Source organism: Adonisia turfae CCMR0081 (genome assembly GCF_011009555.1).
Lineage (GTDB): Bacteria > Cyanobacteriota > Cyanobacteriia > Phormidesmidales > Phormidesmidaceae > Leptothoe > Leptothoe turfae.
Map to the genome: position 1 here is coordinate 6,726,578 of NZ_QXHD01000004.1, position 44,596 is coordinate 6,771,173.

38 protein-coding genes, 1 tRNA gene and 2 pseudogenes are annotated in these 44,596 nt (G+C 48.0%); 24 read left to right on the top strand and 17 right to left on the bottom strand.

What is annotated here, in order from left to right:
• The first annotated feature begins 390 nt into the window (after positions 1 to 390).
• Together DXZ20_RS32555 and DXZ20_RS32560 are read left to right on the top strand one after the other, a co-directional pair.
• Complete coding sequence (locus DXZ20_RS32555) at positions 391 to 1,338, top strand: alpha/beta hydrolase (protein ID WP_163702896.1); 948 nt, start codon at positions 391 to 393, stop codon at positions 1,336 to 1,338.
• Complete coding sequence (locus DXZ20_RS32560; protein WP_163663321.1) at positions 1,335 to 1,508, top strand: hypothetical protein; 174 nt, start codon at positions 1,335 to 1,337, stop codon at positions 1,506 to 1,508. The genes DXZ20_RS32555 and DXZ20_RS32560 overlap by 4 nt, the downstream gene beginning before the upstream one ends.
• Before the next feature lie 155 nt (positions 1,509 to 1,663).
• On the opposite strand, the gene DXZ20_RS32565 is transcribed toward DXZ20_RS32560, so the two are convergent.
• From DXZ20_RS32565 to DXZ20_RS32595, 7 genes are all read right to left on the bottom strand, one after another.
• Positions 1,664 to 2,365, bottom strand: coding sequence for a DevA family ABC transporter ATP-binding protein (locus DXZ20_RS32565; RefSeq protein WP_163663323.1), 702 nt, complete (start codon positions 2,363 to 2,365; stop codon positions 1,664 to 1,666).
• Positions 2,366 to 2,594: 229 nt separating this feature from the next.
• A complete protein-coding gene (gene devC, locus DXZ20_RS32570) occupies positions 2,595 to 3,764 on the bottom strand; it encodes an ABC transporter permease DevC (RefSeq protein WP_163702897.1) in 1,170 nt (389 codons plus the stop codon).
• A gap of 29 nt (positions 3,765 to 3,793) precedes the next feature.
• Complete coding sequence (locus DXZ20_RS32575; protein WP_163702898.1) at positions 3,794 to 5,188, bottom strand: efflux RND transporter periplasmic adaptor subunit; 1,395 nt, start codon at positions 5,186 to 5,188, stop codon at positions 3,794 to 3,796.
• A complete protein-coding gene (locus tag DXZ20_RS32580; protein WP_163663331.1) occupies positions 5,169 to 5,762 on the bottom strand; it encodes a TetR/AcrR family transcriptional regulator in 594 nt (197 codons plus the stop codon). The genes DXZ20_RS32575 and DXZ20_RS32580 overlap by 20 nt, the downstream gene beginning before the upstream one ends.
• Before the next feature lie 488 nt (positions 5,763 to 6,250).
• Positions 6,251 to 6,324 (bottom strand) — tRNA-Val (locus DXZ20_RS32585).
• A gap of 128 nt (positions 6,325 to 6,452) precedes the next feature.
• Entirely contained in the window at positions 6,453 to 8,033 is a 1,581-nt protein-coding gene (locus DXZ20_RS32590; RefSeq protein WP_163702899.1) for an alkaline phosphatase D family protein, read from the bottom strand.
• A gap of 122 nt (positions 8,034 to 8,155) precedes the next feature.
• Complete coding sequence (locus tag DXZ20_RS32595) at positions 8,156 to 8,716, bottom strand: hypothetical protein (protein WP_250566004.1); 561 nt, start codon at positions 8,714 to 8,716, stop codon at positions 8,156 to 8,158.
• A gap of 365 nt (positions 8,717 to 9,081) precedes the next feature.
• Here DXZ20_RS32595 and DXZ20_RS32600 point away from each other — a divergent pair, with 365 nt between their 5' ends.
• From DXZ20_RS32600 to rpsU, 3 genes are all read left to right on the top strand, one after another.
• Entirely contained in the window at positions 9,082 to 9,840 is a 759-nt protein-coding gene (locus DXZ20_RS32600; protein ID WP_163703693.1) for a DUF1350 family protein, read from the top strand.
• 79 nt (positions 9,841 to 9,919) lie between these two features.
• Entirely contained in the window at positions 9,920 to 11,407 is a 1,488-nt protein-coding gene (locus DXZ20_RS32605) for a tetratricopeptide repeat protein (RefSeq protein ID WP_163702901.1), read from the top strand.
• A 468-nt stretch (positions 11,408 to 11,875) separates the two neighbouring features.
• Complete coding sequence (rpsU, locus tag DXZ20_RS32610) at positions 11,876 to 12,076, top strand: 30S ribosomal protein S21 (RefSeq protein WP_163671611.1); 201 nt, start codon at positions 11,876 to 11,878, stop codon at positions 12,074 to 12,076.
• Between the two features lie 448 nt (positions 12,077 to 12,524).
• Here the strand turns inward: rpsU and gloA2 are convergent, their stop codons facing one another.
• Both gloA2 and DXZ20_RS32620 read right to left on the bottom strand, forming a co-directional pair.
• Positions 12,525 to 12,908, bottom strand: coding sequence for an SMU1112c/YaeR family gloxylase I-like metalloprotein (gloA2, locus tag DXZ20_RS32615; protein ID WP_163703694.1), 384 nt, complete (start codon positions 12,906 to 12,908; stop codon positions 12,525 to 12,527).
• Between the two features lie 324 nt (positions 12,909 to 13,232).
• Positions 13,233 to 14,336 carry a metallophosphoesterase family protein gene (locus DXZ20_RS32620; RefSeq protein WP_163663339.1) on the bottom strand — a complete coding sequence of 368 codons (1,104 nt, stop codon included), beginning with the start codon at positions 14,334 to 14,336 and terminating at the stop codon, positions 13,233 to 13,235.
• Positions 14,337 to 14,491: 155 nt separating this feature from the next.
• Between DXZ20_RS32620 and trmB the strand changes: the two genes are divergently transcribed.
• On the top strand, positions 14,492 to 15,148 hold the full coding sequence (gene trmB / locus DXZ20_RS32625) for a tRNA (guanosine(46)-N7)-methyltransferase TrmB (RefSeq protein ID WP_163702902.1): 657 nt from the start codon (positions 14,492 to 14,494) through the stop codon (positions 15,146 to 15,148).
• 80 nt (positions 15,149 to 15,228) lie between these two features.
• Here trmB and DXZ20_RS32630 read toward each other — a convergent pair whose 3' ends face one another.
• The 3 genes from DXZ20_RS32630 to DXZ20_RS32640 all read right to left on the bottom strand — a co-directional run bounded on the left by DXZ20_RS32630 (position 15,229) and on the right by DXZ20_RS32640 (position 19,096).
• Positions 15,229 to 15,699 (bottom strand): hypothetical protein, encoded by a 471-nt coding sequence (locus DXZ20_RS32630; protein WP_163663343.1) that lies wholly within the window; start codon positions 15,697 to 15,699, stop codon positions 15,229 to 15,231.
• Between the two features lie 192 nt (positions 15,700 to 15,891).
• Complete coding sequence (locus DXZ20_RS32635; RefSeq protein WP_163663345.1) at positions 15,892 to 16,647, bottom strand: aspartate/glutamate racemase family protein; 756 nt, start codon at positions 16,645 to 16,647, stop codon at positions 15,892 to 15,894.
• A 52-nt stretch (positions 16,648 to 16,699) separates the two neighbouring features.
• Positions 16,700 to 19,096 (bottom strand): glycoside hydrolase family 9 protein, encoded by a 2,397-nt coding sequence (locus DXZ20_RS32640; RefSeq protein WP_163702903.1) that lies wholly within the window; start codon positions 19,094 to 19,096, stop codon positions 16,700 to 16,702.
• Between the two features lie 647 nt (positions 19,097 to 19,743).
• Here DXZ20_RS32640 and DXZ20_RS32645 point away from each other — a divergent pair.
• From DXZ20_RS32645 to DXZ20_RS32670, 6 genes are all read left to right on the top strand, one after another.
• Positions 19,744 to 21,078 (top strand): SUMF1/EgtB/PvdO family nonheme iron enzyme, encoded by a 1,335-nt coding sequence (locus tag DXZ20_RS32645; protein ID WP_163702904.1) that lies wholly within the window; start codon positions 19,744 to 19,746, stop codon positions 21,076 to 21,078.
• Between the two features lie 288 nt (positions 21,079 to 21,366).
• A complete protein-coding gene (locus DXZ20_RS32650) occupies positions 21,367 to 22,188 on the top strand; it encodes a TIR domain-containing protein (protein ID WP_163702905.1) in 822 nt (273 codons plus the stop codon).
• Between the two features lie 142 nt (positions 22,189 to 22,330).
• Positions 22,331 to 23,932 carry a VMAP-C domain-containing protein gene (locus DXZ20_RS32655; RefSeq protein WP_163702906.1) on the top strand — a complete coding sequence of 534 codons (1,602 nt, stop codon included), beginning with the start codon at positions 22,331 to 22,333 and terminating at the stop codon, positions 23,930 to 23,932.
• 10 nt (positions 23,933 to 23,942) lie between these two features.
• The gene (locus DXZ20_RS32660; protein WP_163702907.1) at positions 23,943 to 25,094 is read left to right on the top strand and encodes an AAA family ATPase; all 1,152 of its coding nucleotides are present in this window, start codon (positions 23,943 to 23,945) and stop codon (positions 25,092 to 25,094) included.
• Positions 25,087 to 27,792, top strand: a complete 2,706-nt coding sequence (locus DXZ20_RS37960; protein ID WP_250566005.1) for a formylglycine-generating enzyme family protein — start codon at positions 25,087 to 25,089, stop codon at positions 27,790 to 27,792. The genes DXZ20_RS32660 and DXZ20_RS37960 overlap by 8 nt, the downstream gene beginning before the upstream one ends.
• An 82-nt stretch (positions 27,793 to 27,874) precedes the next feature.
• Entirely contained in the window at positions 27,875 to 28,717 is an 843-nt protein-coding gene (locus tag DXZ20_RS32670; protein WP_163702908.1) for a formylglycine-generating enzyme family protein, read from the top strand.
• 72 nt (positions 28,718 to 28,789) lie between these two features.
• Here DXZ20_RS32670 and DXZ20_RS32675 read toward each other — a convergent pair.
• Positions 28,790 to 29,624: pseudogene (locus DXZ20_RS32675) on the bottom strand (RNA-directed DNA polymerase).
• Positions 29,621 to 29,971, bottom strand: a complete 351-nt coding sequence (avd, locus tag DXZ20_RS32680; RefSeq protein WP_163702909.1) for a diversity-generating retroelement protein Avd — start codon at positions 29,969 to 29,971, stop codon at positions 29,621 to 29,623. The pseudogene DXZ20_RS32675 and the gene avd overlap by 4 nt, the downstream one beginning before the upstream one ends.
• Before the next feature lie 128 nt (positions 29,972 to 30,099).
• Between avd and DXZ20_RS38870 the strand changes: the two are divergent.
• Together DXZ20_RS38870 and DXZ20_RS32685 are read left to right on the top strand one after the other, a co-directional pair.
• Positions 30,100 to 30,324: pseudogene (locus tag DXZ20_RS38870) on the top strand (hypothetical protein); the annotation flags it as partial.
• A gap of 80 nt (positions 30,325 to 30,404) precedes the next feature.
• Positions 30,405 to 31,229 carry a formylglycine-generating enzyme family protein gene (locus DXZ20_RS32685; RefSeq protein ID WP_163702910.1) on the top strand — a complete coding sequence of 275 codons (825 nt, stop codon included), beginning with the start codon at positions 30,405 to 30,407 and terminating at the stop codon, positions 31,227 to 31,229.
• A 224-nt stretch (positions 31,230 to 31,453) separates the two neighbouring features.
• On the opposite strand, the gene DXZ20_RS32690 is transcribed toward DXZ20_RS32685, so the two are convergent.
• Entirely contained in the window at positions 31,454 to 33,139 is a 1,686-nt protein-coding gene (locus tag DXZ20_RS32690; protein ID WP_163702911.1) for a hypothetical protein, read from the bottom strand.
• Positions 33,140 to 33,171: 32 nt separating this feature from the next.
• Complete coding sequence (locus tag DXZ20_RS32695; protein WP_163702912.1) at positions 33,172 to 33,405, bottom strand: hypothetical protein; 234 nt, start codon at positions 33,403 to 33,405, stop codon at positions 33,172 to 33,174.
• A gap of 990 nt (positions 33,406 to 34,395) precedes the next feature.
• On the opposite strand from DXZ20_RS32695, the gene DXZ20_RS32700 reads away from it, so the two are divergent.
• The 7 genes from DXZ20_RS32700 (at position 34,396) to DXZ20_RS32730 (ending at position 37,623) form a co-directional block, all read left to right on the top strand.
• Positions 34,396 to 34,629 (top strand): hypothetical protein, encoded by a 234-nt coding sequence (locus tag DXZ20_RS32700; protein WP_163702913.1) that lies wholly within the window; start codon positions 34,396 to 34,398, stop codon positions 34,627 to 34,629.
• A 38-nt stretch (positions 34,630 to 34,667) separates the two neighbouring features.
• A complete protein-coding gene (locus DXZ20_RS32705; RefSeq protein ID WP_163702914.1) occupies positions 34,668 to 35,054 on the top strand; it encodes a hypothetical protein in 387 nt (128 codons plus the stop codon).
• A gap of 36 nt (positions 35,055 to 35,090) precedes the next feature.
• Positions 35,091 to 35,570 carry a hypothetical protein gene (locus DXZ20_RS32710; RefSeq protein WP_163702915.1) on the top strand — a complete coding sequence of 160 codons (480 nt, stop codon included), beginning with the start codon at positions 35,091 to 35,093 and terminating at the stop codon, positions 35,568 to 35,570.
• A complete protein-coding gene (locus DXZ20_RS32715) occupies positions 35,567 to 36,157 on the top strand; it encodes a hypothetical protein (RefSeq protein ID WP_163702916.1) in 591 nt (196 codons plus the stop codon). The genes DXZ20_RS32710 and DXZ20_RS32715 overlap by 4 nt, the downstream gene beginning before the upstream one ends.
• Positions 36,158 to 36,169: 12 nt before the next feature.
• A complete protein-coding gene (locus DXZ20_RS32720) occupies positions 36,170 to 36,877 on the top strand; it encodes a hypothetical protein (protein WP_163702917.1) in 708 nt (235 codons plus the stop codon).
• 13 nt (positions 36,878 to 36,890) lie between these two features.
• Positions 36,891 to 37,265 carry a hypothetical protein gene (locus tag DXZ20_RS32725; RefSeq protein WP_163702918.1) on the top strand — a complete coding sequence of 125 codons (375 nt, stop codon included), beginning with the start codon at positions 36,891 to 36,893 and terminating at the stop codon, positions 37,263 to 37,265.
• Positions 37,266 to 37,329: 64 nt separating this feature from the next.
• A complete protein-coding gene (locus DXZ20_RS32730; RefSeq protein ID WP_163702919.1) occupies positions 37,330 to 37,623 on the top strand; it encodes a hypothetical protein in 294 nt (97 codons plus the stop codon).
• Between the two features lie 265 nt (positions 37,624 to 37,888).
• Here DXZ20_RS32730 and DXZ20_RS32735 read toward each other — a convergent pair whose 3' ends face one another.
• Positions 37,889 to 38,104 carry a hypothetical protein gene (locus tag DXZ20_RS32735; protein WP_163702920.1) on the bottom strand — a complete coding sequence of 72 codons (216 nt, stop codon included), beginning with the start codon at positions 38,102 to 38,104 and terminating at the stop codon, positions 37,889 to 37,891.
• Between the two features lie 157 nt (positions 38,105 to 38,261).
• On the opposite strand from DXZ20_RS32735, the gene DXZ20_RS32740 reads away from it, so the two are divergent.
• The 3 genes from DXZ20_RS32740 to DXZ20_RS32750 all read left to right on the top strand — a co-directional run.
• Positions 38,262 to 38,594: a CU044_2847 family protein gene (locus tag DXZ20_RS32740; RefSeq protein WP_163702921.1), complete on the top strand. Its 333-nt coding sequence runs from the start codon at positions 38,262 to 38,264 to the stop codon at positions 38,592 to 38,594.
• 8 nt (positions 38,595 to 38,602) lie between these two features.
• On the top strand, positions 38,603 to 40,063 hold the full coding sequence (locus DXZ20_RS32745; protein ID WP_163702922.1) for a trypsin-like peptidase domain-containing protein: 1,461 nt from the start codon (positions 38,603 to 38,605) through the stop codon (positions 40,061 to 40,063).
• Positions 40,060 to 44,596, top strand: a 4,537-nt coding sequence (locus DXZ20_RS32750) for an AAA-like domain-containing protein (RefSeq protein ID WP_250566006.1), incomplete at its 3' end; no start/stop codon positions are given. The genes DXZ20_RS32745 and DXZ20_RS32750, both read left to right, overlap by 4 nt.

Genomic DNA, 44,596 nt, shown 5'->3' on the forward strand with positions numbered 1-44,596 from the left:
ACTCCCGGTACCCGTTCCACTAAGTGACTCATGCGAAACAGCCGTAATCCTTCCAATGGGGTATCGATGACTCCCTCGGTCACTGCATATCGATCGATAAGTTGGACAATGTCATGCTTGTTCATGCATTTAGGATGACCTATTTTTCCTATTTTGAAACCTCACTGAGATAAATAGGCAAAAAAATGAGAGGAATGGGGCTGAATTTTAGCTTTTCAAGCGCTTAACCTGCAAATAGATTCCGCTAGGTCTTTATAAGCCACAACCGAACATGTGATTTACTCTCCCCACCCTTCAGCTTTATGCATTGGAAGGGGATGGAAACGTAATTTTTAATTTAATCATGAGTGCACAGCAACTCATGGTTGACTAACCGACAGGAAGAAAACTATGAGTACCAACATTACAGCGGGCAAGAATACCGTCACCTTTAAAAGCGGGAATTACCAGCTGGTAGGAAATCTCTATGCGCCGGAGGGATTTGACGCTTTGCAAAAGTATCCCACCATTGTGTTTACACCGCCTTTTAACCAGGTAAAAGAACAGATGGGTGCACTCTACGGGCGTAAGCTATCAGAAAAAGGTTTCTTGTTTCTGGCCTTTGACCATACTGGTTATGGTGATAGCGAAAGCGACATTCGCAACTACGAAAATGCCTTTATCAAAATCGAAGACATTCACAACGCCATTAGCTTTTTGCGGACACTCCCTTATGTGGATCGCGACCAATTTTATGGCATTGGCGCCTGTGCTGGTGGTGGTTACATGGCGTTGACCGCTGTGACCGACAAACGGATGAAAGCCATTGTGACCGTCTGTGGCATGCTGGATAACCGTTCTACCTACCTGGCGACAGCGGATAAAGATATGGCAATCGCCATGTTCATAGCTGCTAATGAAGCACGGCAGCAACAGTATGAAACGGGTGAGCCAGTTTATATGGATACCCTCGGATATGAAGGCAAGTCACCAGACGAGATTCCCGAAGGTGCACCCCGCGAGGGCTTTGATTATTACATGACCAAGCGTGCCGGTGCAGAAACCTATCCAAATTATTCAAACCGCAGCCTGGCTAGTATTGCCGATATTAATGCGCTGACCGATGCGACCAGCTGGGCTCAATATCTTTACACACCGTATCTTGGCATTTACGGGAAAAAAGCATTGGCCGATACCGGTCCACTGACAGTGGCCTACTACGAAAAATGTACCGAACCAAAAGAGCTATTTGAAGTGCCTGGAGCTTCCCATGTAGACCTGTACGATGTTGAAGAATATGTCGATCAGGCCGTGGACAGAATTGCTACTTTCTTTGGCAAATATGGTAATCAACCATGAACCTTAAAACGCTCGGTAAAGGCCACCGGATTGCCAGCTTTGTGATTATGTTCTTGATGGTACCCTGTCAGCGTTCCTCGGTGAGGGTTGGTTTGAACAGTTTTGAGCATGCTGACAGCCTAAACATTGACACTGGTCATATTGTGATGTGTGTGCGGGCGATGGTTTAGCGGCGGCTTTTACCCAATTTACCTGCGATCGCAGGTAATATACCAACTGCTGTTATACCCAATGCTTGACCCGCTGAACATCAACAGGCTGGTGGGGGTATTGACGACACCTATCTTGGGAATTGCTCTATACCCCCCGACTCAGAATAGGAATATCAAGCACTAACAGGTTCCAAGAGAGGGTTCGGCTTGAGCCGCCCATCTTCCATGTAGATAATGCGATCGGCAATGTCGAGAATGCGATTGTCATGGGTAACTAACAAAATGGTACAGCCCTGTTCTTTAGCTAAGCGCTGCATAATGTTCACCACATCCCGTCCTGATTGTTTATCTAAGGCAGCTGTGGGTTCATCGGCCAGGACAATTTTGGGGTGACTGGCTAGGGCCCGTGCGATCGCAACTCGCTGGCGCTGTCCCCCCGATAGTTCATCAGGGTAATAATCAATCCGGTCCTCTAACCCCACATGCGTCAGCATATTAGCCGCTACCTCGTCTAGATCTTGATCGAGAAAATGAGGATGTAGCTCCAGGGACATGCGCACATTTTGTCGAGCTGTGAGAAAACTTAGCAAATTATGGGCCTGAAAAATATAGCCAATATTGCACCGCAGTTTATTCAGCACCGGCTTAGGGACTCCGAGAATTTCTTGCCCTAAAATCTTTAAACTCCCGCTTTGTGCTGCCCTCAGCCCCCCCATAAGGGTGAGTAACGTCGTTTTTCCAGAACCAGAAGGGCCAGTGAGGATGACGATTTCGCCAACACGAATGGTTAGGTCTATGTTGAATAGAACCTGTTTTTTTAGATTTCCTTCACCAAAGTGATGGTTCAATTGTTGAGAGACGATAACTGGAGACATGGTCACACCGGAGAATCAGGGTAGAGATAGCGTAAAGTAGTTAAGCGCAAGGAGAATGTACGTAGAAGCTGTAGTAGGGGAAATTAGAGGATATATCCTTCAGTGTTGGTTTTAAGTAGGCTGTAGGGCATACCCTAAAAACCATTCTGTGTGATTAAGCTGTAACAACGATATTCATAGAAAAGACTCAAGCAATAAAGGGAATAAACAGTCTAGATGGGGAAACTCACTAAAAAATGTCAGCGGGATCGGCAGTACGTAGCTTTCTCATGGCAATGGCTCCTGAAACAGAGCACATAACAATGGTCAAAATGAGCACGGTAACGGCTCGTCGACTGGTCATGGCAATGGGCAACATTGTGGCTGTAAAAGCCAGCTGATAAAGACCAAAGGCGAGAACAATACTGGGCACGTAACCCAACACAGCCAGCAGCAACGACTCTTGGATGAGGACACTCAGCAAGTAGCTGTCGGTATAGCCCATGGCCTTGAGGGTGGCATATTCTGGCAAGTGTTCAGACACATCGGAGTAAAGAATCTGATAAACAATCACAATGCCGACAATAAAGCCCACACCGACGCCCAGGCCAAAGATAAAACCAATGCCGGTACCATTGGCCCAGTACTCCCGCTCAATTTGGGCAAAATCTTCTGGTGAACCAATTAAAACGTCGTCAGGCAAAGCGGCTGTGAGTTCATGCTGTACCTTTTCAACATCAGCCCCAGGCTTTAGCTGCACCAGCCCCACCTCAATGTGGTCAGCATTCTGGTCAGGAAAGAGCCGCAAAAATGTTGAGTCACTGGCAATCACGTTCCCATCGGCGGCAAAAGACGCACCGTTGGTAAACACCCCTGTCACATCCACCTGCATCCCATTTAGTTCTGCGGAAAATTGACCAGTCTCCCCATAAGCAGCCGCTGTAAACCCATACTCAGGTCGCCCCGCCTGGTCAAACAACAGTTGATTGAGGGGCTGAATTTTGTGTAAATTCTGATTCACCTCCGGAAAATTAAAGGAGGGTTCTGTTGGATCAATCCCCCAGACTAAAATAGCTCGCTCTAGCCTGGTCTCGGGATTTTTCCACTGCCCGGTGGCAATGTAAACACCGCTGACTGAAGCCACATCTTCATGGGCCAGGGTTTGATATAACCGCTGTCTGGGAAAATCTTTTACCGAGAACAATGTTTGCATCTGGGGATTGGTTAATACTAAGTCTGCCTGCAGGTTGCGGTGGGGCTGAATGGCCGCATCGTAAAGCGCACCTTCAAATCCCATTTGGATGAAAATTAGCATGTCGGCAAAGGCAATACCTGCGATCGCAACCATCAACCGTGTCCGCTCCCGCTTAACCTGCAGCCAGGCCAACGGCGTTTTTTTGAGAAATCGAGGCTTAAACATGGTCACAAAATAAATCGAACGTTCGTTATCTAAAAAAGCAAATTAGAGCTGAACGGTGTGAACAAGACATTCTGTAAGCTAGGATTACCAAGACCAATATCAACGATAGGTTTAGCTGGAGTTGGTGGGGTTTGGGCCGCACGGCTAACCGCAATCACCGTCTGTACCTGGAGGTTGCTCAAGTTGGCCACACGCTGACTATCCCCAGGGTTGATGGCAATCTTCACCTCGACGACGCGTCGATCTAGATTCTCACCAGGTTCACGGGCGAAGACATTTTGGCGACTAATCTGACGACCAATTTCAATCACTTCCCCCTGCAAATCACCTGAGAAAGCTTGACCTCGCACTGTTGCTGATTGACCCAGGCGAACGCGACCAATATCGCTTTGATACACCTCTGCAATCACCAACATTTGGTCAGTTTGACCCAAGGCAACAATGCCATCCGTACTCATCTGTTCTCCGGGTCGGGTATAAACTTTCAAGACTTGACCCGCACTTGGGGCTCGAATAGTCGCCTTAGCCAAATCATGCTCAGCGCTCAATAAGGCTGCTTTGGCAGCATCTAATTCCACCTGCGCCAGTTGCACATCTACCGGGCGGATCTCGGCCACCTGTTCCAGGGTCGATTGAGCCGCCGCCAGCTGAGCCTGCCCCGTATGCTCCAAGCGAACAAGTTCAGCACGAGCTTCTTGTAACTGTCGCTGGGCTGTTGTTGAAGTTCGCTCTAGTACGGCTTCAGCTTCCACCTTAGCCTGGCGGGCCGTATCTACCGCTAACTGTTTTTCGTCATAGAGAGAGGCAGAAATAGCCCCAGCTTCGTAAAGAGATTGGTAGCGAGTTAGTTCAGCCGTCGCCGTTTGTAGCTCTGCCTGCAATCGACGAATCGTAGCCGTTTGAGCCGCGCGATCGCCTTCGTATTGGGCCTCAATGCGGGCAATAGTTTCTCGTTGTATTCGCAGCTGTCCTGTCAGTTCAGCCGATCGCTGTGTCACCGTTGCCTGCTGCGCCAAAATCTCGCCGGACTTGGCTCCTGCCTGTACCTGGGCCAACCTGGCCTCGGCCAGTCGAATTTGTTGTTGAGCTTGGATCACTGCATTCTGAAGCCGATCGTAGGAATCAAGCATAGCGATCGCATCGCCCTGGTTCACCTGGTCTCCCACATCAACAAACAGCTCTGCTAGGCGATCTCCATCCAACTCCAATGGAGCCGCCACCTGAACAATTTCTCCCGTAGGTTCTAACCGACCTAATGCTGCAACCCCCGGCAACTCCGTTGGCATAGCCGCCATTTCAGACTCGGTTACAACCGGTTGACTGTAGAGAGAGAAGCCAAGATACAAAATACCGCCAGAAGCTGCCAGTGCCGACAGTATCAGCCATAACAATCTTGAATTAATGCTAAGAACAGTTTTGTTCATGGTGTATCACCATCTGAATCATAAGTTGACTTTGTTGTTCAAATGAAGGGGTCTCTGTGGTTGCTATATCGTAGCCATGATCATAGACATGTTGCAAAACCAATCCATCCATAAACACCATGACAAAATCCACTAATTCGGGCTTAGATAGTTGCAGATAGTCAGCCAGCAACTCTCGTGTCCGTCGCCAAACTTCACGCAAGGCTTGGATATCGCTGTCAGGATTAGGGCGGGTTTGTTGGGAAAAATCCACCCACAGTAATAGCTGTTGATAGTAATACTGCGTATTCTGCAAAACAAAATCCACGATGGCCTGTAGACGACCCTCTAAATCATTCAATTCAGGGACTTGCGCCAGAAAATCATAGATATCTTGCTCACATAGCTCCTGCACGAGCTGGATGAAAATACTCTCCTTACTTGGGAAGTAATGGTACAAGGTGCCTGTAGACACCCCCAGACCCTTGGCAATTTGCCGCATCGTAATCGAACCGTATCCTCGTGCAGCAAAGAGGTCGAGACACCCGCTTAGCAACTCCTTACGGTAACGATCATGATCGACAATTTTAGGCATAGCGACGTGTGAAGAACGGTAGACATAATTTTACCTCCCCTCTATTTTATTTATAACATATGTTTGTTATAAATAATCAAGACTCGATTAGATAAAAATCAAGAATTGTCAGTATGTTCAAGGTAAGAGCTAGCTTCATGCTTCAGGAGCTTACCAAGAAACCCACATCGGCAGACGCCTACAAGCCTCAATCAGTTCAGCGTTCAGCAGTATTCAAAGGAGTATCAATAGAATGAATGGCGCATCAACAAAGGTTGAGTATCACTATGAACAGGAAAGACATTACAGGAATGAAGTTAATACATTAAGCGCATGGCACGAAAAAGCAGAGTACCTGCACGCAATCAAGGGATGGGAGATAAAGACCCCATCTGGTCTAATTCCAAGATGTAGTCAGACGAGAAGAATTCCCACCTACAAGCATGGCTCAGGGTAGCTTTTTGGGCCACGTTTATACCATACTTTAGCTGGGCTGAGCTGAAAGATAATGGACGTACGCCGACTCGAACGGCGGACCTCATCGATGTCAACGATGCGCTCTAACCAACTGAGCTATACGTCCTCAATGGCTTATAAGCGTAACATGGTAATTCGAAATAGGGCAACGTTTCTTCGCAAGAATTTGTTTGAGTAGTTTTTAGAGTCCCGGATTGGGTGCGATCGCACCCGCCCCTTGACGTCATCCCAAGCCTACGCAGACTGAGCCCCTGGCTGCCCATCCTCAACCACAAAGGATGCCAGGGTTTGCACTGCTGATGTAGGCGACTCTATGGACTCCACTGTGCGATAGTCCGCCTGCCAAAGATCGGGTGTGATCGTACAGCGCACATAGCCCCGATTAAGACCATCAAAGAACTTAGTGTGAGGATTACCGGGCACTGCCAGCGACACAAGCGCGTTAGTGTCTGCACCATCACCAAAGCTCGACGAAATTGACGTACCGACAAATTCGGTACCCACGGTGACAGAGGCAGGATTGTCAAAGTCGGCTTTGATGTCGTAAACCCAGCTGGAGTGAATATCACCGGTGATCACGACGGGGTTAGACGGTCTGCGAGCTTGTAAAAACTCGATAATGCGATCGCGCTGAGCCACATACCCATCCCACTGGTCAGGATTAAAGAAATCCCCCGGTAAAAACTGGGTATTACCAAAGTTAAATTGAGAAAATATTGTCTGCTGGGCCAGCACATTCCAGCGCGCATTTGAGCGATTTAACCCCGAGAATAACCAGTTCTCCTGACGTTGGCCTGTCATGGTAGCAGCCTCACTCAACGCCTCAGCACAGCGAGGGCCAAACTGATCGCCGCAGGGTTGGTCGGTGCGATATTGACGGGTATCTAAAATGTTAAAGGTGACCAGGTTGCCAAAACTCAATCGTCGATACAGCTGGAGAAAGGCACCGCGAGAGGCAGACTGTCGCCGCATCGGCATGTGTTCGTAGTAAACCTGGTAAGCAACAGCACGACGTATGGCAAAGTCTCTGGGACTTTGTTCATCCTCAGGGATGAGGTTAGCATAGTTGTTGTCTACTTCGTGATCATCCCAAGTGAAGGCCCATGGAAACGCGGCATGGGTCGCTTGCAAATTTTGATCTAAACGATAGAGGGCATAGCGATTTCGATAGTCTTCCAGGGTAAGCACGTCGCCGCTGTTGTGCTGACGTACAGCGTCCGCGCTAATCCCCCCTTCGTAAATGTAATCACCCAGGTGGATAACCAGGTCCAGGTCTTCCCGGGCCATGTGTTGATAAGCCGTGTAGAACCCATTTTCGTAGTCCTGGCAAGAAGCAAACGCAAACCGCAGGTCGTTTAACGGCGTTCCCGGTGCAGGTGCTGTACGGGTGCGGCCAACCGGGCTTTCTTCACCACCGGCCTCAAAGCGATACCAATAAACCCGATCCGGTTCTAGGCCAGATACTTCCAGGTGAACTGAGTGGCCTAAAGCGGCGCGGGCTAAAGTAGACTCTCTCCGGACCACATTTTGTAGGGCTTCATCCGTAGCAATGGTGCAGGTGACAGTGACATCGCTATTGGGCATGCCACCCCCCTTGAGAGGATCCGGTGCCAGACGGGTCCATAGCACGATGCCATCTGGTAGGGGATCGCCCGAGGCCACACCTAAGGTGAAGGGATAGCTGGAAAACCTTGTCTGGGCAAGAACGGGGTGCTGATTGACAAGGATAAGGCCGGTAAATGCACCCATGCCTGCCAATAGGCTACGCCGATTGAAACGATTAGACATGGGACGATCAATAGATGAACGGTGCATGCTGATGTTCCTGGTAAATGCTGACTGTTAGAAAGTTGTTGCCGCTGATTTAGGGGATGCCTCGCTCTGGCAAGATGGCCCTATGAAGGATCAGCAACGGCAGCAAGTTTTGATAGCTGAGGCTATGGGCGACGACATAGGGCCAGGCCAACGAGCGTCACCAGGCCCGCCACCATGGCAGGTTCTGGAACAGGCATGGGCTCGGCAAATGTAACGGTGCCTGTATTGAGTTCAAATGTGGAAAAATTGTCAGTAAAAAAGCCAAAATCAACACTGCCCAAGGGCTCTTCGCGAAACTGAAAACTCAGGTCTGAGGCAATGGCAACAGAATAGTCTAAGCCTACGAGTTCACCGTCTTGAAATATTGCCAGGGGAAAGCCGCTGTCGGTATCGTCATCGCCCTTGCTATAGGTGACCGCTGTACTCAGGTCGGAACCCACATAGTCAAAGGTGAGGGAAATCAACCCAAAGTCTGGGGCTACCTGCTCCAGGCCAATGCCGCTCAGTAAGCTATCGTCATAGGTGACCTGCCCTGAGAATGTGTCCCCCACTAGAAAATCACCGCTGACAATATCTACGAAGAAGTTTGTTTGAAACCTGGCTGCGTAGGCAGGGGCTGTGGATAGAACCGTCGAACCGACTAGAGTGGATGCGATCGCAACCGTTGAAAGAGCCATTCTCATTGCATGAACTTCCAGCTTTTAAGACTTACTTAATGTGTGAAAAAGACTAAACTATATAGCTTTAGAGAAGAGTCTTTACACGATCTTTTAGAATGTCTCAAACGGTTAGTCAGAGGACATTTTAACAAGGATGCAGGCTTTCTAAAAGATGCCTGAGCAATCTAAAAAGAGCCTTGCAAACTAATATAAATACGAAACAACAATACCCTTTTTTAGGCGGAAATTATGTTTGCCAAAACACATAGAAATAAGTTGTTATTGGCGGCATACCCCGCTTTAAAGCATCTAGAGTGGTTTCAATGTTGAGGCTGCGCTCTAGGCATCAGATCGTTAGGATAAAACAGCAGTTTCCTGATCCCATGTGTATGACCTGGCAAGAAGTCTCTGGTAACTGGCTTCTCGTTCCCGATCGCCCAAAAGCCATTATTCATTTCTTAGGGGGTGCTTTTATTGCCGCTGCGCCGCACCTAACCTATAGTTGGCTATTGGAAAATCTTTATCAGCAGGGCTATTGCATCGTGGCAACGCCCTTTATCAATACCTTTGACCATGGTGCGATCGCAGACGAGGTGCTGACCACATTTGACCAGGCCATGATCTATCTCCGGCGTCAGGTCATTGGCGATCGCTACATACCTATATATGGTGTCGGTCACAGCATGGGCTGCAAAGTTCATCTGCTCATTGCCAGTCTGTACAACATCGAGCGAGCAGGCAATATTCTGATTTCCTTTAATAATTACCCCGCCCGCAAATCTATTCCGTTGTTAGAACAGTTCGTTCAGTTTGCTCCAGATTTTGATGTGGAGTTTACCCCCAGCCCCAACCAAACCCTTAATCTGGTTCGCGATCGCTACGCCATTGGCCATAATCTGCTGATCAAGTTTCGCCGAGATACCATTGACCAAACCTACGATCTCAGTGATGTGCTCTACCAGCGCTTTCCCCAGTTCACTGCGATTCAGATTCTCCAAGGTACACACACCACACCCATTGCCCAAGATGTCCGCTGGCAGCCCGGTCAGTCATTTACAGCCTTTGATGCCATTGGTCAGTTTGTTAAACAAGAGTTCTACAAAGACTTAGGGCAGCTTAAGAAAACCATGCTCCAATGGCTGGGTTAAAAATCCGCCTACTCTATGACGACGTCTCTAACATTTGCTGCTAGGGTGGATAAACTCTTGCCATATTGAGCTCCACACTATGCTGTTTCGCTTGCTAACGTTCAGTACCGTTGCTCTGCTACTTACGTTCCCAGGCCAGCTAGCCTGGGCTGATTCGTCTAGATTACTTGCGCAGGCTGAGGAAAGTGAGGCTGCTGAAACTTCCGATGATTCAGAAGAGAATGCGACCTCAGAAGAAGTGTCCTCAGAAGCCGACGTTGAGACTAATGCAGACGCATTAGAGTCTGAAGAGGCAGCACCAGAGCAGCAATCTTTGGATGACGTAGATCAGCTAATTCTCACCGGGTTATCCCTGTATGAAGACGGCAATCTGGCGGAGGCAAAAACTACCCTTGAACAGGCGCTTGACGCTGCCCGGGCCAATGAGAATTTGGCCCAGGAGTCTTTTGCTTTAACTATGCTAGGGCTGGTGACCGTTAATCAGGGGGACTATACAACTGCCTCTGACTACGGTGAGCAGGCGCTGACGGCGTTAGAGGGGGTGGATGATCCTGAATCTAGGGTGGTCGCCCTAAATGTGCTGGCACTCGCGACCCAATCCCAGGGCAATTTACCGGATGCCATTACCTATGCCCAGGACGCCCTCACCCTGGCTGACAGCCTTGAGTTTGACTCAGGTCGGTTGAATTCTTTGAGCATTTTGGCCACCAGCTACAGAACCATTGGTCAAGATGTATTAGCCCTGGAGGCGGCCCAGTTGGTGATTCCCCTGGCGCAATCAGAACGGAATGGCCAAGCCTTGTTGAGTGCTTTAAATGTGGCAAGTTCTTCGCTGTTGGCCCTGGGAGAGTATGAAACTGCGTTGACAGCGGCTGAAGATGCGCTGACCGTAGCAACTCAGTTGCAAAGCCCAGGATCGCAGGCCCTGGCGCTGAGCAATATGGGGGTGGCCCACTATCGCTTAGAAAACCTTGACAAGGCGATTGAGGCTCAAACCGAGGCATTGGCGCTGGCTGAAGAGGCAGGGGTCCTAGATGTGCAGTTCACGGCGCTATACGTATTGGCGCTGGCATTCTACGACCAGGGAGATTTGGATCAGGCAGTTGAGCTGTATGAGGACCGTTTGCAGCTGAGTCGTGAGTCCAACGCTGTGGGTGCAGAGCTACAGTCACTGCTGGGTCTAAGTTCTACTTATTTAGATAGTGGTCAGTATGAAGCTGCGATCGCATCCTTTGACGATTTACTTGTTCTTGCCCAGGAGCGTAATCAGCCCCTATTCCAAAGCTTAAGTCTGTCTGGTTTAGGCTTTGCCAATGTCCAGCTGGAGAACTATCCTGCGGCCCAAGGTCATCTTGAACAGGCTTTAGTGATTGCTAAAGACATGGGCGATCGTGAAGCCGAGTTTGGCCTGCTCAGCTTATTATCTGAAGTGCATCAAGCTCAGAATGAGCCGCAACAGGCGCAAGACTATGCTGCCCAAGCCGCAGCGCTGCAGGCAGAAGCAGAAGCGGAAAACGCATCGCCTTCAGATGACAATTCAGAGGAGGCCGCAGACGATGCAGAGTAACGCAAATTGCTGTTGCTGATTTAGAGTATGAACGGCTCAACCCAACAGGCTAACAACCTAGCCTTGAAAGGTGAAATCATACCGAGGATTAGCAACACTAAAAGGTGCATTGATTGAGCAACCGCCCACATAATTATTGCGGTTGCTTTACCAAGCTTAATTTGTTGCATCGGTTGAAATATATTAATATTCAAAGCTGTTTGGAACGTCGTCTTCGAACAAATTTTCGGATGTCATAAAATCTTGAACGTTGTGTAGAGCAGTTGGCTAGAAGCGCCAAGTTGCCTGTCTATTAGGAATACAGTGCCTTGGGCTGCACTCATCCTAAAGACTTTCTAGCTGTCCATAGGATTATGTATATCAGGGTTGAAGCGTCAGCCCTGCATAACTTTGACAATGCTGCTTGCCGTCGACGCACGTATTTTAAAACGCTTAAATCTAGTGATTACTCAAGGAGTGTTAGGTCAGATGGCCCAGGTCATTGTTGGTGAAAATGAAGGTATTGAGTCAGCATTACGACGTTTTAAACGTCAGGTATCGAGGGCTGATATCTTCTCAGATATAAAAAAGAAACGTTATTTTGAAACCCCTATTGAAAAAGCTAAACGCAAGGCAATTTCTCGTCGTCGTAAGCGCCGCTTTAAATCCAATGCCAATGCCAGCGCCTAAGCACATTGCCTGAACAATAGCGACCCAGCAACTAAGGGGCGATGACGGTTAACCGTCATCGCCCCTTAGTCATAGATATAGCCCTAGCCTTTAAGCGGCTCTGCCTATAATAGCGCCAAGCCTTTTAAGGTCAGGCGGTTTAGAAATATAGTTTTCTTATATGTCCTAACTTTACTCCCGTCTATAGTTCATAACGGTGCGTCAGATCACAAAATTTTAAGTTTCGTATCACACCAATCAAGCCAAACCTTGTAAACAGTCGTAAACAAAGGCGTTTGCTTAGCTGGTGGTGAAAAAAAGATGCCGTTACGGCTGGTGTTCAGAAAGGACACTTTTAACCTGAACTGTATGCATAGGGTGCCCATACATGTCTGAGAAATTTGCCGCCAGTGCAATATCAGTCATTTGACTTAGACGAGCACGCTGTGTTGCTTAATGTGATGCATCCTTAAACTTCGTAAAGCTCTAAAGGCAACCCGTCAGGGTCTTGGAAAAAGGTGAAGCGTTTGCCGGTTAGTGCATCTAATCGGATGGGTTCTACTGGGATGCTGTGTTTTTGTAGGTGAGCAATATTGGCGTCCAGATTGTCGACGGCTAGGGCTAAATGGCGTAGACCGCAGGCTTCAGGACGTGTGGGTCGAGGTGGTGGTTCTGGAAATGAAAATAGTTCTAATTGGGCATTGCCCAGGGTGAGATCAAGCTTGTAGGATTGCCGCTGTTCGCGCCAGGTTTCACAAATAATGTCAGCTCCTAGAATGTCAACGTAAAAGTGCTTTGATTGCCCATAGTCTGAACAGATGATGGCAATGTGGTGAATGGCTTTGATGTGCATGGATTGATCGGTTAATGGGGACAGCCGTTCCATGGAACAGCTGTCCCTGAGGATAGTAATGGCTTGTCCTTAATGACATCGGGGCTGTCAAGGCTGTTTCAGCGATTATTGCTAAAAGCTGACTTTAAAAAACGTCTACGGTCGACGATCCGTTTTAGATGATTTTTCAGATGCAGCGACTATGCTTTTTCCTAAAATCCCTTGCTAATTTAAAGGTGGCTTAAGAATGTTTGGTGCATTTAATCAGTCACAACTAACTTGGCAAATACCTCGGCCCACATGCGGTCGGGGTTTCACTTTATGGGTTTAGCCCCTGCTTTAGACTTACAGCCAAAGCGTTGCGTTGTTATCGATGTAGTCAGGTTGTCCACAGCTGTTGGTGGCGCTAAAGGTTTGAAAATAGCGTTGCAGCTTAGGGGGTAGCTCAGGGTAGTTAAATAGACCATCACCCGATGCAATTTTGGCCCAAAAATTTTCTAGGACAGGGGCATATTGCTCTGCCTCGGCTGAAGATAAGTTAAGGGGCTTACTGGTGAGTAGTTTCATTATGAAGGGGAAGGAGCGATCGGCCATCCACTGATGGGAAGTGGCCTGTAGAGTGGGCCACTCAGGTACCGCCTCAATGCGGTGAGAGGTAATATCCAGCCGGTGGCGATCGTCTACAGTCGTCAGTTCACAGATGCGGTAGGGGTGAGGATAGCTGACGAGGGAGCCAGTGGTGATTTCATAGAGTCCATCAGTTTGGGCTACATCTTGCACATGTAGGTGGCCAGTGAGCATTAGGGGCACCCCAGCAGCCTGCAAACGCTGGGTGAGGTCAGGCGCATTTTTGACCATGTAACGCTGTCCCATGCGGCTATGGGATTGGCGGGGCAGATGTTCTAGGGCGTTGTGGTGCAGCATCACCAGGGTGAGCTGGTTGGTGAGCTGATCTAGCTGTTCATCTAGCCAGTCTAGTTGTTCTGAGTCGAGCCAGCCGGTGTAAAAGGGCTCGCCCTCTACATCAAAGCCGTTGGAATTTAATCCGATTAGATGGAGCCCATCCAAAATAGTGTGGTGATAGTACGGACGGGTTGGATCGGTATAGCCAAAGGCCTGGTAAAGATCAACAAACTCGTCTAAGGAAATGGTGCGATCGCACCCTGCCTGTCTCACCACATCATGATTGCCAGGCACCACATAGACCGGAAACGGCAACCGCTCCAGACGACGGACCAGCCAGTGATGATTTTCCCGCTCACCATGCTGAACCAAATCCCCAGGCAATAGCAAAAAATCAATATCCACCTGTTCCAGATGATCCAAAATCTGTTCCAAGGCTGGGATGCTGACTTCCACAAGATGGAATCGATTAGGTGAGTCCCAGATGGTGTGGGGCAGGGCAACGTGCAGATCGCTAACCACTGCAAAACGAGCCAAAAGAGACATAGGAGTTGATAGGGTAGATAAGCAAACGGTACAAAGGCTTGGTTAATTTTGAGCGCTTAATCTTGAGTTTTGAATTAAGCCATTGGCTTAGACCTTAAAACTCAAAGCTCAAAACTGTGTCCTCAGCCTAGTGCCATCATCGCCTGTTTTCGACTATGTCCCGTGTGCGCCAGCACGTTAACCCACTCAATATTCGCTACGCCACCCCTGTTACCCCGCCTTGCTGGGCCGATGTCTTTGCCCAGCCTGCCCAACCATTACATATAGATATTGGCTGCGCTAAAGGCTATTTCATCAGCGATATGGCTCAAGCTTGCCCAGATTGGAACTTCCTTGGTTTGGAGATTCGAGCCCCCTTAGTAGAACAGTGTCTGAAACATCGTGACCAGCTGGGACTGCACAATCTACATATGCTGTTTTGTAATGCCAACAATTCCCTACGACCGCTATTGGCAAGTTTGCCTCAACCCCCCCAACGAGTGAGCATTCAGTTTCCCGATCCGTGGTTTAAAAAGCGCCACCAGAAACGGCGTGTGGTGCAACCGCAGCTAGTGGCAGATTTGGCTGAGTATATGCTGCCCGGTGCATGGATTTGGCTGCAATCTGATGTGCAAGCTGTGGCAGAGGACATGGTTGAGGTATTTGCCGCCAATTCCTCTTTTCGGCGTTCCTTTGAGCCTCCTCATCCAGCACCCGTTGGCACCACAGGACCCTGGTTAGCAAACAATCCCTTGCCAGCCCAAACTGACCGAGAACGAGTCACCCTAGGGCAGGGCAAACCTGTTTATCGGGCTCTCTTTATCAAAGCCTAGATGACCTTCTAGAGACGAGTTTAAGAGAATGAATAGCTGTCCAGCACGTGCCTCTCTAGAACACGTCTTGGTAAAAAGCTCTATTCGGTGACTTTGAGTGCGTAACGATGGCGACCTTCCGGTTCAAAGGAGCCAACCCAAACGCGATAGGTACCTTTGGTAAAGGTATCCTGAATCATAGCGTCACGATTTTGACGGCTGGCACTGTCGTTACAACGCACAGTGTTGTTATTCGGCCCTTGAATCAGCAATGTGGTGTCTGCGCCACCACTATCAACCGCTATCGTTAGCTCACTAAAGTCTTCCTCTAACGTCAAAACATGGTCTGGCGTGCGGTCAGCGTATCCTAGACAAAACTCACCATTGCTGTCACGGTTAGCGATGTTTGATAAACCATAGGAACCAACCGTTTCACCCGTTGCTTGAGTAGAGGTAAAGCCCAGGGCCAGGCTCATTTCATCGGCAGCTTGGGCAACGGCAGCTAATGCTAAGGGTAAAACAAGACCCGTTAATTTGAATGCTGTTGATTTGAAAGTTGTTGATTTAAACATGATGGTCACACCTCAGGGGCACACATTGGATGCTATAACTCACTATTTCTAGCATCCCTACACTCTTACAGTATCTCCTTTAATAGGGTTAGATACTATTAAGATGACGCTTTTTATCACTGGTACAATCTCCAAAATATCAGGATAAAAATTGATGGTTTATGGTGAAATAATTCTTTAATTTCTAATTTTCTAAGGGTAAAAACTCTGGGCCTGAAAGTGAGGATTATATCCCTTAATTTCTTTCTGTTCCGGTAGGCGGTAGGTAAGGTGTTTGCTGGTACTTTTTCCTAAGTGCACCAAAGATTCTGCCATTTTAACCGCTGCTGCCACAGCGTCAATTACCGGCACCCCTAAGCGTGCTTCTAACTGTTTTTCCAAACCACTCATGCCAGCACAGCCCAGGCAAATGGCTTCAGCTCCATCCTGTTGAATAGCCAGTTGGCTAGCTTTGATCAGAATATCTAATGTGGCAGTCCGATCCTGCTCCGTATCGAGCACCGATAGTTTTGTGGTGCGTACCGATGCACATCGAGCTGTTAGCCCTGTTTTTTGAATTGTTTTTTCCACCATGTCTCGTACACGGTGGAGGGTGGTAACAACACTCCATTTAGCCGCTAACATATTGGCCATGTAGAGACTGGCCTCGGCAATTCCCACTACGGGCTTCGACGTAATTTCACGGGCTGCTTCGATGCCAGGATCTCCCCAACAGGCCAAAATAAAGGCATCAGAGCTAGTATCCAGAATAATTTGTTCCAAAATCCCAGGAATAGCCAGATACTCATCATAAAAACTCTCAATGGACTCAGGTCCTGTTTGAGGTTGTACAGTGATTATCTCCGTATTAAGGAACTTGATAGCTTGGGCTGAGGCATTGATATTCGCCGTCATCGGCTGGCAAGTATTGCCGTTGATGATCTTTATGTGACACGTTGGTTGAGCCATGGCCTTAGGGAGCTAGAACATGACAATGCTCCCATGCCATTAGGACCCAGCCTTAGTTTTTATCGTTGGCTGCTATGTATCCCCAGCTATAGGCTGTTGGGCCAATGGATTGATGCACGGTAAACTCGGTCACTGGCACATAATAGTACGAGTCAAAATAGGCTTCGGTGGTGGGCCATTCCCAGGGGGAAGGACTGACTTCATCGGCAAATTTCCTAATCGGTGCTTCCCATCGACCTGCATGGCCATTGGGATTTTGAACATCCATCGGGCCATAGATGGTGATACCTGGCGGTGGATCCTGCCCCAATGCCCGTACATCTGACATCAGCGGCATTTGGGGATTTCTGTGACCCAGACCAATGGTGTACATCATATTGCTAGGGTTGGCCCCTGCTGCAAATTGAGTTGCTAAAATGCCCGCCCGTAAATAGTCCTCATCCCCTGTTAGGGTGTGGGCATGGAAAAGCGCCCGAGTTTTGGGTGTGGTCGTAGAACCCCAGCCAATCGAACGACTCGGATCTGCGTTCCACTTAAAACCGGTGCTCTCAATACTTTCGATATCAGTTTTAGCTGCCCGAATGATGGCATCGGTTGCATTTTTTTGAATAGTTTTATTGACCGTTGGTTGATTGGTACGGCTATAAACAAATGCCGAATGGCTCTGATCGTGATAGCTATGGGGTGAGATGGAGACATCGGCACTGGTAAACACAGTTGTGTCGAGAAAAATCTGATGCCATTGGTCATCACCAGTCAGTCGATAGAGCTCTGCAGCCGCTAGATTACGGGCTGAGTGCACAATTTCATGCTGTTCTTCAGTCTTTTTGGATAGCTCTGCTTCAGCCCAGTCCATGGCCCGAATAGCACTATCTTGATAGGTTTTAGCTAAGGTCTGATCGTAATTTTGCAGCACATAGGCGGCTCGCGTTGCCACATTGGCATAGAAATAGCTAGACCAAATGCCTGGGCCATACACCATGACCATCTGGGATTCTTGCCAACTGCCCTGGGGCTTAATTGGATGCTCAGCGGATTCAATGCCGCCTGGAATGCCGCCTGCTTCGGTCTGTAAACGGCGAAACACATCCAAACCCCAGAGGGCCTCATCCATAATGTCCGGTAAATTATTGTTGGATTCAGGTAGATTCAGCTTAATTGAGTCGAAGAACTCTGGATGGAGTTCTACCAGTTCTAGAAATGACCGACTAACATGCAGGTGAGAAATACGACGGTCCCAATCTCCGGCATCCATCCATCCACCCCAGGCATCAGGCACTTCTTCCTCGGTGCGGGTTTCCACTAATGCTTCGAACGAATTTATCCCATCCCAATAGTTAAAACCCATGCGAGTATCCATCAGCGGCACGGTGGAGCGGTAAATGACCATGCCGTCTTCTGGATGGAAAGGGCGAGGTCGTCGGTAATCGGTGTAAGGTTGTTCGAGGGCAATGCCGCTACGTTGATGGTACATTCCCCGGGCCGAGACATAGAATCCATCACGCCATGTATTTTCACCAATTTCGAACTCATAGGATGTGCCTACCCCGTCCACGTAGACACGGTACTGTCCCGGTGTGGAAAAGTCACTAAAGTCCATAATGAAAACATCGGTGTCATTATGGTTGCGATCCTGTGAGTCCCTGTAGTCTTTTGATTGCGATAGGGCCGTTTGACCTTCATAAACTCTGTTACCCGTGGCTGTATCAATCAGCCAAAATGCCTTGCCCGTACTATAGTCAAGGCCCCCACCGTTCCCCATCCAGGTAGATAAGAAGGCTACTTTGGCCGGGTCATCGGGGTCGAACCCCAGGTGTGAGACTTGAACTGCTTCACTGCGGGTTTGTTCGGGTTTATAGATAAAACTAGTATCTTGCAGGACGGTTTTACCAAATTTGAGCTGATAGGTTTCACCCACCACTAGCTCGTCCGGCATTTCTAGGAATATGGTGTGGGTTGTAGGCCACTCAAACCGCCAGGGCCCAGTTTCTGCCATGGACCTGATGTTGCTTTTGCGATAGACATTGCTAGGAGCAACCTTTTTACCATCACTGGTTAGGATTTGGTACTGGTTAAGGCTGTCAATACAGTTGGTGTTGAATTTAGGGCCCACATATTGATCTGCCAATCGAATCATGTTGGGTACATCGGGAACCAGCTGCCCCAGAAACGTCCCCTGCCGCGATACCCAACCGTCTTTCTTAATGGTGTCACCAGGTTCAGCATTGTAAACAACCTGTTTGCCCCGAACCAGTTCACCCACTTCGACACGTAGGGCCACTACATTTTTGCTGACGGTATAAGCGTGGGTTACTGAGATACCCGATGCATCATCCTCTTTTGAGGATGCTGAGTTGACGATGGCTGGAATTTCAATACCTGCCAAGTTAGCGTTGCAATGGTTAACGGTAGTCCAACCAAGTAGAAAAGAGAGGAGGTTTTCTAACATTTGGGTGTGAAGGTGTGGAAGTTGGACAGTGGGATTTAGTAGACAGTCTATTCCTGGGTTTGAAAAGTTCCTTGGATTTGCCTCGATGACATTTGCGGTAAATTTGCTGTCATCGAGATATAAGACATCTAAGTGCCTGAAATTGACGTTGGGACAATTGGAAACGTTAGGATTACTTAACCCTTCTTAAATTGTTGAACTGTGTCCGGATCTGTACTCCTGATAGTCAAAACCTTTGTCAGCTTGGGGCTGCAGCCCCAATAGTCCCCATAGTGGACGCTATTTATTGTGAAACTTAGGCTGACGCTGACTAGGGACTGCCGCAGCTGTAGGCCAGGTGGTCGGGTGATAGCTGGCCGAGATAGAAAGCTGAAAGCATTGAAAAATAAGAATATTTATTAGTGTCTGATTTCGTGAATATTAACCGGACTGTATTAGGTGGCTTGTGACAGTTGCCCTATTTCTGTTGTTCACAAAGCGGTTGATAGTAATGATGGGCGGTTGAGAGCGCGTGTGGTGTCCTTGGGAGATGAAGTGATCCCTTGGTTTACCGCCTGCCATAATGGCTAAATACCCAGAAAGCGACCCCCAACCGCCAAGTTAGAGCCGCTTTCTAAGTGTGTTGTGATGCATATCGAGCATACCTAATGATACGCATATTTCTGGCCCATGCCAGTGAAGATAAAGCCGCTGTCACTGATTTGTACAACCGCCTTAAGGCAAGCGGGTTTGAACCGTGGCTCGATAAGGTTAACTTGCTACCAGGCCAGAGCTGGCGAGCTGAAATTCCGAAGGCGATTAAAAATAGTCATGTCTTTATCGCGTGCCTATCGCAGAAGTCGATCCAAAAGCAAGGCTATATCCAGCGTGAGTTCAAAATGGCGCTCAATGAAATGGCGGATCGGCCTTCAGGGCAGATTTACCTGATTCCTGTGCGCTTGGACGATTGCCGGATACCTGACCTCCGCCAGGAAGACTATGGTATTAGCCTATCTGACTACCAATGGGTGAATTTCTTTGAATCGGATGGGTATGACCGTCTGGTCAAGGGAATTGAAACGGGTTTTGCTGATGTGCTGGCACAACCTGGAGCGTCTCAGCCTGCCCTCGAAACATTCTCGTTTGAAGTTGTCACCGTTGACCGAAAAGGGACGGTAAATCATCGTGAGCAAAAGAGTGCAGCCTATTATCGGGCAGACCTTGGTAGTGGTGTTTATCTGGACCTGGTGAAAATTCCATGGGGCCGGTTCTGGATGGGCTCACCAGACAGTGAGACTGATCGATTCGATCGTGAAGGCCCGCAGCATAAGGTACAGGTCCCTGAATTTTATATGGGGAAGTATCCGGTCACACAGCGTCAATGGCGTGCGGTATCACTCTTGGATGATGTAGATATCGAACTAAAGCCTGATCCATCGCAATTCAAAGGTGACAGCCGTCCCGTTGAGCGAGTGTCCTGGTATGAGACGGTGGAGTTTTGTCAGCGTCTCGCGCGCCACACAGGAGCTGAGTACCGTTTGCCCAGCGAGGCGGAATGGGAATATGCCTGTCGAGCTGGAACAGCCACATCCTTTCATTTTGGTGCAACCATTACAACTGAGCTGGCTAACTATCGGGGAACTGATGCGAAAGAGTATGGTTGGTCTGGTTCTTATGGTGCTGGGCCAAAAGGTGAGTATCGACAGCAGACAACAGATATCGGGAGGTTTTCGGCAAACGCCTTCGGTCTTTATGGTATGCATGGCAATGTCTATGACTGGTGTCAAGATCACTGGCATGACAATTATGATGGGGCACCCACCGATGGCAGTGCTTGGATTACGGATAATGAACAAGCTCGCCGTGTAGTACGCGGTGGCGCTTGGAACTACAGTCCGAGGTATTGCCGCTCCGCTTACCGCGTCAACGGTACGCCCGGCTACCGCGTCAACTATATCGGTTTTCGTGTAGTATGTTCAGCGCCCAGGATTCCTCAAACGTAGACCCATTTGCCCTTTACCCTCTGGTTCTCCAGGCTTTGCCTGGGAACCTTGCCCTTTTGCCCTGTTGTTGTTTCTGCGGGTTCACTACAAGAGAAGATCTTCAAAGATACGAATAAGCCAGATAGAGTGAGTCAAGCATTGGGGCAGTGTCTATGAAAAAAACGCTACAATTTCTGGCTTGTATTTGATAGAGCGGTTTTAATAGCTGTAGGCATAGAAAGCGATGACCAACCGCCAAGTTATAACCGCTTTCTATCTATATCGTGTTGTAGTGCTACTTGTCATGCGATGATTCGTATCTTTCTAGCCCATGCCAGTGAAGATAAGCCCGCTGTCACTGATTTGTACTATCGTCTCAAAGAAAGCGGCTTTGAACCATGGTTCGATAAGGTTAACCTGCTAGCCGGGCAAAGCTGGCGGGCTGAAATTCCAAAAGCGATCAAAAATAGCCATGTCTTTATCGCCTGCCTTTCACAGCAATCAGTCAAGAAGCAAGGGTACATTCAGCGCGAATTCAGAATGGCGCTCAATCACATGGCAGACCGCCCCCCAGGCCAGATTTTTTTGATTCCAGTTCGGTTAGATAAATGCCAGATACCTGACCTCCGCCAGGAAGAATATGGCATTAGCCTATCGGACTACCAATGGGTAGATCTGTATGAACCAGATGGCTACGACCGTCTGGTTCAAGGCATTAGAGCGACATTTGCTGATATGGCAGGGGACGACAATGCTGATGAGGTAACCTTCCCAGAGCAGCTGTTGTCTACGGCGGCTCCTGTAACATCGTCGATTACTAATGATGTTGCTACCCAGGCCGAGCATGCTATCCCAGTAACAAATTGGTCGGGGGCTCAAATTGATTCACTGCATAAGGCTTTGCTGAGTGCGTATCCCACAGAGCCGGGGCTTAAACGTATGCTACGGACTGAGCTAGATGTTCATCTAAATCAGATAGCTGAGGGTGCTAACCACAGTGAAAGAATGTTTGCTGTGATCGAAGCGTTAGAGGCTGAAAGTCGTTTACCTGAGCTGATTAAAGCCGCCCAGCGTGGGAATCCAGGCAATACTAAGTTACAGATATTGATAGCAAAGCTCAGTGCGTCTTAGCTTCCTTTAGCCGGTGTATCACTTTTGTATGGTTTACTGCTGATTATTGTTTATCTCGTGGTCAGTGGCCTTAAGGTACTACCGGAAACCTGAACGTTAAGTCTGAAGACATGCCTAAGATCGTTACTTTCAATTTGTTTACATGGATTTGAGTGGGGCGCAATTTAATCAGTTGGAACAGGCCCTAATTAACGCTTATCCAGATAAGGATAAGCTCAAGCGTATGGTCCGACTGACGTTTGAGATCCGGTTGCAGGAAGTTGCAGAGGCCGAAGAACATACAACTCGGGTAGATCGGCTGATTGAGTGGGTTGAAGCAAATGGTGATGTTCCCCGGTTAGTGAGAGGTGCTCACCGCTGTAACCCTAAAAATGTGTTGCTTCGGCAATTTTGTCGTGACCATTATGGGATTGTTCTGGCTGACGTGGCTCGCAATAATATCTCCGACTTTAGTATAGAAAGTATTGCAAAGCTCACCTCTTTAGTAATGGATGCGGGTGTTTCTGGCGATCAAATTGAGACAGCGGGCTTCGCTGCGTTGCCATCGGGCGCTACTGATAACCCCTCAGATACAGACTTCATTGATTTTAAGACCGCTGAATTTTCGCCTGTTTTACGGCTATATGGTTTGTTGCGTTTAGTTCTAATTCAATTTGTTCATAGGTCGCACGGTCAGTCAACCCTGCTTTTGTTTGTTCAATCATTGCTGACACAGTTGCCTGATAATTCCACCGCTAAAGTGACCTTAGTTGAATGGATTCGAGCCACTGATGTTGATGCTGCGCCAGTGTCGATGAGAGTGGCAAAGCCAACAGGAACGTTAGAGGTATCGCTGATGGTGCTCGTGCGTTCCCAAAAGACTTCAGCTGATCAGCCCAATGTGTACAAAGTCAATGGCTATCTGTATTTTGATCAAATTTGTGGGCGTGCCCAGCCGTGTCCTGAGCCTAAGCCACTGCTAGAGCTATCGCTGCCTGAGTTTCCAGACCAGTTAGGTGTAACATGTGCCTGGCAGGCTGTAGAAAGCTACACCGACAAGTTTGTTTGTGAGGCGAGGCGGCAGCTGAGTCATCAGCTAAGACAGGAGCTTAACTATCGTAAGTTTCAGCTCAATATTGAACTGTTTTTACCGTTAGAGCGGATGGGGGCTCCTGTCGATCAGTGGATGTGCTCGGCATTGTCTAGACAGACACCACTGGGCAGAGACTATGGTGTGATCGTGCGGTTTCAACAGTATGTTGATGATCAAGAGTTACAGAATGATCTTTTCGACTCCTGGGATTATCTCCAGGATTATCTAAAGTCAGATACCCTGCACCATCATATTGAATCGCCCGAGAGCCTCAGTTGTTATAAAACTTGGCGTCAGTTAGAAACGGTGCTGCGCCAAAAGCTAGGCTTTAAGTTATGTTGCGGTTTGCCAGCAGCAGCCAAGGATCAAAAAGGTCTGTTTGAAGCCATTCTTTATAGCTATACGCCGCTGGCCGTGTGGACCCGCTGTGGTGATTTGGTTGATCTAGATAGTGAAGCAGCTCAACCTTTAGATGTATCTGGTGCTCTAGCGGATTTTCTCGCAGCAGACTGTGTAAAGCATCCGGCCATCCTGGCCAACAAGCTTAAGACCGTCCGAGATCAAGCTTGGTCAGCGGACTCTGAGAAGAAAAGCCAATGTTTAGGTGCCCATCTGGCATTTTTGCTAGATAATCCAGATCGATTGCCCGTTCCTCCTCTCCTAGCTAGCTAGCACGTGCGCCATGACCGATTGGAAAATTTTTCAAGGTACCCATGCGTCAGCGACCGATAAGCTCGCGCAATTACTCTCGGTGGAGGCCCCTAGCTGGCGTCAATTTGTTGATGCTGATCAACAATCGACCTGGGATGCTGAAGCCGATGGGCATTACTGGCAGCAGCTAAGGGAGATTGCCGCACAAAAAACACGCGATATTCGTCGCGGCGAGCGGTTTCGCTTACGTCTGCCTGCCCCTCCAGCTGAGGACTCGTCAGGAGCTGATACAAACCCCTACGATAGCGTGATTGAGGCCGTTAATGCTGCGCTCTATCTACGCCGTCCCTTGATGATTACGGGTTTGCCTGGGTCTGGCAAAACGTCCTTAGCCTATGCCCTTGCCCGTGAGTTGAATTTAGGGCCGGTGCTACTCTGGCCGATTACCACTCGCTCTTCGCTCAAAGAAGGTTTGTATGAGTATGATGCTATTGCCCGTTTACAAGATGCTCAGCTCAGTGAGCAGCTAAGTAATTTAGGCCAGCTGGATGATATTCAGCAAGCGGCGGCAGACTTTAAAAACATTGGTCAATACATTCGTTTAGGTCCTGTCGGGACTGCCTTTATCCCGTCTGCCACTCCCCGCGTTTTGTTGATTGATGAAATCGATAAAAGTGATATCAATCTGCCCAATGAACTGCTTAATCTCTTTGAGGAAGGAGAGTTTGAAATAGCCGAGCTAAAGCGCCTGTCTAAAGCAGGGGCCGAGAGACAAACTGTTGAATCGGATGATGGCCTCCAGGTCCCTATTTATAAGGGTAAATTGCGTTGTCGAGAGTTTCCCATCATTATCATGACCAGCAATGGTGAGCGTGATTTTCCGCCTGCTTTTTATCGTCGATGCTTGCGGATTCGAATGCCAAATCCATCTGAACAGGCACTTAAAGCCATCGTAGCGGCGCATTTAGGAGAGACTAACGTTCAACAATTCAACCATGTTATCCGGGCCTTTGTGTCTGACCAAGACAGCGAAGAGGCTGCTAGCTTACCGACCGATCAGCTGCTCAATTTAATTTACTTGTTTGCCCAGCAACCCGCCTTAGCGTCCCAAGATTTAGATAAATCCACCCTCAAAAAGTTACTCTTTAACCCGCTCAACAATGCTGGAGACGCTGATGCTTGAGCGATGGGTTGAGGTACTGGGAGGTGATGAGATTGATCTGTCGGCAACTGAAATAGCCGATGCCTGTTGGATGGCGATGATTCAACATCGGTTTGGTGTTGAGCAGCCCCAACGGTTACAACGTGACCCGTCAAAAGCTACCTCGTTGCCTGCGTCTACGACAACAAGTAGGCCCTCGGACACGACACAAGATGCCCCTGCCAATGAGCCGGAACGCTCTCCGTCTCCAAGTAGCGGAACCGGTGAATTAGTGACAAAACGCTCCACAAACGATACCCGCTCAGACACAAAAACGCTTAGAGTACCGACTGAATCAGCACTGCGCGATTCTTTACCCTTTGCGCAAGCCTTGCGCCCACTGATGCAGCAGCGGTCTATCGGGCAAGGTGTTCTGTTAGATGAGGCGGCAACGGTCCATAAAATTGCCGAAGAACGGGTTTGGCAGCCAGTAGCCAAACCCCGAACCGAAAATTGGTTAGATTTAGCGATCGTGGTGGATGAAAGTGCGTCCATGTTAATTTGGCGGCGCACCATCCAAGAAATTACTCGCTTTTTTAAGCATTATGGCGTTTTTCGAGATGTTCGCCTGTGGGGGCTGACAGCCCAAGATGACTCTCAACAAGAGATAAGTCAGCAACTCTATATTCGTTCTACTCCATTTTCTCCTATTCGTTCCCAGGATTTACGCCGTCCGGATAGTTTACTTGATCCGTCTGGACGCCGACTGGTGCTGATTGTGACCGATTGTGTTCATCCCCTATGGCAAACCCCTGAACTACTCAACCTGCTTAAGCTATGGGGCAGTAGTAGCCCGATGGCGATTATGCAGATGATGCCAGAGTGGCTGTGGCGGCGCACCTATTTGCGTCAGGCAACGCTAGTGAGCCTGCAAGGCAAGACGGCGGGCAGTGTGAATCAGGTCCTTGAGGTGGTGCTACCAGAGGTTACCTATCAGCGTAAATCTAAGGCCGATAGGCAGGCTGATATCAAGGTACCGATTGTTACCTTAGAGGCTGAACGGTTGCAGGCATGGACCCGGATGCTGGCCGCTCACGGGGGACATTTTACCCCTGGGCTGATTTTTAACCCCCGTGCCCAGGCGGCAACTGTTGCGGTTGAGCAACGCCGTCAGCAAAAATCATCGAATGAAGGCACGGTGGCCCTGAGTGCCCAGGCATTTAGGGGAGTCGCGTCGCCGCTGGCGCGACGGTTAGCCAGTTTACTGGCCGCGTCGCCTGCTATTACGTTGCCAATCATTCGGATTGTGCAGGAGATGTTGCTGCCGCAGTCTGAGCAGATCCATGTGGCAGAAGTGTTGCTAGGCGGCATTCTAAAGCCTCAAACAACCGTGACACCGGAGAGTCATCCAGATCATGTCACCTATCAGTTTGTTGAGCCTGATATTCGTTCGGCGTTGTTGGCGGAAGCGCCTGTGACGGACACTACAGTGGTGTTGTCGCGTTATATCGAAGATAATTTTAATCAATCTCTTCATGATTTTATTGTCGAGCTTCGTCGTCGCTTAAGCCGATCTGACCAGGCGACCAAAGATGAGTTAAAGCCCATTGCTACCATTGCCGCTGATGTGTTGCAGTATCGTGGGCGTGAATATGCCGATCTTGTACGGGAAGTCAGAGAGCGTTATGACGAGACATCTCGAGAGAACGAGTCTGCGGAATTAGATGAGATATCACCTGAGCAGTTCCCGCCGTTAGCTGACTTTGAGTTTAATGAGGGTGAGTATGTTGATGGTGACGAGCGGCCCACATTTCCGCCACCAACACAGTCTTATCCGTTTACGATTCTTACCCTGGAGCCTGCGCCTGAAGAGTCGCCATCCTTGGAGACGTTTGATATTACCGTTGCTACGCTTGTTGGTGGTGGTCAACAGTGGCAGATAGAGCGCCAGCAGCAGGCAGCTCGCCGCTATGTAGAGCCTTTGTCTGAGGAGATTAATCTTGAGATGGTGGCGATTCCTGGTAATAGCTTTATTATGGGGTCTCCTGACGATGAGCCAGGGCGTTTTGACAGAGAAGGTCCTCAGCATGAGGTGAGCATTAAACCCTTCTTTATGAGCCGTTACCCGGTTACTCAGGCCCAGTGGCGGGCTGTGGTGGCCATGCCTCAGGTAGAGCATAATCTAGTAGATGCCGATCCTTCTAGCTTTAAAGGTGATACCCGTCCGGTTGAGCGTGTCTCTTGGTATGGCGCTGTCGAATTTTGTCAGCGTCTCTCAAGGTATGCAGACCGTGAGTATCGATTGCCAACAGAGGCTGAATGGGAATATGCTTGTCGGGCTGGAACAACCACACCGTTTCATTTTGGTGACATGATTACCACTGAAGTAGCGAACTATAGCGGTAACTCTTACGCAGGAGGGCCAGGAGGGGGAAAGCGTGATAAGACGACACCAGTAGACTACTTTGGTTTTGCTAATGCCTATGGTCTAAGTGATATGCATGGCAATGTGTATGAATGGTGTCTAGACCACTGGCATGACAACTATGACGATGCTCCTACAAATGGTAGTGCCTGGAAAGATAGAAAAGGGAATGCAAGTCGTGTAGTGCGCGGTGGCTCCTGGTACAACTATCCGAGGTCTTGCCGCTCCGCTTATCGCTACCTTAATGCGTCCGGCAACCGCGACTTCAATATCGGTTTTCGTGTGGTACGTCCAGCGCCCAGGAATCCTTTGTAACCCTTTACCCTCTGGTTCTCCAGGCAGAGCCTGGGAACCTTGCCCTTTTGCCAACAGATAACAAGACTTTTTTATAGCGTCTATGTCTTTTACCCTTGCCAGACGTCAAAGCCAAAACCAAGGTTACGAAGAGTTCTTGGCTGAAGATATTTTACCGCTGAGGATGATGCAAATCCCGGCAGGGCGCTTTATGATGGGCTCCCCAGAAGATGAGGTTGATCGATTAGATCGTGAAGGACCGCAGCATGAGGTAGCCGTCTCTCAGTTTTTTATGGCGCAATATCCGGTAACCCAGGCCCAGTGGAAAGCAGTATACGCTATGCCTCAGGTAAACCGTAAGCTAGAGGCTGATCCATCTAAGTTCAAAGGCGATCGCAACCCGGTTGAGCAAGTTTCCTGGTATGAGGCCGTGGAGTTTTGCGATCGGCTGATTATCTATACAAATCGCAACTATCGCCTGCCCACAGAGGCCGAATGGGAATATGCCTGTCGGGCAGGGACAAACACTCCGTTTTACTTTGGGCAGACGATTAATACAGACCTGGCTAACTATCGAGGGACAGACTGGAAAGAGGGAGATGGGTCTGGCGCTTATGGCGATGGCCCCAAAGGGAAATACCGCAAAAAGACGACACCGGTAGACCAGTTTGAAGGGGCCAATGCCTTTGGACTCAGCGATATGCATGGCAATGTCTATGAATGGTGTCAAGACCATTGGCATGACAATTATGACGGTGCACCCACTGATGGCAATGCTTGGGAAGATCGAGAAGAGCAGTCAGATCGTGTAGTACGCGGTGGCTCTTGTTACTACAATCCGCGGTATTGCCGCTCCGCTTGCCGCACCGAAAATACGCCCGGCTACCGCCTCAACCCTGTCGGTTTTCGAGTAGTATGTTCCGCGCCCAGGATTCCTCAAGCGTAGACCAATTTGCCCTTTACCCTCTTTCTCCAGGCTATGCCTGGAAACCTTGCCCTTTAGCCCTTTGCCAAAAGCTTAAAACAGCTCTTCTTCTATTTCATCTTCTCTAATAAACGTATGACGCTCAAACACCTTTTGCCGTAGCCGATAGGTGTCACCATGTTTCAGATGGGCTTCCCAGCTTTGCAGCCGCTGCACTAGGGGCTTCAGCGTAATGTCTCCGGCAGCATACTGCCGCTGTAGTGCTTTGAGTCGTCGTCGGGCTCTACGCACGTTATCATTACGCACTCGGATCCGGTCTGGCAGGATGCGAAATCCAACAAAGTTAACACCATAGCGGGTTTCAGATAGCTGACTCTTAATCAGGTGCATTTTGAGCCGTAGGGTGGCCAGATAGTCTTCCATGGCCAGACGTGCGTTAGCCAGTTCTTGGCGATCATCCGAGAAGACTGCAAAATCGTCTACGTAACGCAGATAGTGTTTGAGCTTGAGCTGGCGCTTGGTGAAATGGTCAAAAGGACTGAGGTACAAATTAGCCAAGAACTGACTGGTAAGGTTGCCGATGGGGAGACCTCGACGGCGCATAACTGGTGTCAGTAGATCATCTCAATGTTCTATCTAGTAGGGGAACGATCACATTACACAGGGCATGGTGGACCACCCGGTCCCGATAGGGAGCTGCCGAAATCATGCAGGGTTTGGGATCGCGAATTCTAAAGGTGCGGTATCTGCCTGGTTGATACGTTAGGGTTTTTAGTTCCGTATGTAGGCGAAGAAGTTCCTGTTCCAGGCGGTCATTAAATGCAAGTACATTGGGCCGGAATCGCTTGGCTTTTTGAGCTTGCCGGGATGCCATCAGCAGATTATCGAAGGCGATCACTTGGGGCCAGAGGTTACCATGACGTTTCATGGCCTTGCCTGCTGCTGTCGTATCCAGCCGCCCAGGTCGGTGCCAATAGCATTGATCAGCTTCCCCACGTACTGATAGCGCTTATGGGAGAGCAGATCAAAGTCTAAGAGCAGTCGGGTTTGATAGCGCAGCACATCAAGCTCGCTATTGAGATGCTGAAGCTGCGGCAGTTTATTTCGTTGGTATCTTGCCAGCACCAGACCTTCTAGCAGATCATAGAGGCCCGTTATGATGCGATTTCCCAACTGAAACCGATGGTCCCGAGGGAGCCGATTAAGAATCGGAACATACCATTTGATCAGATCGTAGGTTTTCTGGATAATAGGCAACTCGGCAGCCATTGGCATCAAGCTTGCGTGCTAACGATGTCATTCAGAATGCCCAGAGTCCATGTAGCGTTTTGTCTCAGGGGGTTAGGCTTTATAGCTAGGGCGTCTATGCTAAAAAGTGGGGTAGGCCGCAGAGCGGTGGCGCTTGGAACAACAATCCGAGGTATTGCCGCTCCGCTTACCGCAACAACAATACGCCCGGCAACCGCAACAACAATATCGGTTTTCGTGTAGTATGTTCTGCGCCCAGCACTCTTCTATCGCTGGTTCCTTGGCTCCGCCTGGGAACTGAGCCGGTCAGAATTGGCAGATGGGAATCTGTCGAGCGTACCCCAGAGGAGTCCAGAGCCTATTCCAGCGATGCCCATTGAGGCATCCAAAAATCAAACCGAGCCAGTTACTTTGGTAGGGAAACCGAAGACTTAGCTGGCTCTGCAATCTTTTGCTGTGTATGCCCCAAACTCTTCGTCGAACTCCTCGCACTGGTCGGGGATATATTGAACCTAAATTAGAAGTATCTGCGGCCCTGCCGCTTCATATGGTGCTGATACCTGGAGGGTCCTTTATGATGGGGTCGCCTGAAGACGAGGAAGGATATGAGGAGTCTGAAAGTCCTCTACATAAGGTGACTGTGTCACCATTTTTTATGGCACGTTATCCGGTCACCCAGGCTCAGTGGAAGGCGGTAGTAGCAATTGATCAAGGCGGGAGTAAGCTAACGGCTGATCCTTCTTATTTTAAGGGGGGTAACCATCCTGTAGAGACCGTATCCTGGTATGACGCGATTGAGTTCTGTGCGCGTCTAAAGCAGCATACCGATCGCCCGTATCGCCTTCCCACTGAAGCGGAGTGGGAGTATGCCTGCCGAGCGGGTAAGTCTACTCCCTTTGCCTTTGGGAATACCATCAGTCCCGAGGGCGTTAACTATAACGGAAACCATACCTATGGTGATGGTGCTAAGGGTGAATACCGAGAAAAAACAACACCCGTAGATCACTTTGATATTGCGAATGCGTTTGGCTTAAGTGATACGCATGGCAATGTCGATGAATGGTGTCAAGACCATTGGCACAGCAACTATGAAGGGGCACCCACCGATGGCAGTGCTTGGGGAGACAAAGAAGAGGATTTAGGGCGTGTAGTACGCGGTGGCTCTTGGGGCAGCGATCCGAGGTATTGTCGCTCCGCTTCCCGTGACAGCCTTACGCCCGGCATCCGCAGCAGCTATATCGGTTTTCGTGTAGTATGTTCAGCGCCCAGGATTCCTCAAGCGTAGAACAATTTGCCCTTTACCATCTCTTGCGCTTTTGCTCTTTGCAGAGAAAAACTGTTTCACTTCACGAATGGAATTTGGGGTTCTGAAAAGAACATACAGACTCACTGGACTAAATCGGGCATATTTTGCTCAACTGTCACACCCCTCAACCCCTGATTCAATAGTTGAGTGCCTACGCTGAAACCCTTATAACTCCGTTGACTAGTTGCGGGCGTTGCAGATAGTCAGAGAGTTTTAACCCACAGTGGCGCTTGATCCAAATGACCAGCAAAGCTTTTTATGTAAATCGCTTTAACAGATTGCACCTTGTTTGTTGATCCACCTTTAGAGAATATTTCTCTAGCTCCCACTAGGTAACTCGATTCTATCAGGCTTCTAGCATAGCTTAAGACCTTTTTGCATTCGGCTTCAGACTGACCATTGACAACAACTTTACTGTTGTCGTTTAAGACTAAACTTCCTCTAACAGCGCCTTTTGTGTACGTTGGAAAGTTAAAATCATAGGTGTGTGAAATCATTTTTTTGGGATGAGGGATATGCATAGACCAGCGACTATGACCTCCCTCTGATGGTTTCCAAAGGATAATTAGTTGTGGGTGTTCTCCTGTTTTTGTTTCCCACGCTATAGGAACAGCTGCATTTGTTTCGGGTGGACATTTGATTTTTTCCCACACTCGCTCTGTTGCTTCAGACAGTCTCTCTAGAGCCGCATAAATCCCATGTAGTCCAGATCCTGACCATGGCAAGAGATAGGGCAAGGTGCTTTCACACCCAGTCATATTAATACTTCCGAGCCCAGACACCTCAAACTTCTTCTTTATCTCTTGTATCTCGTCTAACAACTGTTCGATAGTATTCGCGCTAGCCTCACAACACTCATTGTTTATGTTTTCTCTGATGACTCGTAACGTTGTTTGACAGTCAGACTGAGGATTCTTTTTCGTGGTCGGTGGAGTCGTCGTCTTTTTGCTATTTACGTTAGGTGGAGGGCTGGTTCTAGTAACACGTCTAGACTTTTTGCGTTGTACCCTACCCAGAATAAACGGAACAGGCGGAAGATTAGGGCTATTGTCATTAGAAGAGTTTTTCTCTTTAGCTTCCTTTGGATTGACTGGGTTGACAGGTGGCAAACCACCTAAACCCTTCAGGACGTCTGGATTGCTCGGTGTTTGTTCGGGTTGTTCAGCGGAGCCTAAAGGATCGGGTGGTGCTGTATCCGGTATGTCGCTAGGCGGTTGGGTGTCTCCAGAAAAATCAGGTAACTCGCTGATATCAGGCCAGCTTTTCGAGGGAGTGATCACCTGAGGTTCTACAGGAGCACCCGAAGGATTATTATTGTCATCTAAAGGAACAACGTCTAAAATTTCCAAATAGCTTACAAAAACATCACGGTTATTAGTTCCGGTTCCTGTAATAAATCCCATATCTAGCAAATCACCACCACCATAAAATTGATGGTCACGATGGGCATTGCCTCCGGTAATTCCTTTAAAGTAGTGTTTCCCTTCTGGTTGAGAATTTGGATTCCTATAAACAGCGGTTCCGATAGGTCCTGTTTTACCCGTTAACGTTTTTGATTCTCTCCATGGTCTTTCTTGGGGACCCTCAGAATGATCTGGCCCATAATCAGATTTTGTTCTATACGTTACAGTATACTTTTTGCCTGCTTCCCCATAGGTTTCTGGATCGTGAGTGAGCCCTTCAGCGATAGGTTTAGAGGCTTGTGTACTGGGTTCTAACTGTTGATCATTCTTTCCAAGTGCAGCCTTTAAGTGCTCTCCTAAACTAGGACCAAAAGGCGAGCCCATTCCCTCATAAAGTTTATTGCCAGCATATAAACCAATGCCCAAAGCAGCTGTGCCTAACGTTGCCACAACACCTGCTGGATTACTGGCAACAGGTGTAAACAAGATTGAACCGCCACCAACAGCAGCACCGGCACTTAACGTTGTTCCGTTAGCTGCTGTGCTATGGAGAGGGTTTGTGCCTTGTGGCGCATTGAAACGAGCACGTTTTGCCGCATTCCAGGTTTGTATCGCGTGTGCCGTTCTAGCACTGCCGGTTGTTGCTGTCCCTGAATTGCTCGCAACGTTACCAGTTTGAGACCCAAACTTAGTGATATTTTGGGCGGATTGTGTGGTTCCTCTAGGGCCACTGGTTGAGGTTCTGTTGCCACGTTGAGAAAAATTGTGTTGATGCCGTTGCAAACTCCGATTTAATGCATTTGACAGGCCATGCCCCTGTTGAGGAGTCGGCGCAGGCTTCAGGTTTAATGGTCGTCTGAGATTGAGTTGCCGCTTTAAATTGAGTCCAGGCTCTTTATACGGCAATGAGCCTGGACTTGGTGCAGTGGCTGGAGACCGTTGTAGCCTTAATCTCCCTGATGAGGGTGGACTAGCACTGAGATCCCCCGACGTAATACCGCTCCCCTGTGAGCCTGTTGTATAAGGGCCTAGGATAGAAGCCGTATTCCCTGGTGACAAATACGTAGGCATTATCAGCTACTTTGTAAGAATTCACTGGGTATGGTTCCCGAATAATAGGGTTTCGTGGCTTCCCATAACGTTCCATACGCGCCTGTATTATAGTCTGGGTGCAACCTGAGGTTAGACCGATAACTGATGTAAATCTCCTTGTCATAGTTTCTAAACAGAGATTGTTGCACGCGGTCTACTCGGATACCTTCTGCTTCGTTATAGGTCTCCCCATTGTTCATGTATTCGAGCACGGCATTCGCCCATGCCGCTAAGCTCTCCAGCCCATTAACGAATGCGCTATCCGGTATTTGTGCTCTGGTGAGTGGAATTGTCATGATGGATGATTCGGGTGTAGTTTCGCTCCATAGTATAGGTGGATATTTTTTACAACAAACGTAGAACTATCACAGGATTAAATCAAATCCCTAAAGGTTTTGAGCTAATCAGTGTTTCTGACTATTCAGAAAGATTTTTTATTCACGAAAGAACCGTAAGAAGACGATGTAAATGTAAGCAGCTTTGTGCTTACAAGATTGCCGGTAAATGGCTCATTTTAACCAAGCGTGGTTAACCCCTTTGGGTTTAATGCCGAAGGGACAAAAGCGTTTCTAACATGATGGATTTGCAAGCGTTTTAGCCAACCTTTTGGGTGGAGATACTCCGCTGTCTATTAACGAGGATTTTTGGCTATGGCTGCTGCAATGACGACATCAGCAACGAGTATTGAAGGACAAGCGCTTGAAGTTGCTCGCGAGCTTCAAGTATTAGAAGCAGCACAATCTACGGCTGATGTGCCGTTGAATAACGTACAGATTGATACGGATATTGAAAGTGGTTTGGTGTCCATCACCATGACCCTACCAACGGCCTTGAGCGGGACGGGGGGAGCCTTCACGTTGTCCGCATCTGAATACCTAAGCTAATCAGCTAGGGAATACGTAAACCCTAGGAGGATTAGATCATGGGAACAGAACGAATCAACGTCAATTTCACGGTTGGAAAAAACACCTATCAGATCAGTGGTGCGAGATGGTTTTATGCGGATAAGACCGTCAAGAAAATCATTGGCGGTACTCCAGCGACAGAAGCCACCTCAGGCGCAACCAGCAGTGGCATTGTTGTCTCTGGTGTTGAGGCCAAGCGCGTACTTGTCAAGCTGGTGCTGGTCTACAGTACCGCTGTTGGGACTGCCGTCAAAAATGCCGCTCAGGTAGACAAACCCAAGCGGTTTCATTTTTACTGTGACCCTGACAAAGCTGAAGACGCCATGCTGTCTCTGGCGAAAAAGAAAATCTTTGGCCGGGCTGTCCTCCGTGTCTATCGACCGCTAAAGCGCTGCTATTACTAAGCTGTGAGAGTTAGAGGCTGGCCATTTACAAAGCCTGTGGGGATAGCGTTTGGGTTATCTCTACAGGTGCTAACAGACCAGTATCAACGATTAGAGATTAAATCTCTTCTTGCTCACCAAGGGCATCGATTTGCATTTAGGCTCAATCAGTCGGCTGATGTGCTGGTCAAGATCACGAGCGTTATTGCCAATCAAAAAGGCTGGCATCGGGCCGGGTATCTGGCAAATTTGCTAACGGGTGGGCCGATTCGTGAGCCTGTGCAAAACGTCGAGCGACTTTATTTTGGACAACAACATATCTCTATTGCCTACACGGGATTAGAGCACTATCTTGAGTTTTGGCCCCATGTGTGGATCACCGATTATCGCATTGAGCTATGGGCCAAACAGCAACAACACATCGAATTGAATCCTATCGTTCCAAGGTTTGATGGGGGGGTGTTGTTCTTCGGAGTTGGATCGGGTTTACCCGATAGAGCGTTTACCTTTAATGGAGACCTAATACACTTTCCATGAGTAGTAACGAGTTTTCAGAACTCCCATTGCTACCACTGCCCTATCGAGACACAGATTATTTTTACGTGTCTCGTGATGGCCAGTCTTATCGAGGAGTACCCGATCCATCCATAAGCGGTCTAACGTCTGCTCTGGGCGTTCAGGTTGCATCGTTTCAAATCAGACGGCCTGCGGGTGAAAGCGGCGGTAGCTTTTACCCACCGGCAACCTGGTTAGAGCGACCGTTCAACTATGAACACCCCTTAAACAACTTTGGAACGCTGTCACCATTCCCCAGCGCTGGACGGATTGAGCTTCCCTCAGGTCACTACGTCGTGATGGGCTGGATGACGGGAATGGAAAACGCGGAGATGCGATGCCGTTTACGGACCCTAACAGGCTCGCTAGACCCGATCTATAGTGCGAGCTATTCCTTGCATTATAGCTGGCATATCCCCCTAGACGGGCTGCTAGCGGTCACTGAGCCAACGCAGCTGGTCGCAGAGATGCGATGTGACCGCAATCGGTCTAAGGCTTGGGGGTATGGCTACCGCACCCATGTTGAGCCCGAGATCTATGGCTCACTTTTGTTTCTCAAGAAAACTTAGCTACTTTGACCTATGGTGACTGTTCAAAACGGTGAAGGCGCACAGGGCTTTACAGGGTACACCACACCAGACGGGGATTGTGTTAACCCTGCTTACATTGCTGAATTCTTCGACCAGATGGGAGACGCCTTACAGACGGCAATCTGTGATGGTCGGATCGAGGATCGGGTATTTGTTCTAGAACAATTTGCAGCGATGCAAACTGTTCTAGATACGCTGGTTAACCAGGAAGGCTTTACCGCTCAGGTTCAACAGTTACAAAATCTGATTGAATCGCTGCAAGACCAGGATGGCGACGGCGTTAATGACCTGCAACAGGTTAAGGATCGCCTGGATGCCCTAGAAAGCAGTTATAACAGCCAGCAACAACAAATTAATCAGCATGGTGATCAGATCACCAACTTGCAGACAAACCAGACCACTATCCAAACGACTCAAGCCACCCAAGGGCAGCAGATTGCAGACTTGCAAGGTCAGCTTGAAAACATTGATCTCGACTCACTGGGCTTGGATGCGGATGCCATTCGTTGTGAAGCGGTGACCGATATCTACAATGCGGTTCAAGCAGGCGTTAATGCCTTTCAGCAACGGTTGCAGGTGAACTGTGTATTGCCAACATCCTTAGACCAGGTGAACACTGAGTCTGACACCCAACCGCCCGCAGAACCTCCAGCGGGTGACAGTGGCGGTGACGGTGAAGATGTACCCGATACCCTTTAAGGGGGCATAGCTGATGATTAGACCTGTTGTGAATGGCATGGTCACCCTGCAAAAACCGGGCTACCTATTGACGCTCGACTTTAGCCAGTGGCTTGAAAAGCTGCCCTATGATCCGTATGTCTTGATTCACTCGCAAGACAGGCCAGTTGGTGACCGCAAATGGGGCATTCTAGAGGTTAGCAGTGGGAACGTCATCTATTCGGAAGCCTGCAAAGTCGAGAGCTGCCAACCGCATGAAGGATGGAAGCTCACAGACGATGTATCTGGCATTCCGCCGATGGCGGTTGTTTATCCAGCCTGTAAGTCTGAGATAGACAACAAGGGGACGGCCAACATTTGTTCAATCGGGTTTGTCCACCCCAGCAAAGTCAAAGAACACGCGGCATAGTTGATTCCTTGAAACTCCCATGAAAAAAAGGGCGATCTTGTGTCGCCCTTTACGTTTAGTCATCATGAACAAATTTCTGATAGAGAACCTACCGTTAGCAATAACAGTGTTTTCAACGGCAGCCGGTGTGATTGGCTTCTTTGTTGCTAGAGTTCGTCATAGCTATGGGTTGGAGCGTGATATCAATCATCTCAAGCGAGATTACAAATCACTGAGTAACAACACCAATATTCTGTTGAAAGAGCTAGAGAGACGCCTTGACTCAGTAGAAAAAGAGATCGCCACTGTGAGGGGCATTAATCAAGTATTTCTTGCTCAGTCTAAAGGGCTTGACACTGATAGATACTTTAGTGAGTGAGAACGATTAGAGTGGATTATCTGTAGAGCCAAATAGCAAATAGTCATGGATTTGCCCGGTAGCTGTCTCTTAGCATCGGGCGTTTTCCTGTCGAAAAACACTCCTCTATTTCATCTCTTGAATGTTTGCAGTGTCTGCAAATAGCCAACCTAGTTACTAGGATCTTAGCATATGTCTTTAACCGCTGAATCAGGGTTTAGGAAGTGTAATAGCTGACTGATTTAGTCTTTGATCAGCCCAGAGAATAAGGGCCTAAAAATTTACTTCATAATTCTGAATGTGCGGCCTCACAAATGACACGCCGTAACCATTCTATTCGAATCTTCTGCGGCAACTTCATCACCGATAAATAAACAGATTCTGGAACCTTAACCGCAAGTGGTTGTTTAGCTAATTTCTCTTGCGGCAAATCTGACACTGGCTTAAACTGCGCGGCAATAAACTCTTGTGTCAAAGTTGGATGGGGATTACCTTTGGACATAATACCTCCCGAGTAATACTGTTCAAAGATTGAGTTTGCAATTCGTAGTAGTTAATTTACTGAGTTTAGTAACTAAAACTTTGCCGGTTACCGGCAAAGTTGCTATAACAAAATCATATTACCTATTTATGTATTACTTGGAGTTTAACTGGTCAATATGAAGCAACTGGTGGAATTTGACTTAGAGGATGGTAACTCAATATTAGTGGAAGTAGAGGAGCCGGTCAAAAATGCAACCCAGCGTGTCTCCTTGTCTCCCAATCAAGTTGCTTACAGGGCAAGTCAAGCTTTTAATACTGCTGTCCGAAAAGCTATTCGTCCCACGGCTGTAGCTGTGGTTAATGAAATACGTGACTTGCCAGATCCACCCCAGGAAGTGGAGGTTAAGTTTGGTATGAAGTTGAGTATGTCCGTAGCAGCTGTAATTGCAGCAGGAAGTGATGCAAATTTTGAAGTTACCTTGAAGTGGACCAATCTCAAGAACTCATGAGTGGAGCTATGGAAGGTGCAATAGTTCGTATTTTAGCAACTTCAACTCCAGACTATGCTGTCGGTATTGGTGTCTTTGTTGGTGAGCGGCATGTTCTAACATGCGCACATGTAGTTGCTCAAGCCATAATCTATTCCGAGTTGGAAGAAACATCTCCAAAAAGCCCTGTCCTTTTAGAGTTTCCCTTCGTTGCACCTGGTCAGGTCGTAACAGCTACAGTTGTGTGCTGGGAGCCAGCAAAGCCTGACTTTTCTGGATCAGGTCCCGAAGATATTGCGGTGCTCAGATTGAGTAAGTCGATTCCACAAGGGGCTAAAAGCGTTTGCCTAGTCGATAGCATAGACACAAGTGGACATAACTTTAAAGTTTTTGGATGTCCTGAAACACATAACCGAAAAGGAGCATGGGCTAGCGGAAAGTTGGGGAACTTGCTTATAAATGGATGGATACAGGTTGAAGGCATTAGAATTCAAGGCTTCCAGATTGAATCAGGATATAGTGGGTCTCCAGTATGGGATCAAGAGCTTGAAGCTGTCATTGGGATCACAGTAGCTGCTGATATACATCAACCTGAACGCAAGGTTGGTTATGTAATTCCAACCAGAATGCTAATGGAAGCATGGCCAATATTAGCAGGATGGGTCTCATCCTCTGGAAAATCGTTGTTGAAAGAGAAAGCTGTTGTTTTGTCCTCTCCTTTTCAATGTGTAGGAGCCTTATCCAAAGACTCAAAAGTATATATTCCCAGGGATTGTGACAATAAGTTATCGGACAAACTTGATAAGAAAAGATTTATAGCGATTCAGGGTGATCATGGAATTGGAAAAACCAGCCTATTAAGACAGGTTAACAAAATGAGACTTTGTAGTGAAGATGGTTGGATGCTTTGTGACATAGATCTTCAAGGCATGAATACTGAAGACCAAAAAATATTTTTACGTGACTTATTTAATGAAATCTCGAGATCATTGAATGAGAAAGTAACAAATTGGGGAGAGATATATAGGATTTTAACAGCTAAATCTATAGTTTTTTGTATTGATGAATTTGGAACTCTGAATAGAGATTCAGCTTACCTTCTTATAAGGCATCTACATTGGTTGGCTGAAAAGCCAGACGCAAATATTCGAATTATTGTATGTTTAGATAGTAAAATTGATACTTTTATACGACAAGAGGTTGGAGCTACGAATCCTAAATATTGGAGGCATTGGGAAACAGTTTTGATTCAACCTTTTACACATTCAGAAATCGATAAGCTTATTAGTTTTCTCCCTCAAGATGCGTGGGAGGTTGCTTACGAGTCTAAAGAACTAATATATTCAAAGTCTTCTCGGGGGCAACCTAATCAAATTCAGTATCTATGTGAGAATTTATTCAAAAAAAGTGTTAATAACAAAGCAAGTAAGAGTGATTTTATAGAAATCATTAGTTCATCTGATAGTTATAGTCTGAATTTTGGATTATGAAGTATGACAATCCCTACAGAGCCTCTGGAACATTTACCGGAGAGTCTTATGTTGAGAGAGAAGCTGATAGTCAGCTTCTAAAGGAGATACTTCTTAATTCTCGCTATCCTTACATTTTAGCTCCAAGACAAAGTGGAAAATCTAGCTTAATTGCTAATACGATTAAGAAACTAAGAAAACAGGACTTTCTAGTTGTTTTTGTTGACTTAACAACTATAGATGATTCAAACTTTTCATCATATGAAAACTTCTTAAACGCTATTATTGAAGGAATAGATGAGTCTATTTTTTCATTGGAAGGGAGAAAATACAAAAAAGATAAATCAGGGTTGATTTCATATTTAAGGGAGATACTTCTTGTAGAAAAAAGAAGGGTCGTAATTTTCTTGGACGAAGTGGATAAGCTTATACCTTTCCCTTATAAGGATAATTTCTTCGGATTAGTTCGTTCTATCTATAATCGTAGAGCCAGGGATGATGAAAAATATTTTAATAATTTACAGTTTATCCTTTCAGGAACAGCAGAACCAATACAACTAATCTCTAAGCAACATGCATCTCCTTTTAATGTAGGCACACCTATTAAAATGAAGGAGTTATCTATTGCTGAAATTACTGGGTTAGTCAAGTATTTAGGTGAGTATTGGGAAATAAAAGAAGGCTTAGAAAAATATATTCATAGTTATACAAATGGATCAGTGTATTTGACGCAATTGATGCTTGAAAAAACCTGGTCTTTCCTCAGTCGCCAATTGCCTGATCAGGCAGACTCAAAGGTGATTATAAATCAAAAAATGATCGAAGAAATTGCGGATGATATAGTTAAAGAGGCTTCTGAAAATATACATTTTCTCAATATTTATTCCGGTATTACTAGTAGTCCAAATCTCCTTAAAGCATTCACAGATTTAGTTTCAGGACTTCAAGCTGATAGACAAGCTCTAAATAGCTTAAAACTGTTAGGCATCACTGATGGTGAAAGGCCTTATAGTAATTTTTTGTATGAAACTGTTTTCGGGCCATCAGGTACCTTAGACATTTTCGGGCCATCAGGTTCCTTAGACATACCGACTAAATCTAAAAATCCTCCACTAACAGCTACTTCAATTGCTACGCTGATGTTAAATACTGCGGAAGAATTAGGTGGGCGATTAGCTGAGGATAAATATATTTATTTATCTCAAAAACTACAGGCACTGAAACAGCTTGTTGGGAATAGGTTTCAAGGTCGTGCAAAAACTGTTTTAGCCCTTGCTGATCAAGGAAATGTTAGTGATAGTGATATCGAAACAGTCGCGAACTATTTAGGAGTTGCGATGGCTGAGGATGATAACTTTACTCAGCGGGTTTCGACGCTTGCACAAGAGATCCAACAAATTATCAGCATTGAGCAGCTCCGACCTGGGCAGAATGTCTTTGGAGGAGAGGGATCTCAGGTAAATAATCCTGATGGGCCCGTTTTTACGGGCAGTGGAAATACGATTAATATTACTACAGGCTTTTCAAAGTCAGATGGACAATCAACTCGAAACCTAGGGGTGCCGCGTCAAGTGCCCCCGCTACCGTCTCACTTTGTAGAACGTATAGAGCATCAGACGGCTATCAAACAGCTACTGGTGTGTGAGGACGCTAAGCTCGATACCTTGGTAGTAAGTGCCATTTATGGGCTAGGCGGTATTGGTAAATCTGTATTAGCCTCGAAACTTGCGCATGATCCTGAGATCCAGGCACGTTTCTTTGATGGTATTTTATGGGCTACTCTAGGGCAGCAGCCAGATATCTTGCCACTATTGAGTAATTGGATTCAAGAACTAGGCGATTACGATTACAAACCAACAGCTGTTGAGTCAGCCTCAAAGCATTTATTAACATTGTTATACGACAAACATGTTCTACTCGTTGTCGATGACGTTTGGCATCCAGAACACCTGGAACCCTTTCGCGTTGGTGGAAAAGGTTGTTGTGTTTTAGTCACAACACGTGAGGCCAGAATACCAGACGTTAAACGGTACGATCTGGATGTTATGACAGCGGACCAGGCACTGAAACTGATAACTCAAAAGCTATCTTACCCCTTGACTGATGATGAGCATCAGCAAGCGCTCACATTTGCGGAGCGGGTTGGGTATCTACCGCTAGCTTTAGAACTGGCCGCATCTCAGATCGAAGAAGGGGTGACCTGGTCTGAATTGTTAGACGATTTACAGGATGAAGTGGCACGTTTAGAGACCCTTGATATCTATGGCCGTGATGAAATCCGTGATGATGCCAAGCGTCGTAAATATAGTCTTTTGGCCTGTTTCAATCTGAGCTTGAAACAACTCTCGACAGAACAACTTCGTCAGTTTGCCTGGCTGGGTATCGTCCCTGAAGATGTGAGTCTGACTCAGGAAATGGCTGAAACCTTATGGCAAGTAACCTCTCGTCAATCGCGAGCAAATTTGCGCACCTTCAAATCTAAGGCACTCATCTTACAAGGGATCAAACAGGCCAATGGCCAGCCCACCTATCGCATGCATGACTTGATGCACGATCTAGCAGGTCGGTTACTCACCAGTCTACCTCAGCCTATTCAAGTAGGAGACTTACCCGGATTAGGCTTAACCAAAGCTGAGGCCCACAGTGAATTGCTGAATCGCTATCGTGCTAAGACGAAAAATGGTCAGTGGCACACGCTTGAGGATGATGGCTACATTTATGCTCACCTCACCTGGCACATGGAGCAGGCGAAACAACCCCAAGAGATTCATCGGTTATTACAAGTTAATAATGATCAAGGGCGTAATGGCTGGTATGAAGCCTGTGATGCCATTGGTAAACCTGCCGGTTTTGTTAACGACTTAGGACGAGCTTGGCAGTTAGCCATTGATGCCTATGAAGATAATCCAAGTGCATCTGTTACCTTGGTGTTTCGCTATGCCCTGATACGCGCATCAATCAACAGTTTGGCCAGCAATGTGCCCGCTGAGCTGATAGGAGCATTAGTTGAGAAAGGCGTATGGCAGGCTGCTCAAGGATTAGCCTATGCCCAACAAGCCCAGGATCCATGGCATCGAGCTGAATGTATTTCTGCCATCGTGCCCCATATGCCTAAAGCACTATTACCGGAGGTGCTAAAAACCATTGACCAAATCAATGATGCCGTCTATCGCTCCTACGTGCTCAGTAAGCTAGCAGAGAACTTTGCTGAGGTTTGGCCCACTGTCCTCGAAACGATTAAACAGATTCAAGACCGCTACGGAGAGCACCGAGAAGAAACACAAGGGTTCTCTTATCGAGCATTTGCCATTAGTCAAATAGCTAAACTACTACCATCACAATACCTGTCAGAAGCTATCGACATTACTCGCCAAATTCAAGATACCTCTGACCGAATCAGGGCTTTGACGGAACTCGCTAAACGAAGGGTCGAACTCTGGCCAAACGCGCTGGAAGTCACTCGACAAATCCAAGATGAATATTCTCGGTCGAGCGCCCTGAGTGCGATGGCTCAGCACCTCCCAGACCTCTGGTCAGACGCCTTGGAGGTCACGCGACAAATCCATGATGAATCTTTTCGGTCGAGCGCCCTGAGTGCGATGGCTCAGCACCTCCCAGAACCGCTCTGGCCAGACGCCTTGGAGGTCACGCGACAAATCCATGATGAATATTCTCGGTCGCGTGCCCTGAGTGCGATGGCTCAGCACTTCCCAGACCTCTGGCCGGAGACATTGGAGGTTACGCGACAAATCCATGATGAATATTCTCGGTCGCGTGCCCTGAGTGCGATGGCTCAGCACCTCCCAGAACCGCTCTGGCCTGAGACATTGGAGGTCACGCGACAAATCCATGATGAATCTTTTCGGTCGCGTGCCCTGAGTGCGATGGCTCAGCACCTCCCAGAACTCTGGCCTGAGACATTGGAGGTCACTCGACACATCCACGATGAATCTTTTCGGTCGCGTGCCCTGAGTGCGATGGCTCAGCACCTCCCAGAACCGCTATTGTCAGAAGCGCTGGAAGTCACGCAAAAAATCCAAGATGAATATTCTCGGTCGCGTGCCCTGAGTGCGATGGCTCAGCACCTCCCAGAACCACTCTTGCCAGAAGCCCTGGAGGTCACGCGACAAATTCAAGATGAATATTCTCGGGCACATGCCCTGCGTGAGATAGCTCAGCACCTCCCAGACCTCTGGCCTGAGACATTGGAGGTCACTCGACACATCCATGATGAATATTCTCGGGCACATGCCCTGCGTGCGATGGCTCAGCACCTCCCAGAACCGCTATTGCCAGAAGCGCTGGAGATGACGCGACAAATCCAAGCTGAATCTTATCGGTCGATTGCCCTGAGCGCGATGGCTCAGCACTTCCCAGGACTCTGGCCTGAGACATTGGAAGTCACTCGACAAATCCAAGATGAATCGTCTCGGTCGCGTGCCCTGAGTGCGATGGCTCAGCACCTTCCAGAACTCTGGCCCGAAGCCCTAGAGGTCACTCGACAAATCCAAGCTGAATCTTATCGGTCGATTGCCCTGAGCGCGATGGCTCAGC

What these genes read in the sequence shown, in the direction of transcription:
- DXZ20_RS32555 (WP_163702896.1), top strand. Translation starts at nt 391, where the DNA reads ATGAGTACCAACATTACAGCGGGCAAGAATACCGTCACCTTTAAAAGC.
- DXZ20_RS32670 (WP_163702908.1), top strand. Translation starts at nt 27,875, where the DNA reads ATGTCTTTTACCCTTGCCAGACGTCAAAGCCAAAACCAAGGTTACGAA.
- DXZ20_RS32565 (WP_163663323.1), bottom strand. Translation starts at nt 2,365, where the DNA reads ATGTCTCCAGTTATCGTCTCTCAACAATTGAACCATCACTTTGGTGAA.
- rpsU (WP_163671611.1), top strand. Translation starts at nt 11,876, where the DNA reads ATGGCCCAGGTCATTGTTGGTGAAAATGAAGGTATTGAGTCAGCATTA.
- DXZ20_RS37960 (WP_250566005.1), top strand. Translation starts at nt 25,087, where the DNA reads ATGCTTGAGCGATGGGTTGAGGTACTGGGAGGTGATGAGATTGATCTG.
- DXZ20_RS32715 (WP_163702916.1), top strand. Translation starts at nt 35,567, where the DNA reads ATGAGTAGTAACGAGTTTTCAGAACTCCCATTGCTACCACTGCCCTAT.
- DXZ20_RS32685 (WP_163702910.1), top strand. Translation starts at nt 30,405, where the DNA reads ATGCCCCAAACTCTTCGTCGAACTCCTCGCACTGGTCGGGGATATATT.
- DXZ20_RS32600 (WP_163703693.1), top strand. Translation starts at nt 9,082, where the DNA reads ATGACCTGGCAAGAAGTCTCTGGTAACTGGCTTCTCGTTCCCGATCGC.
- DXZ20_RS32745 (WP_163702922.1), top strand. Translation starts at nt 38,603, where the DNA reads ATGGAAGGTGCAATAGTTCGTATTTTAGCAACTTCAACTCCAGACTAT.
- DXZ20_RS32730 (WP_163702919.1), top strand. Translation starts at nt 37,330, where the DNA reads ATGAACAAATTTCTGATAGAGAACCTACCGTTAGCAATAACAGTGTTT.
- DXZ20_RS32575 (WP_163702898.1), bottom strand. Translation starts at nt 5,188, where the DNA reads ATGAACAAAACTGTTCTTAGCATTAATTCAAGATTGTTATGGCTGATA.
- DXZ20_RS32645 (WP_163702904.1), top strand. Translation starts at nt 19,744, where the DNA reads ATGATACGCATATTTCTGGCCCATGCCAGTGAAGATAAAGCCGCTGTC.
- DXZ20_RS32740 (WP_163702921.1), top strand. Translation starts at nt 38,262, where the DNA reads ATGAAGCAACTGGTGGAATTTGACTTAGAGGATGGTAACTCAATATTA.
- DXZ20_RS32620 (WP_163663339.1), bottom strand. Translation starts at nt 14,336, where the DNA reads ATGTCTCTTTTGGCTCGTTTTGCAGTGGTTAGCGATCTGCACGTTGCC.
- DXZ20_RS32590 (WP_163702899.1), bottom strand. Translation starts at nt 8,033, where the DNA reads ATGCACCGTTCATCTATTGATCGTCCCATGTCTAATCGTTTCAATCGG.
- DXZ20_RS32705 (WP_163702914.1), top strand. Translation starts at nt 34,668, where the DNA reads ATGGGAACAGAACGAATCAACGTCAATTTCACGGTTGGAAAAAACACC.
- DXZ20_RS32605 (WP_163702901.1), top strand. Translation starts at nt 9,920, where the DNA reads ATGCTGTTTCGCTTGCTAACGTTCAGTACCGTTGCTCTGCTACTTACG.
- avd (WP_163702909.1), bottom strand. Translation starts at nt 29,971, where the DNA reads ATGCCAATGGCTGCCGAGTTGCCTATTATCCAGAAAACCTACGATCTG.
- DXZ20_RS32635 (WP_163663345.1), bottom strand. Translation starts at nt 16,647, where the DNA reads ATGGCTCAACCAACGTGTCACATAAAGATCATCAACGGCAATACTTGC.
- DXZ20_RS32595 (WP_250566004.1), bottom strand. Translation starts at nt 8,716, where the DNA reads ATGAGAATGGCTCTTTCAACGGTTGCGATCGCATCCACTCTAGTCGGT.
- DXZ20_RS32580 (WP_163663331.1), bottom strand. Translation starts at nt 5,762, where the DNA reads ATGCCTAAAATTGTCGATCATGATCGTTACCGTAAGGAGTTGCTAAGC.
- DXZ20_RS32650 (WP_163702905.1), top strand. Translation starts at nt 21,367, where the DNA reads ATGATTCGTATCTTTCTAGCCCATGCCAGTGAAGATAAGCCCGCTGTC.
- DXZ20_RS32640 (WP_163702903.1), bottom strand. Translation starts at nt 19,096, where the DNA reads ATGTTAGAAAACCTCCTCTCTTTTCTACTTGGTTGGACTACCGTTAAC.
- DXZ20_RS32725 (WP_163702918.1), top strand. Translation starts at nt 36,891, where the DNA reads ATGATTAGACCTGTTGTGAATGGCATGGTCACCCTGCAAAAACCGGGC.
- DXZ20_RS32700 (WP_163702913.1), top strand. Translation starts at nt 34,396, where the DNA reads ATGGCTGCTGCAATGACGACATCAGCAACGAGTATTGAAGGACAAGCG.
- DXZ20_RS32655 (WP_163702906.1), top strand. Translation starts at nt 22,331, where the DNA reads ATGGATTTGAGTGGGGCGCAATTTAATCAGTTGGAACAGGCCCTAATT.
- DXZ20_RS32735 (WP_163702920.1), bottom strand. Translation starts at nt 38,104, where the DNA reads ATGTCCAAAGGTAATCCCCATCCAACTTTGACACAAGAGTTTATTGCC.
- trmB (WP_163702902.1), top strand. Translation starts at nt 14,492, where the DNA reads ATGTCCCGTGTGCGCCAGCACGTTAACCCACTCAATATTCGCTACGCC.
- devC (WP_163702897.1), bottom strand. Translation starts at nt 3,764, where the DNA reads ATGTTTAAGCCTCGATTTCTCAAAAAAACGCCGTTGGCCTGGCTGCAG.
- DXZ20_RS32660 (WP_163702907.1), top strand. Translation starts at nt 23,943, where the DNA reads ATGACCGATTGGAAAATTTTTCAAGGTACCCATGCGTCAGCGACCGAT.
- DXZ20_RS32560 (WP_163663321.1), top strand. Translation starts at nt 1,335, where the DNA reads ATGAACCTTAAAACGCTCGGTAAAGGCCACCGGATTGCCAGCTTTGTG.
- gloA2 (WP_163703694.1), bottom strand. Translation starts at nt 12,908, where the DNA reads ATGCACATCAAAGCCATTCACCACATTGCCATCATCTGTTCAGACTAT.
- DXZ20_RS32720 (WP_163702917.1), top strand. Translation starts at nt 36,170, where the DNA reads ATGGTGACTGTTCAAAACGGTGAAGGCGCACAGGGCTTTACAGGGTAC.
- DXZ20_RS32630 (WP_163663343.1), bottom strand. Translation starts at nt 15,699, where the DNA reads ATGTTTAAATCAACAACTTTCAAATCAACAGCATTCAAATTAACGGGT.